Source organism: Janthinobacterium tructae (assembly GCF_006517255.1).
In the GTDB taxonomy this organism is placed as follows: Bacteria; Pseudomonadota; Gammaproteobacteria; order Burkholderiales; family Burkholderiaceae_D; genus Janthinobacterium; species Janthinobacterium tructae.
In genome coordinates, this window is the sequence record NZ_CP041185.1 from 5,032,650 (window position 1) to 5,089,287 (window position 56,638).

Consider the following 56,638-nt stretch of genomic DNA (forward strand, 5'->3'; position numbering starts at 1 on the left):
GGTGATGTGCTCGAAAGCGGGATTGACGTATTCGATCAGGTAGCCCGGCGCGTCGGCGCTGCACAGGATGATGGCATTGGCCGACACTTCGATGATGCGTTCGCGCAAGCGCAGCGACTGTTCATTGTGCATGCGCGCAGCGATGTCTTCGGACAGGCGCAAATTGGCAAACTGCAGCGCCGCCGTGCGTTCGCCCGTGATGCGCGCAATCACGGAGTTGCGCGTGACTAGCTGAAAGACATACGCCGTTGCCAGCAGGCTCGACAATAATCCGCCCAGCAGCACATACAGCGAGCCGCGATGGTTCGCATCCAGGCTCATGCCGTTGGCAGGCAGCATGGCGGCGCGCAAGGTGTGACCGCTGGCGTGGTACTGCAGCAGCAGCCGGGTGCTTTCCGACTCGATCTGGCGCGCCGAGGCGTAGCACAGGGCCGTCAGGCTCAGGCCGACCGCCAGTGTGATCAGGGCCGAGGTGGAAACGGAAATGGAGATACGTTTGAAGAATGATTGCATGATGGCGTCCGGTAAGCAGCGCCGGCGCCGATCCGTGATCCGGCAGCCCTGGCAGTGACTGACTGTAGGGCGCGGGGCAGGTGGCGGTCCGTTCGCTGCCGAACAGACCGCCATGCCAGCAAGAAATATAGTGGTGGCACTGTGCAGGTGCTGTGTTACGCTCCGGCATATGGCGCCCCTCGTTCGGACGTTTTTTATCTATCCCCTAGCTGACGACTGGAAACCAGGAAAACTGCCCATGTCGAGTCCGCATGCCCAGCTGCACAACCCGAATCAAAACCATTTGCTCGCCGCCATGCTCGACGCCGATTTCGCGCGCCTGGCCCCCCACCTGGAGCAAGTGTCCATGTTGCTCGGTGACGTGATCTACGATTCGGGCGACAAGCTGCAGCATGTGTACTTCCCCACCACGGCCATCGTTTCCATCCACTACCTGCTGGAAAACGGCGGCTCGTCCGAGATCGCCGGCGTTGGCAATGAAGGCATCGTGGGCGTGTCGCTGTTCATGGGCGGCAACTCGACCCCCAGCCGCGCCGTGGTGCAGACGGGCGGCGTCGGCTATCGGCTGAAGGCGCATTTGCTGATGGAAGAATTCGACCGCGCCGGCCCCGTCATGCGCTTGCTGCTGCGCTATACGCAAGCGCTGATCACGCAAATGTCGCAGACGGCCGTGTGCAACCGCCACCATACGGTGGAGCAGCAGCTGTGCCGCTGGCTGCTGCTGACCATGGACCGCCTGCCGAACCGCGAGCTGACCATGACGCAGGAGTTGATTGCCAACATGCTGGGCGTGCGCCGCGAAGGCGTGACGGAAGCGGCCGGGCGCTTGCAGCAGCGCGGCTTCATCAGTTACCGGCGCGGCCATATTTCCGTGCTGGACCGCGCCGGCCTCGAAGGCCATGTGTGCGAATGCTATGGCGTGGTCAAAAAAGAATTCACGCGCCTGCTGTCGGACGTGCGCCAGCGCCAAGGTTCCTGATCACAGCATTTCCCTCTTATCGTTGTCACAGCCCAGGCTACCTCATGCAATCTGTTGAAAACATTCCTCCACGCGCACCGTCGCGCTGGCCCATGGCGCTGGCGTTTTCGTTCAGCGCCATCGTGCTGCTGGCCATCGGCGTGCTGGCCTGGCGCGCGCCGTTCGAGACGGCCTGCGTCATCGATGCGCTGGTCTTCCTGCTGCTGATGCTGCTCGTGGCGCTGTACCGGCGCACGCTGTCGGCCAGCCTGCCGCGCCAGCTGCTCAAGGCGGGCGCCTTGCAGGATGCCATTTTCAACAGCGCCAATTTCTCGTGCATCGCCACCGATGCGCAGGGCGTGATCCAGATTTTCAACGTGGGCGCCGAACGCATGCTTGGCTATGAAGCGAGCGACGTGGTCGACAAGCTGACCCCGGCCGGTATTTCCGACGCACAAGAAATCATCGCGCGCGCCGCCGCCCTCAGTGCCGAACTCGACACGGTCATCACGCCCGGCGTGGAAGCGCTGGTGTTCAAGGCCACGCGCGGCATCGAAGACATCTACGAATTGACGTATATCCGCAAGGATGGCAGCCGCTTCCCCGCCATGGTCTCCGTGACGGCCTTGCGCGACGCGCAGAGCAAGGTCATCGGTTACTTGCTGATCGGCACCGACAACACGGCGCGCAAGCAGGTCGAGGCGGAACAGGCGCTGCTGGACCAGCGCTTGCGCGAGCAGCAGTTCTACACGCGCTCGCTGATCGAATCGAATATCGACGCGCTGATGACGACGGATCCGCGCGGCATCATCAGCGACGTCAACCAGCAGATGGAAGCGCTGACGGGCTGCACGCGCGACGAATTGATCGGCGCACCGTGCAAGAATTACTTTACGGAACCGGAACGGGCCGAGGAAGCCATCGCACGCGTGTTGCGTGAAGGCAAGTTGACCAACTACGAGCTGACGGCCCTGGCGCGCGACGGCAAGCAGACGGTGGTGTCGTACAACGCCTCGACCTTCCATGACCGCGACCGCAAGCTGCAGGGCGTGTTTGCCGCCGCCCGCGACGTGACGGAACGCAAGCAGTTCGAGCAAGCGCTGCAAGACACGAATATCGAAATGGAAAAGGCCCGCCAGGCGGCGGAAAAAGCGAATCTGGCCAAGTCCGAGTTTCTGTCGAGCATGAGCCATGAGTTGCGCACGCCCTTGAATGCCGTGCTGGGCTTTGCCCAGCTGATGGCGTCCGAGACGCCGGCACCGAGCTTGCCGCAGCAGCGCTCGATTGACCAGATCCTCAAGGGCGGCTGGTATCTCTTGCGTTTGATCAATGAAATCCTCGACCTGGCCATGATCGAATCGGGCAAGGTCACCATGTCGGAAGAGGCGATGTCCTTGCTCGACGTGTTGCAGGATTGCCAGGCGATGATCGCGCCGCAGGCGGAAAAACGCGGCATCAGCATGCATTTCCCCCGCTGCGGCAAGGCTTTCTATGTGCATGCCGACCGCACGCGCGTGAAACAGGTAATGATCAACCTGCTGTCGAACGCCATCAAATACAACCAGAGCGGCGGCAGCGTGAAGGTCGAATGTACGCGCCATGCCGACCGCGTGCGCGCCAGCGTCACCGACAGCGGCGCCGGTCTGAATGCCGAACAGATGAGTCAGTTGTTCCAGCCCTTCAACCGCCTGGGCCAGGAAAGCAGCACGGAAGAGGGCACGGGCATCGGCCTGGTCGTCACCAAGCAGCTGGTCGAACTGATGGGTGGCACCATCGGCGTCGACAGCACGGTGGGCGTGGGCACCACCTTCTGGGTGGAATTCAAGGCTTCGCGCGCGCCCGAACTGCACCTGGAAGAGGGGGAAGTGCTGCCCGTGGTGCAGGAAGACCAGGAAAGCCAGCGCACCTTGCTGTACGTGGAAGACAATCCCGCCAACCTGGCGCTGGTGGAGCAATTGATCGCCCGTCGCAGCGATTTGAAACTGCTGACGGCCATCGATGCGCACCTGGGCATTGACCTGGCGCGCACCTATCAGCCGGACGTGATCTTGATGGATATCAACCTGCCAGGCATCAGCGGCTATGGTGCCCTGAATATCCTGCATGATGATCCCCTCACCAGCCACATTCCCGTCATGGCCCTGTCCGCCAACGCCGTGCCGCGCGACATCGAGAAGGGCCTGGAAGCGGGCTTCTTCCGCTATCTGACCAAGCCCATCAAGGTCGTCGAATTCATGGATGCGCTCGACGTGGCCCTGCACCATGCAGCCGCGCACGGCCTGGCCGACGACACTCACACAGTACGCTAATTCAGCATTTAATTTTAGGAATACCGCCATGCTTCAAGCCACCGAGATCCTGAACGCCAGCATCCTCATCGTCGATGACCAGGAGGCCAACGTCATGCTGCTCGAACAGGTGCTGCGCAACGCCGGCTACACGCGCATCACCTCCACCATGGACCCGCAAGCCGTGCACGCGCTGCACCAGCAGCACCGCTACGATCTGATCCTGCTCGACTTGCAGATGCCGGAAATGGATGGCTTCGAAGTCATGGAAGGCTTGCGCGACATCGAGGCGGGCAGCTATCTGCCCGTGCTGGTGATCACGGCCCAGCCCGGCCACAAGCTGCGCGCGCTGCAAGCTGGCGCCAAGGACTTCGTCAGCAAGCCCTTCGACCTGGTGGAAGTCAAAACACGCATCCACAACATGCTGGAAGTGCGATTGCTGTACCAGAAACTGGCCGAATACAACAAGTCGCTGGAGCAGATGGTGGAAGAACGCACGGCGGAGCTGCGCGAAAGCGAAGCGCGCTTCCAGCGCTTCACGGAACTGTCGTCCGACTGGTACTGGGAGCAGGATGCGCAGGGCAACCTGACGCGCTTTTCCGGTCCCGTGGCTGAAATGCTGGGCATCGGCAGCGAGGAAGAGCCGCAGCGCTGGAACGCGGCCGAACGCGCCTTGCTCGACGCTAAAATTGCCGCGCGCGAACCGTTCCTCGACTTCATCTACAGCCGCGCCAACCTCGACGGCAGCACGCAGTATTTGCAGGTCAGCGGCGAACCGATGTTCGACAATGGCAGCCGCTTCATCGGCTACCGCGGCATCGGCCTCGATGTCACGGAGCGCCATCGCGCTGTTTGATTGCCGACCGTTGATTTATACTTGTTGCCATCCACATCGACAAGGAAAGCATCATGGCTGACAAATCTCCCTCCTACTGGTTTCCCGCCAAGACCTATGGCTGGGGCTGGGGCTTGCCCATCACCTGGCAAGGCTGGCTGGTGTTTCTGGCCGCACTGGCGCTGTTCGCCTGCGGCGCCTTCCTGTTCCCGCCGCAAACCATGCTCGTCGGCTACATCGTGTATGAAGTGGCCATCGTTGCCGCGCTCATTTTCATTTGCCAGCTGAAGGGCGAACCGACTGCCTGGCGCTGGGGCAAGAAGAAGTAACGCCGAAGCACAAAGACGACAAAGCAAGAAATCATCTGGCCACGCGGCGCGAACCGCGTATAATTGGCTCGCTGCCGCAAGGCGGCAAACGCTAGGGGTCCTGCCTTTCGCTGTGGAAACACAGTGCAAGCGCGGGTGAGAAATACCCTCCGAACCTGATCTGGATAATGCCAGCGAAGGGAAGCTTTAGGATGAACGCACCCCGCCTTTCCGCGTGCGCAATTCCGAACCTCCTTAGCTGGCTCCAGGCTTAAAAATAGTCTAGCCAAGGAGCCAAAATGAACGCCAACCCGAAATTCCTCTCCGCCACCGCCACGGTCGACGAAGCCGCCATCGCGCCGCTGCCCAATTCGCGCAAGATCTATGTCGAAGGCAGCCGCCCCGACATCCGCGTGCCCATGCGCAGAATCAGCCAGTCCGACACGGAAGCGTCCTTCGGCGGCGAAAAGAATCCACCGATCTATGTGTACGACACCTCCGGCCCCTACACGGACCCGGACGTGCAGATCGACATCCGCTCGGGCCTCGATACGCCGCGCCTGCCGTGGATCATGGAGCGGGCCGACACGGAAGAATTGCCCGGCCCCACCTCCGACTACGGCATCGCCCGCCTGGCGGACCCGAAACTGGCCGAGCTGCGTTTTAACTTGCACCGCAAGCCGCGTCGCGCCATTGCCGGCAAGAACGTCACGCAAATGCATTACGCGAAGCGCGGCATCATCACGCCGGAAATGGAATTCGTGGCCATCCGCGAAAACATGCGCCGCCAGGAGTATTTGCGCGAATTGCAAGCCTCCGGTCCCATGGGCGAACGCCTGGCCGACCTGATGGGCCGCCAGCATCCGGGCCAGTCGTTCGGCGCCAGCATCCCGGCCGAAATCACGCCCGAATTCGTGCGCGAGGAAATCGCCCGCGGCCGCGCCATCATTCCCGCCAACATCAACCACCCGGAAGTGGAACCGATGATTATCGGCCGCAATTTCCTGGTGAAAATCAACGCGAACATCGGCAATTCCGCCGTCACCTCGTCCATCGGCGAGGAAGTGGAAAAGATGACCTGGGCCATCCGCTGGGGCGGCGATAACGTGATGGACTTGTCCACCGGCAAGCATATCCACGAAACGCGCGAATGGATCGTGCGCAACAGCCCCGTGCCCATCGGCACCGTGCCCATCTACCAGGCGCTGGAAAAGGTCAATGGCAAGGCCGAAGATCTGACGTGGGAAATCTTCCGCGACACCCTCATTGAACAGGCCGAGCAGGGCGTCGATTACTTCACCATCCACGCCGGTGTGCTGCTGCGCTATGTGCCGATGACGGCCAAGCGCCTGACGGGCATCGTCTCGCGCGGCGGGTCCATCATGGCGAAGTGGTGTTTGGCGCATCACCAGGAATCGTTCCTGTACACGCATTTCGAAGACATCTGCGAAATCATGAAGGCGTATGACGTCTCGTTTTCGCTGGGCGACGGCTTGCGTCCCGGCTCCATCTACGATGCCAACGACGAAGCGCAGCTGGGCGAACTGAAAACCCTGGGCGAGCTGACGCAAGTGGCATGGAAGCACGACGTGCAAGTGATGATCGAAGGCCCCGGCCACGTGCCCATGCAACTGATCAAGGAAAACATGGACTTGCAGCTGGAACAGTGCGGCGAAGCGCCGTTCTACACGCTGGGGCCGTTGACCACCGATATCGCGCCCGGCTACGACCACATCACGTCCGGCATCGGCGCGGCCATGATCGGCTGGTATGGCACGGCCATGTTGTGCTACGTGACGCCGAAGGAACACCTGGGCCTGCCCAACAAGGCGGACGTCAAGGACGGCATCATCACCTACAAGATTGCGGCGCATGCGGCCGACCTGGCGAAAGGCCATCCGGGCGCGCAAATCCGCGACAACGCCCTGTCGAAAGCCCGCTTTGAATTCCGCTGGGACGACCAGTTCAACATCGGCCTGGATCCGGACAAGGCGCGCGAATTCCACGATGAAACCTTGCCCAAGGATTCGGCCAAGGTGGCGCATTTCTGCTCCATGTGCGGCCCGCATTTCTGCTCGATGAAGATCACGCAGGAAGTGCGCGAATACGCGGCCGGCATGGGCATCGCGGAAGACCAGGCACTCAAGCAGGGGATGGAGGTGAAAGCCATCGAATTCGTCAAGAACGGCGCCGAGCTGTACCGCAAGGTCTGAGGGAGAGCGTGATGCCTGCATTGATATCCATCACGCTCAACGGCGCACCGCACCAGGTGCCGCCGGGGCAAACCCTCGATCAATTGATCGCCGCGCTGTCGCTGGAAAACCAGGCGCTGGCGCTGGCCGTCAACCGCAACGTCGTGCCGCGCAAGGCGTGGCCGGGCCAGGTCTTGCAGGTGCAAGACCAAGTGGAAATCGTGCGCGCCATCGGCGGCGGCTAGACTAAGGAAAAGCAATGACAAGTAATAACAATGACGACCTGCTGACGATCGCAGGCAAGCAATATCAATCGCGCTTGCTGGTGGGCAGCGGCAAGTACAAGGACTTGCCGCAGACGCGCGAAGCGACGGACGCGGCCGAGGCGCAAATCATTACGGTGGCGATCCGCAGGGTCAACATTGGGCAAGACCCGAATGCGCCCAGCCTGCTCGACTTCGTGCCGCCGGATCAGTACACGATCTTGCCGAACACGGCCGGCTGCTACAACGCGAAAGATGCCGTCTACACGCTGCAACTGGCGCGCGAACTCTTGGGCGGACGCAATCTGGTCAAGCTCGAAGTATTGGGCGACGAGAAGACCCTGTTTCCGCACATGCCGGAAACGTTGATTGCGGCCGAAGCGCTGGTCAAGGATGGCTTTGACGTGATGGTCTACTGCAGCGATGACCCCATCCAGGCAAAAATTCTGGAAGACATCGGCTGCGTGGCCGTCATGCCGCTGGCCTCCCTGATCGGCTCGGGCATGGGCATCTTGAATCCGTGGAACTTGTCGCTGATCATAGCCCAGGCGAAAGTGCCGGTGCTCGTCGATGCTGGCGTTGGAACGGCGTCGGATGCGGCCATTGCCATGGAACTCGGTTGCGATGGCGTGCTGATGAATACGGCGATTGCCGGCGCGCGCGACCCCGTGCGCATGGCGCGTGCGATGAAGCTGGCCGTGCGGGCCGGACGCGAAGCGTTTCTGGCGGGGCGCATGCCACGCAAATTCGCCGCCTCGCCGTCGTCGCCGATGGCGGGCCGCCTGGCGTGATGGTGCCGATGCGTCTGCCGTGTCGTCCGGTTGTGCTGGTGTTTTCCGGCCTCGACCCTTCGGGCGGTGCCGGCCTGGCCGCCGATATTCTGGCCATTGCGGCGCAGGGTGCGCATGCCTTGCCCGTCATCACGGCGCTGACGGTGCAGGACAACGACAGGGTCTTTGGCGTGGAAGCGGTGGCGCCGGAACTGCTGCGCCGGCAGGCGCTGGCCCTGATCGACAAGATGGCGATTCATGCCGTGAAAATCGGCATCCCGGGCAGCGCCGCGAATGCGGCCGTCATTGCGCAACTGATCGCGCAACTGCGGCAGGCGCGGCCCGATTTGCCCGTGGTGCTCGACCCCGTACTGGCCAGCGGCCATGGCGACGTGCTCAGCCGGGACGACGCCGTGCTGGCGCTGGCGCCCTTGCTGCCGCTGACGACCGTGATCGTCCCGAACGGGCCGGAAGCGCTGGCCCTCGGTGGCGTAGAAAACCTGCGCGCGCAAGGCTGCCAGCACGTGCTGGTGACGGGCGGGCATGGCGACGGTGAGGCAGTGCTCAACCGTTGGTTTGATGCCGAGGGCGGCGAGCGCGAGTGGCGCTGGCCCCGTTTGCCGGGCGAATTCCACGGCAGCGGCTGCACTCTGGCCTCGGCCATCGCGGCGCGCCTGGCATTGGGCCAGGCACTGCCCGAAGCGCTGGATCAGGCGCAAAGCTATAGCCATGCGGCCCTGGCCGGCGCGTATGCGATTGCGCCAGGTCAACTCATGCCGCAACGATTCTTTACATAAGGAAAACATCATGCGTGGACTGTATCTGGTCACCCCGAACTGGGATGACACCGACCGCCTGCTCGACGTCAGCGAGCAAGCCCTGCAGGAAGGCGTGGCGCTGCTGCAATATCGCCACAAGAGCGCCGAGGCGGAGCAACGGCGCGAACAGGCCGGTGCCTTGCTGGCGCTGGCCCGCAAGTATGGCGTGCCTTTCATCATCAATGACTTTATCGAACTGTGCGAAGAACTCGACGCGGACGGCGTGCACGTTGGTGGCACGGATGCGTCCGTGGCGCAGGTGCGCGCGCGCCTGGGCAAGGAGAAGATCGTCGGCGCCTCGTGCTATGGCGACATGGCCCTGGCACGCACGGCCGAGGCCGGCGGCGCCAGCTACGTGGCCTTCGGCGGCTTTTATCCGTCGCTGGTGAAAAAGTACCCGGTGAGCACGCCCCTCGATATCGTGCTGCAAGCGAAACGCGAGATCGCCTTGCCGTGCGTGGTGATCGGCGGCATGACGCCGGACAACGCGGCACCGCTGGTGGCGCGCGGCGCCGACATGGTGGCGGCCATCACTAGCGTCTATCAGGCGGACGATATAGATATTGCGGTGCAGCAATTCGATCAATTGTTTGCGGCATGCGCACGGGAATGGAAGGCTGATTTGGGCGAATAATCGGCATATAATAAGAACATCATTCATTACCGAGGTCCCCCACCCATGAGTCAGCCAGCCGCCGCGAAACGCCTTATCCTGATCGTTGACGATGACCAGCTCCTGTTGGAATTCCTCGGCGAAATCTTGCGCCATGCCGGCTACGAGACGGCCCTGGCCCATTCGGCCGAAGTGGCGCTGCAAATGGTCGCCCAGCGCGAGCCGGACTTGGCCTTGCTCGACATCCACATGCCGGGCATGTCCGGCCTGGAACTGGCCAAGCGCTTGCATGGCGAAACGGGCGTGCCGTTCATGTTCCTGTCCGGCAGCGGCGACAGCGAATCGGGCAAGCAGGCGGCCGCCTACGGCGCTGTCGGCTACGTGGTGAAACCCGTCGATGAAGGCCGTTTGATGCCCGCCTTCGAAGCGGGCCTGGCGCGTGCCGATGAAATCCGCCAGCTGCGGCGCACCGAACTGAACCTGAATGCGGCGCTGGCCGCCGGGCGTGAAACCAGCCTGGCTGTCGGTTTGCTGATGGGCAAGTTCCAGACGGATCGCAACACGGCCTTCGAAGTGCTGCGCGACCACGCCCGCTCCAGCCGCCGCAAGATCAATGAAATCGCCAGCCAGCTGCTGCTGGCCGAGGAAACGCTGAACGGCTTGCACGGCGCCTTTTTGAACCGCGCGAAAAGCAAGTAGGTGTTGCACCGGCGCCGGCGTGGCACGTCGGCGCCTGCCTTGTTATGATGTGACGCTACGGCGCGCTGGCGCGCCCGGTTCAACCATACACAGCACACACCACAGGACACACATGAAAACCAAAGCAGCGATTGCATGGAAGGCGGGCGCGCCTTTGACCATCGAGGAAGTCGATCTGGCCGGCCCGCGCGAGGGCGAGGTATTGGTCGAAATCAAGGCCACGGGCATTTGCCACACCGATTACTACACCCTTTCGGGCGCCGACCCGGAAGGCATCTTCCCGTCCATCCTCGGCCATGAAGGCGCCGGCATCGTCGTCGATGTGGGCCCTGGCGTGAAAAGCCTGAAAAAGGATGACCACGTCATTCCCCTGTACACGCCGGAATGCCGCCAGTGCAAATTCTGCCTGTCGCAAAAAACCAATCTGTGCCAGTCGATCCGCTCGACGCAGGGCCGCGGCCTGATGCCGGACGCGACCTCGCGCTTTTCCATCGACGGTCAACCCATCTTCCACTACATGGGCACGTCCACCTTCTCGAACTATATCGTCGTGCCGGAAATCGCCCTGGCCAAGATCCGCGAAGACGCGCCATTCGACAAGGTTTGCTACATCGGCTGCGGTGTGACGACGGGCGTGGGCGCCGTATTGTTCACGGCGAAGGTCGAGGCGGGCGCGAATGTGGTCGTGTTCGGCCTGGGCGGCATCGGCCTGAACGTGATCCAGGCAGCGAAAATGGTCGGCGCGGACAAGATTATTGGCGTCGACATCAACCCGGCGCGCCAGGCCATCGCGCGCAAGTTCGGCATGACGCATTTTGTCAACGCCAACGAAGTGGACAACGTGGTCGATACCATCGTGCAACTGACGGACGGCGGCGCCGACTATTCGTTTGAATGCATCGGCAACACCACCACCATGCGCCAGTCGCTCGAGTGCTGCCACAAGGGCTGGGGCCAGTCCATCATCATCGGCGTGGCGGCGGCCGGCCAGGAAATTTCCACCCGTCCATTCCAGTTGGTGACGGGGCGCGTATGGAAGGGTTCCGCCTTCGGCGGCGCGCGCGGCCGCACGGACGTGCCGAAGATCGTCGATTGGTATATGGAAGGCAAGCTCAATATCGATGATTTGATCACGCACCGTTTGAAACTGGACGATATCAACCAGGGTTTCGACTTGATGAAGAGCGGCGAATCGATCCGCTCCGTCGTGCTGTATTAATTGAAATACGCCGTACCACGGCGTTTTTGCGGAGGCTGCGGCCTCCGTTTTTTTTCGTTCGTGATTTGCCATTCATCGCGCAAGCCTGCCGTCCAGGCCAGCCTTTGTGCCGCCTGTCGCAGCGCGCTGGAGGCCAGGTTCGCTTGCCGCTACAGTCAACGCTCCACAACTTTAGCGACGAGGCAGCCATGTCCACTTCCCACCGTTTGATCCTCAGCCTGGCCGGTATCCTGCTTGGCGGCAGCGCGCTGGCCGTGCAGCCGCCCGAACCGCCCGCGCCGCCGGTCGCACCGGCCGCACCGAGCAAGCAGATCAATATTTCCATGGGCAGCGGCGATGGCTATGCGCTCGTCGACAGCAGCGAGGATAGCGTCACGATGGCAGGCACCGATGTCGATGGCCAGCAGATCAAGCAGCTGCAGCGTTCGCTCAAGGGGCATTTCCTGTGGTTCCGTGACCAGGGCAAGGGCTATGTGACGCAGGATGCCGCGCTGCTGGCCCGCGTGCGCGACGCCTGGAAGCCGTCGCAAGATCTGGGTTTTCAGATGAGCGGCCTGGGCAAGCAGATGAGCGAACATGGCAAGGTCATGGGCGAAATGGGCCGCAAGATGGGCGCCCATGGCGCAGCGCAGGCGAACGGCGGCACGCGCGATGCGGAACAGTTGCAAACGCTGGGCCGCCAGCAGCAGGAACTGGGCCGCAAGATGGGCGAGGCGGCGCGCCGCCAGGCGCAGGCGACCACGGAGACAGCGCGCCGTGCGGCAGGGCGCGAGGTGGAGCGTTTGCAGCAGCAGATGGAAGATGCGCAGGATGCCATGGAAGAGGTCAACGACCGCATTGCCACCAAGCAAGAGGTCGAAGCGGCCAAGGCAGACGCGCTGTCGCGCCAGATGGATCAGCGTGGCAAGCCGATGGAAACCCTGGGCAAGCAAATGGAAGCGCTGGGCCGCCAGCAGGAAAAGGCATCGAAAGCGGCCGACAAGACCACGCGCCAGGTGATCGCCCAGGCGCTCAGCGAAGGCAAGGCAAAACTGGTGCGCTAGGATCGATGCCAGGCGGCGGCCACGGTGCGGTATTGCGCCGGCAACTGCTCCCTGGCCTCGTCCATGCTGGCTTACACGGCATCCTGCAGCGTTTTCCAGTGCGCATCGCAGCTGAAGCGATAAACACGCGCCTCGTCTGCGTAGCGGCACACGGCCAGGCCGTGGATGGCGACGGGGGCGGCGCCATGCTCATCGGTGATATGGCCGAACGGCAAGTCCGACCAGGCCCAGGCCAGTACGCGGGCGCCGTCGAGGTGAGTGGGTGGTGTCATGGGATGCAGGCCGCTGTGTCGGGACGCCGATTGTAGCGCGCACATGGAAAACTGGCGCGACCCCTGGACAAATGCACAGTATTTTTAACCATGCCGGTATAATCACGGCATGCAAAATCTTCTTCACAACCTCAATCCCGAACAATTGGCTGCCGTCACCTTGCCGGCCCAGCATGCGCTGATCCTGGCTGGCGCCGGTTCGGGCAAGACCCGCGTGCTGACCACCCGCATCGCGTGGCTGATCCAGACCCAGCAGGTATCGCCGCCCGGCATCCTGGCCGTGACGTTTACGAATAAAGCCGCCAAGGAAATGCTCACGCGCCTGTCGGCCATGTTGCCGATCAACACGCGCGGCATGTGGATCGGCACCTTCCACGGCCTGTGCAACCGCTTGCTGCGCACGCATTACCGCGATGCCGCCTTGCCGCAGACGTTCCAGATCCTCGACTCGCAGGATCAGTTGTCGGTGATCAAGCGCTTGTTGAAGGCAAACAATATCGATGATGAAAAATTCCCGCCGAAGACGGTGATGTATTTCATCAACAATGCCAAGGACCAGGGCTTGCGCGCCACGGACGTGGAAGCGTACGACGCGCACGAGCGCAAGATGGTCGAGCTGTACCAGTTGTATGACGACCAGTGCCAGCGCGAAGGCGTCGTCGATTTTGCGGAACTGCTGCTGCGCACGTACGAATTGCTGAGCCGCAACCAGCCCCTGCGTGAACATTACCAGGCGCGTTTCCGCCACATCCTGGTGGACGAGTTCCAGGATACGAATAATCTGCAATACAACTGGTTGAAATTGCTGGCTGGCCACGGCAGCCGCGATGGTGGCGCCCTGTTTGCCGTCGGCGACGATGACCAGAGCATCTACGCGTTTCGCGGCGCGAATGTCGGCAACATGAGCGCCTTCGAGCACGAGTTTCAGGTGAAGAACTTGATCAAGCTGGAGCAGAACTACCGCTCGCATGGCCACATCCTCGACAGCGCCAACGTGTTGATCGCGAACAATAGCAAGCGCCTGGGCAAGAATCTGCGCACGGACGCGGGCCATGGCGAGCAGGTGCGCGTGTATGAGGCCAGTTCCGACTTGCAGGAAGCGCAGTGGATCATCGAAGAGGCGAAAAGCCTGATCGCCGATGGCGCCTCGCGCAGCGAAATCGCCATCTTGTACCGCTCGAATGCGCAGTCGCGCGTGATCGAACATGCGCTGTTTTCAGCCAGCATTCCCTACCACGTGTACGGCGGCCAGCGCTACTTCCAGCGCGCCGAGGTCAAGCACGCGATTGCCTATTTGCAATTGATGGACAATCCGCACAATGACTCCGCTTTCTTGCGCGTGGTCAATTTCCCCACGCGCGGTATCGGCATGCGCTCGATCGAGCAATTGCAGGCAGCGTCCGAGCAATACGGCATTTCGCTGTACGCCTCCGTGCCTTACGTGGCGGGCAAGGCGGGCAGCGTGCTGGCCGGTTTCGTCAAGCTGATCGAAGGCGTGCGTTTCGAAACGCAGCAACTGTCGCTGCCGGAAATGGTCAGAGTGGTGCTGGAAGCGAGTACCTTGCTGCAGCATTATCAGAATGAAAAAGAAGGCGCCGACCGCATCGAAAACTTGGAGCAGATGGTCAGCGCGGCCAGCCAGTTCGTTTCCGAGGAAGGTTTCGGCCAGGCGGCACCGGCCCATCTGGGGCCAGCCGCCCAGGCGCAGTCGGGCGCACCCGTCGTCAACCAGGATGGCATCGAGATACTCGACGCGGACGCGCCGTTGCCGGCCGTCATGTCGCCCCTCTCCGCCTTCCTGTCGCATGCATCGCTGGAAGCCGGGGATAACCAGGCGCAGGCGGGCCAGGATGCGCTGCAGATGATGACGGTGCACTCTGCCAAGGGCCTGGAATTCGACAACGTGTTCATTACCGGCCTGGAAGAGGGCCTGTTTCCGCACGAAAGCAGCTCGAAGGAAGACAATGGAGTGGAAGAGGAACGCCGGCTGATGTACGTGGCCATCACGCGCGCGCGCAAACGCTTATATATGAGCTTTGCGCAGACGCGCATGCTGCACGGCCAGACGCGCTACAACATGAAGTCGCGCTTCTTTGACGAGTTGCCGGAAGAAGCGCTGAAATGGCTGTCGCCGAAGGTGCAGGCGAACTGGTTCGGCAACCGCAAGTCGGCCTGGGACGAAGCGCCCAAGGTGGCCAGCCTGGGGTCGGACAATGCGATTGCGCAAAAGATCGCGCAAAAAGCCACGGGGGGCGGCTGGCGCATCGGCGAATCGGTGGCACACGCCAAGTTCGGCGAAGGCGTGATCGTCAATATCGAAGGCGGCGGCGGCAATGCACGCGCGCAAATCAACTTCGGACAGCATGGCATGAAGGTGCTGGACCTGGGGATTGCGAAGCTGGAACGGCTGTGAAGGTAATCCGACACCAACGCGGGCGCTAACAATGTTGTCGGATTACGCGTGGCCTTCGGCCCCGCTAATCCGACCTACTGGAAGAAACATTGCCGGTCGTGTAGGTCGGATTAGCGGCGGAACGCTGCGTAATCCGACGCTGCGAGGCCAACAATGGTGTCGGATTACGCCTTCGGCTAATCCGACCTACGTGTGGCATTGCAAGGTATTCGGAAAATAAAAAAGGGGCAGCCTGCGTAGGCTGCCCCTTTTTACATCTGGCCGACGATCACTCGCCGGCCTTGTCCAGCGACACCGTCTTGCTCTCATCGACGGGCACGCCGAAGATCTGGCGGTAGGCGGCGTAGAACGAGCAATGCATGATGATGGTCAATATCATCGACAGGGGCATCATCAGCTGCATCATCAGCGGCGTGCGGCCAAAGATGACGGCCAGCAACTGGCTGGTGACAACGCTGATGGCGAACCAGGTGGAAGCGAAGACGATGAAGGCCGACAGCGAGCGCCAGACGGCGAAAAAGCTGAAGAACAGCGACTTGCCCAGGCTGGTTTGTTTCCAGTAAATCAGCGGTGCGGCAAAGCAGAAGGCCATGGCGGCGGGCACGTACAGCACGATGGCCAGCAGGATGCCCAGGCCCATGCGCGATTCGGGGATGGCGGCGCGCGCCGCTTCTTCCGTCAATTGCCCCGTGACCAGTTGCCACAGCAAGCCGTCGTCCACCAGGGTCGAGGCGCCGATGGCAACGATGGCCATCAGGATGTACAGCACGCCCAGGCCCAGCAGGGAAGGAAACGCGGGCTTGCGGAAGCCCGAGATCAACAGGCTGGGCAAGACGCGCTTGCCCTGGTCGATATTCAGGCAGCCTTGCACGAAGGCGATGGAAAACACGGGGACCAGGATGACGGGCAGCATTTGGCCGAGCAGGGGCACGATGCTGACGGCCAGCATGCAGAACATATAGCCGAGAAACAGCATCGACATGCCGCCAGGTTGCTGGCGAAACAGGGAGAATCCCTGTTTCACCCATTGCCAACCTGTACTTGCAGGTAATTTTTCCATGTTTAAAACAGTTCCGGGGCAGGTGTGGCGATACGTTCGCGCAGAATGCGTTCGAAATGCGTGGGATCGTGCGGGGTCAGCATTTCCGCTTCGCGCGGCTGGTAATAATCGTACAGGCGCGACAGCCAGAAGCGCAGCGCGGCAGCGCGCAGCATTGCTTGCCATGCCGTCTGTTCTTCATGCGTGAACGGGCGCACGGCCTGGTAGGCGTCCAGCAGGGCGCGCACGCGCACCTTGTCGAGCACGCCCGTTGCCAGGTCCACGCACCAGTCGTTGACGGTGACTGCCACGTCGAACAGCCAGGTGTCGCAGCCGGCAAAATAAAAGTCGAAAAAGCCCGTCAGTTGCTCGCCGTCAAACATGACGTTGTTGCGGAACAAGTCGGCATGCACGGGGCCGCGCGGGATGGCTTTATAGGTATCGCAAGCTGCAAAGGCGTCCTGGAAATGGATTTCCGCACGCAGCAAATGCGCCTTGGCATCGTCGAGGTGGTGCAAGACCAGCGGTGTGGTGGCGTTCCACCACTGCAGCCCCCGCAAATTCGGCTGCTGCAGTGGGAAGTCCTGCGCCGCCAGGTGCATCTTCGCCAGCATGGCGCCGACAGCCGCGCAATGCACGGCTTGCGGTGCCATCTGCGAGCTGCCGTCGAGTTTGCTGACGATGGCCGCCGGCTTGCCTTGCAAGGCCGTCACCAGTTCGCCATCGGCATTGGCGATCGGCGCGGGCACCAGCACGCCCCGGTCCGCCAAATGACGCATCAGTTGCAGATAAAACGGCAATTGCTCGAAGCTGAGGTTTTCAAAGATCGTCAGCACATACTCGCCGCGCTCCGTGCTCAGGAAGAAATTGCTGTTTTCGATGCCGGACGCGATGCCCTTGAGCGCCAGAGGTTTGCCGAGTGGAAACTGCGTGAGCCACTGGCCGATATCGTCCAGGTATAGCGCGGTAAAAACTGCCATGGGAAAGAGGGGTATGGTCTAAAAGGTCAAAAAAAGCCGGCTGCCCCGCAGGTGGCCGGGGCAGGGCAGAAGAGAGTGGCTGCTTACTTCGCTGCTGCGGGTGGTGCTGGCGCGTCTGCGGCCTCTTCGTCGCGTTGTTTCTGTTTCTTCTTGCCCAGGTCAAATTCCAGCACTTTCCATTGCGGGCCGCGCAGGGCATTGCCATTGGCCTGGTCGGCGCCGGCGGCCGGCTTCATGTAATAGGTGCTGCCGCCGCTGGTGACTTTCACTTCGCTGGTGACACCCGCTTCGCGTTTTTCGCTAATCTGCTGCTTGGCGGCGGCCGGCGCCACGGTGATGGGCGCTTCGCCCATTTCCTCGATACGTTCGAGCTGTGGCGGCGCTTCGCTCGGTTTGGCCGGCGTCTGGGCGCTGGCGATGGCCGAACATGCCAGCAGGGGCAGGGCGAGGAATGTCCAGAGTGTCGATGTACGCATCATGATGGGTTCGCTTCCATGTGTGGGACTGCAGTGCGTGCAGTGCTGTATTGCCGTCAATTTATCTATAAGGCATTGTAACAAACTGGTAGGCAATGCTGCTTAATACGGCTGATTAAATGCGCGGAAATAGGCCCTGTTCATCCGCCGGGCGGCCAGGCGAGGGTTCAGTCATGGCAAATTGCGCAAAAAACGCGGGCCCTGTCCCCGGTGGCGCGGCCCTAAACTCTGCGATAATTGGGCGATATTCCACCCGCCGCCGCTGTTTCTTTCCGGCTGGCGCGGCTCACCTTATTTTATTGGCATTATGCAAAACACCCTGCTGTTAGTCGACGGTTCCAGTTACCTTTATCGCGCCTTCCATGCGCTGCCCGACCTGCGCAGCCCGGACGGTTATCCCACGGGCGCCATGCACGGCATGGTCAACATGCTGCGCCGCCTGCGCGCCGATTACCCGGCCGCCTACATCGCCTGCGTGTTCGATGCCAAGGGCAAGACGTTCCGTGACGATATGTATCCCGAGTACAAGGCCACGCGCGCCTCGATGCCGGACGACCTGCGCCTGCAGATCGAACCGATCCACGAAGCCGTGCGCGCCATGGGCTGGCCCATCTTGATGGTCGACGGCGTGGAAGCCGATGACGTGATTGGGACTTTGGCCGTGCAGGCGGCCGCCGCCGGCATGAACGTGGTGGTCTCCACGGGCGACAAGGACCTGGCGCAGCTGGTCAACAGCCAGGTGACCCTGATCAATACCATGAGCAATGAAAAGCTCGACGAAGCAGCCGTGCTGGCCAAGTTCGGCGTGCCGCCGAACCGTATCATCGACTATCTGTCGCTGATCGGCGATACCGTCGACAACGTGCCGGGCGTATCGAAATGCGGCCCGAAAACGGCCGTCAAATGGCTGACCCTGTACGACAGTCTGGAAGGCGTGATGGAAAACGCGGCCAAGGTGGGCGGCGCCGTGGGTGAACACCTGCGCACGGCCCTGCCTTGGCTGCCGCAGGCGCGCGCCTTGATCACCGTCAAGACCGATTGCGATCTGTCCGGCCACATGACGACGATCGCCGACTCGCTGGTGGCGAAACACGAAGACAAGGACGCCTTGCTGGCCTTCTTCAACCGCTACGGCTTCAAGGCGCTGCTGCGCGAACTGGGCGCGGCGCCGCCTTTGACGTCGCCAGTCGGCGCACCGGTAGCCACGACGAACACGACCGGCGACATGTTCGCCGATGCCGCGCCAGCAGTGGAAGCCGTGTATGAAACCGTACTGACGGACGAGCAGCTGGACAAATGGATCGCCCTGATCGACGCGGCGTCCCTGACGGCCGTGGACACGGAAACCACCTCGCTGGAACCGATGACGGCGCAAATGGTCGGCATTTCCCTGTCGGTCGCCGAACACGCCGCCTGCTACATCCCGCTGGCGCACGATTACGCGGGCGCGCCGGATCAGTTGACGCGCGAACACGTACTGGCGAAACTGCGCCCGTGGCTGGAAGATGCCAACAAGCCCAAGCTGGGCCAGAACCTGAAATATGACAGCCATATCTTCGCCAACCATGGCGTGACGTTGCGCGGCATCGCCCACGATACCTTGCTCGAATCGTATGTGTTCGAATCGCACAAGAAGCACGACATGGACAGCCTGGCCCTGCGTCACCTGAACTACACGACGATTCCGTTCGAGGATGTGTGCGGCAAGGGCGCCAAGCAGATCACGTTCAATCAAGTCGAGGTAGAGCAGGCGGCGAAATACGCGGCCGAGGATGCCGACGTGACCTTGCGTTTGCACAATGCCATGTGGGGCAATGTGGCGAACGATGAAAAACTCACCTTCATCTATGAAAAGATCGAAATGCCGACGGCCGTGGTCTTGCAAAAGATCGAGCGCAACGGCGTGCTGATCGACGACGAATTGCTCAACATCCAGTCGGCCGAACTGGCTGTCAAAATTCTGGAGCTGGAAAAGAAGGCGTATGAACTGGCCGAGCAGCCGTTTAACCTGGGTTCGCCCAAGCAGATCGGCGAAATTTTCTTCGAGAAGCTGAAGCTGCCGGTGGTCAAGAAAACCCCGACGGGCGCGCCTTCGACGGATGAAGAAGTGCTGCAAAAGCTGGCCGAGGATTATCCGCTGCCCAAAGTGCTGCTCGAATACCGTGGCATGGCCAAGCTGAAGTCGACCTACACGGACAAATTGCCGAAGATGATCAACGTCACCACGGGCCGGGTGCACACGAACTATGCGCAAGCCGTGGCCGTGACGGGACGCTTGGCGTCGAACGATCCGAACTTGCAGAATATTCCCATCCGCAGCGCGGAAGGCCGGCGCATCCGCGAAGCGTTCATCGCGCCGCCGGGCAGCCATATCGTCTCGGCCGATTATTCGCAGATCGAATTGCGCATCATGGCGCATATCTCGGGCGATGAAGCCATGCTGCGCGCGTTTGCCGACGGCATCGACATTCACCGCGCCACGGCCGCTGAAATCTTTGGCGTGCCGGCCGCGGAAGTGCAAAGCGAACAGCGCCGCTACGCAAAAGTCATCAACTTCGGGCTGATCTACGGCATGAGCGCATTTGGCCTGGCCGGTAACCTGGGTGTGGACCGCACGGCTGCGCAAAGCTATATCGACCGCTATTTCGCGCGTTTCTCGGGCGTGAAACAGTATATGGAAGACACGCGCCAGCAAGCCAAGGCGCGCGGCTACGTGGAAACCGTGTTCGGCCGCCGTTTGTGGTTGCCGGAAATTAATTCGCCAAATGGCCCGCGCCGCCAGGGCGCGGAACGGGCGGCGATCAACGCACCGATGCAGGGCACGGCGGCCGACCTGATCAAGCTGGCCATGATCGCCGTGCAAGGCTGGCTGGAAACGGACGGCTTGCAAACGAAGATGATCATGCAGGTGCACGATGAACTGGTGCTGGAAGTGCCGGATGCGGAACTGGAACTGGTCAAGCGCAAGCTGCCGGAACTGATGGCGGGCGTGGCCGCGCTGAAAGTGCCGCTGACGGCGGAAGTGGGAGTAGGGAAGAACTGGGACGAAGCGCATTAACACTGTGCAGTGGCAGCAATGACCGTAGGTCGGCTTAGCGCAGCGTAAGCCGACATTTCCAAACGCAATATCTTCAGGGGAAACGCATGAGCGACATGATCACCGATTGTGAAAGTTTGCTGGGCCAGAGCAGCCTGTCCGGGCCGGACGGCCGGCGTGGTTTCCTGAAGGTAGCGCTGGGCGCGGGGTTTGCCGTGGCCGTGCTGCCCGTGGCGGCGCAAGACGTCATCAAGACGGATTCCGCCGGGCTCGTCACGGGCAGCATGTCGGTGATGGTCGATGGCCAGGCCGTGCCCGTGTATGCGGCCCAGCCGGAAGGCAAGACGGGTTTGCCCGTCGTGTTGGTCATTTCGGAAATCTTTGGCGTGCATGAACATATCGCCGACATGGCGCGCCGCTTCGCCAAACACGGGTATCTGGCGCTGGCGCCCGATCTGTTCGTGCGCCAGGGCGATCCGACCAAGGTGGCCAGCATCCCGGAGTTGATGAAAGGCATCATTGCCAAGACGTCGGACGCGCAAGTGATGGCGGACCTCGATGCAGTTGTTGCATGGGCGAAGCAGAATGGCGGCGACACGAGCCGCCTGGGCATCACGGGCTTTTGCTGGGGCGGGCGCATCACGTGGCTGTACGCGGCGCACAATCCGGCCGTCAAGGCGGGCGTGGCCTGGTATGGCCGCCTGGTGGGCGAAGCGACTCCTTTGCAGCCGAGCAACCCCATCGATATCGCCCCGACCTTGAAAGTCCCCGTGCTGGGCTTGTATGGCGGCAAGGATACGGGCATCAGCCAGGAATCGATCGCGAAGATGAAAGACGCGCTGGCCAAGGGCGGCAACAAGTCGCAATTCGTCGTCTATCCCGATGCAGGCCACGCCTTCAACGCCGATTACCGCCCCAGCTACGTGGCGGCCGATGCGAAAGACGGCTATGCGCGTTGTTTAGCCTGGTTCAAGAGCCACGGTGTGGCGTGATCTGCAGCAGAAAAACACCGCATTTCCCAGAAGTTAACGCGAAAGGCGCACCGGGCTGTAAAATGCCCGCTGCGCGCCAATGCAGTACAATTGCATCTTCATCGCGCCACGCTGCCGCCAGACGCGCAAAAAATTAAACAATAGATAACAACGCATTCATCAGGCCAGACGCCAGCATCGCGGCGCCAGTGACCCGGCGCCATTTTGAGGTAAGAAAATCATCGATCCCGTCCTTATATCCATTTTGCTCGCGACCACGCTCGCGGGCGTGTTGAGCATTACCGCGGCGGCGATCTTTTCGTTTGCATTCCTGTCCAAGGTGGTCGAGCGCATGGTCAGCTTGTCCGTCGGCATCATGTTGTCGACGTCATTGCTGCACGCCTTGCCCGAGGCGTTCGAATCGCAGGCGGACCCGCGCAGCCTGTTCGCCACCCTGCTGGCGGGCTTGCTGGCCTTCTTCATGCTGGAAAAATTTGCCATCCTGCGCCATTCGCACCACCACGAAGGCGATGGCCACCACCATGCGCACGGCCACGACAAGCACGAGGCGGGCAAGGCCGGCTGGATGATCCTGGTCGGCGACGGCATGCACAATTTTACCGATGGCATCCTGATCGCCGCCGCCTTCCTGGCCGACCCGAAGCTGGGCCTGGTGACGGGACTGGCCATCATCGCGCATGAAATCCCGCAGGAAATCGGCGACTTTATCGTGCTGCTCAATGCCGGCTTCTCGCGTCTGCGCGCGTATATCTTCAATCTGCTGTGCAGCCTGATGGCGGTGGCCGGCGGCTTGCTCGGCTATTTCACCCTGGACCGCGCCAGCAATCTGATTCCCTACGTGCTCGTGTTCGCCTCGTCCGGCTTCATCTATATCGCCTTGAGCGATCTGATGCCGCAGATGCAGCGCCGCGCCACCCTGCGCGAAACCATCCCGCAAGTGCTGCTGATCGCATTGGGCGTGTGCATCGTGCTGTTCCTGACGCATAAGCGCCACGGCGGTTGATGCACCGTTTTACCTGCGCAGTGCCAGCTATGCTATATTGCCTTTTTGACTAACTAGAACAGAAAGGAGGAAAATATAATGGAAGAAAATTTGTTGCTCGCCTTGTGGCGCGCACGCTCTTTAAGCGCATTTGCCCGCTCTTGCCCACGTTTTATCGCGCTGCGATAACCTGGCCAGAGCAAAGCCACCCTCCTAAACGAGTCCTTTCCTGGTACTCCGTTGTCGTTAGCGCTCCTGTTAACGCGGATGCTTGCATCCCGAACAAAGACAAGAGCCATGACTACCCTTATCTCTACCCAAGCTTTACAGCTGGACACCCACGACGGTTTCCTCTTCAATGAACTCGCCTTTACCTTGCGCCAGGGCGACCGCATCGGCCTGATCGGCCACAATGGCTGCGGCAAATCCACCTTGCTGGGCTTGCTCAGCGGCACGCGGGAAGCCACGTCCGGCACCATCCATGTCGCCCGTGCCTGCCGTTTGCAGCACGTGGAACAGCACTTGCCAGCCGAACTTGCCAGCCTGAGCCTGTACGACGCCTTGCTGGCGCCCGTGCTGGAGCAGCCGGAACTGCATTGGCGGATCGACAGCCTGCTGGCCGAGTTAGGCTTCGAGCACGAGACGGCGCAAGTGCCCGTGCATTCCTTGTCCGGCGGCCAGCACACGCGGCTGCTGCTGGGGCGTGCCCTGCTGCAGGAACCGAACGTGCTGCTGCTCGACGAGCCGAGCAATCACCTGGACTTGCCGTCGCTGCTGTGGCTGGAGCAATTCCTGTTGAGCTGGCGCGGCGCCTTCATCCTCGTCTCGCACGACCAGCGCCTGCTCGACAACGTGGCCACGCGCAGCTGGATCTTGCGCGATAGCCGGCTGTACGACTTCGACTTGCCGTGCGGCCCGGCGCTGGCGGCGCTGGCCGAAGCCGATCTTGCCGCTGCCGCCCGGCATGCGGCCGAACAGAAGGAAATCGACCGCCTGGCCGTCAGCAGCACCCGCCTGGCCTTGTGGGGCAAGATCTACGATAACGTCGGCATGGCGCGCAAGGCCAAGAGCATGCAGCGGCGCATCGACAAGCTGCAGGATGAACAGTCGTTCGTCAGCGATGGCGCGCCCTGGCGCCTGACTCTGCGCGGCAAGGCGCTGGCGGCCGACCAGCTGCTGGCGCTCGATGCGCTGGACGTGCGCGCCGTGCCGACGTCTCCCGTGCTGTTTCAGGTGGGCCAGCTGTGGCTGAAACCGGGCGACAGGGTCGCCTTGCTGGGCGCCAACGGCAGTGGCAAGTCGTCGCTGCTGCGCCAGTGCTGGCAAGCGATCCAGGCGCAGGAGGAATGGGCTGACCTGCGTTACCACCACGCGGCCAACATCGGTTACTACGACCAGTCGCTCAGGCAACTGGCCGATACGGCCGACCTGTCCGACGCCCTGTACCCGTTTGCCGTGCAAAACGAGGCGGCGCGCAGCCAGGTGGCGCGCAAGCAAGCCTTGATTTCAGCCGGTTTCCCGTATGCACGCCATGGCCAGACGGTGGCCACCCTGAGCGGCGGCGAGAGGGCGCGGCTGCTGTTCCTGGGCCTGTCGCTGGCCAGCTATCATTTGCTGCTGCTGGACGAACCCAGCAACCACCTGGACATGCAGGGCAAGGCGGAACTGGGGCAAGCCTTGCGCGGCTTCGAGGGAGGCTGCCTGCTGGTGTCGCACGACCGCGACCTGATCGAGACGGCCTGCAACCGTTTTTGGGTGGTGGCCGATGGCCAGCTGGAAGAGTGGCCAGACGCGGCCAGCGCCTATGCAAGGCTGAGCGCCGAGGATGGGCCGGCGTTGATACCCGCGCCGCGCGTGGAGCAGGCGTCTGCGGTACTGACGGACATCGACGTGCAACTGGAGCGTTTGTGCGAACTGGAGCAATTGCTGGCGGAAGACCTGGCGAGAAAACCGCGCCATCAGAAGGCGGCCAGCCAGCAGGCGTGGCAGGCGGAACTGGAACAGTTGAATCAAGCGCTGGGGATAACGTCGTAGTTATCCACTGGTAAGAAAATGGCGGACCATCTGGTCCGCCATTTTTTTTAAGTCGCCGTCGCCACGGGCCGCGCCGGATCGGCGCACCACTCGCTCCACGATCCGGGATACAAGGCGGCGCCCGGCAAGCCCGCCACTTCCAGGGCCAGCAGGTTGTGGCACGCCGTCACACCGGAGCCGCATTGCAGGATAGTAGATTCAGCCGTGCTGATCAGGCCCGCGAATTCCTGCTCCAGTTCTTTGGCGGATTTGAAGCGGCCATCCGCCTGCAAGTTATCCTTGAAGAAACGGTTTTTCGCGCCGGGGATATGGCCGCCCACGGGGTCGATGGTTTCGTTTTCACCGCGATAGCGGTCGGGGGCGCGCGCGTCGATCACCGTCAAGGCCTGGGTTTCCAGGTTGGCAACGACGTCCTGCACGCTGACCGTGCGCGTCAGGCTGGCTTTCTCCCTCAGATTGCCAACAGGGCGCGGCGCCACGGGGGTGACCAGCGGCAAGCCTTGCGCCTGCCAGGCGGCCAGGCCGCCGTCGAGTACGGCCACGGCTGGATGGCCGAGCCAGCGCAGCAGCCACCACAGACGGGCGGCGAACATGCCGCCCTGGCCGTCATAGGCGACCACTTGCGTGTCGTCGTCGATGCCCCAGCCGCGCAAGGTGGCCAGCAGGGCGTTGCGGTCGGGCAAGGGATGCCGTCCGGTAAATTGGGGGCCGCGCATCGTCTTGGGGCCGGACAGGGCCGTGTCGATGTCGGCAAACTGCGCGTTCTGGATGTGGCCGGCGGCAAACGCGTCGCTGCCGGCCGTGGGGTTGAGCAAGTCGTGGCGGCAATCGAGAATGACCCAGTCGCTGTCATTCAGGTGGCTGACCAGTTCGCTGGTCTGGATCAAGGTGGTGTACATCAGGAACGCTCCTTTACACTTCGCTGGCGATGGGATCCGTGCGCGCGATCGCCGCGCCACGGGCCGTGTTGCGGGTATTGTAATAGGTGGCGGCGATGCCGGAGGCGAGAATGATGCCGATACCGGCCCAGCCGTGCCAGTCGAACAGGTCGCCAAAGATCACCACGCCCCAGAAGCTGGAAAAGACGATGCCCGTGTATTGCAAATTTGCAACTACGAGGGTCTTGCCCAGGCGATAGGCGCGCGTCATGGCCATTTGCGCCATGGTGGCGCACAGGCCGATGGCGGCCAGCAAGCCGATGCCGTAGGCGCTTGTGTGCGCATGCCAGACGACGGGGCCGCCGCCGGCGCTGGCCACATGGCCGATCACGCCGGCGAGGAAATTGACGACCGAGAAATAAAACACGACGCGGTATTCGGGTTCGCCCAGCAAGCCCAGCTTGCGCACCTGCAAGTAGGCGAGGGCCGACAGCATGCCGGAAATCAAGGCCGTGATGGCGCCGGCCAGCTGGTCGGTCTCGAATACGGGTTGCAGCAGCAGGGTCACGCCGACAAAGCTCATGGCAATGGCCGCCACCAGCGGCCACTCGACCTGTTGCATGCCTTTCCACCAGCCGCCCGCCAGCAGGATCACGGCGATCCAGATGGGCGCCATGTAATTGAGCGTCATGGCCGTGGCCAGTGGCAGGATGGCGATGGCATAAAACCACAGCCACAGCGCGATCACGCCCACCACGCCGCGCCACAGATGCTGGCCCGGCATCGTGGTTTTAAAGCTGCCACCCTGGTACAAAATCGTGCAGCCCATGACGCTCATGCCGATGATGCCGCGGTACATGACGATTTCGGACGTCGAATACATATCCGACGCCAGTTTGACGCACACGCCCATGATGGCGAACATGAAGCTGGCAAATAGCATCCACAAAGATTGCATGGGTAATCCTGACGATGAAAATGAAAAAGGCCGCGCAATGCGGCCCTTGAGGCACTACAGTTCGATATTATTGCGGTACCACTCGTGGAAGTGCTGCATGCCGTCTTCCATCGGTGACTGGTAAGGACCCACTTCGTTCTCGCCGCGCGCCATCAGGGCCTTGCGGCCCGCATCCATGCGCAGGGCGATTTCATCGTCCTCGACGCAGGTTTCCATGTAGGCAGCCCGTTCCGCTTCGACGAAGTCGCGCTCGAACAGCACGATTTCCTCTGGGTAATAGAACTCCACCACGTTGCGCGTCTTTTGCGGACCGTCGGGCCACAGGGTCGAGACGATCAGCACGTGCGGATACCATTCGACCATGATGTTCGGATATAGCGTCAGCCAGATGGCGCCATATGGTGGCACTTCGCCGCCACGGAATTGCAGCACCTGCTCCTGCCATTTCTTGTAGGCGGGCGAACCGGCCTGCTGCAGGCCGCGGTGCACGCCTACCGTTTGCACGCTGTAATCCTTGCCGAATTCCCAGCGCAGGTCGTCGCAGCTGACAAAGCTGCCCAGGCCCGGGTGGAACGGTTCCACGTGATAATCCTCGAGGTAGACTTCGATGAAGGTCTTCCAGTTGTAGTCGCACTCGTGGATTTCCACGTGGTCGAACATATAGCCGGAAAAATCGAGGTCTTTCGAGACGGACAAATCTTTCAATTTTTCCATCACGTTGTAGCCATTTTGCTCGAACAGCAAGCCATTCCAGCTTTGCAGCGGCGTTTTCGACAGGTTCAGGCACGGCGTCTCGGGGAAGTGCGGCGCGCCGATCAATTCCCCCTTGAGGTCGTAGGTCCAGCGGTGCAGCGGGCAGACGATATGATTCGCATTGCCGCGGCCATTGAACATCAGCGCCTGCCGGTGGCGGCACACGTTGGACAGCACTTCGATACCATTGGCGTTGCGCACGAGCATACGCCCTTCGTTCTCAGACGCCAGGGTCGCAAAATCGCCGGTTTCCGGCACCATCAGCTCGTGCCCGACATAGCGCGGGCCGGCTTGGAACAATTGCTGCATTTCACGCTGCAACAGCGTTTCGTCAAAATAGACGTGGACCGGAAGTTGCGCGTTTGAACGCGCCAGCTTGGCGTGAGTAGCCAGATCGGACATCCCAACCCCCCATAAATGTACAACGGTCAGCAGTGCCCCAGGCCTATCCCTGGGCAACCGCTACAGAGAGAAAGAATCCGCAAAGACCTGAATTCAAATTTGTTGAAACGGTATTTCGGACAGAACCGGCGATTATAGCGCGTATCGGCCTCGGCATTGCCAAACCCCTCCGGCAAATAGGCTCTTAATGATAAACATTGTCATTTAGCGTGCAATTTCCGGCCGATGAGGGCGATTGCGCTAGAATTGACTGCCAAGCTGGCAACGTCTACCTCTTTGAACACGCCGATTGCGCTTTAGTTTTCACTTAATAGTGTGGTTTGTTCTAAAATAACGCTTCTATGCTGGCCGGGAGTCCCCGGCGTCTCCCTACATACCCCTCGTGCCACGAAGAGATCTGAGTCTATGTCGAAGAAATTAACTGCCGCTGCCGCAGCGCCGGCCTCGTTTGAAGAGGCAATGGCGGAACTGGCGCAGCTGGTAACGCAAATGGAAGCGGGCCAGTTGCCGCTGGAAGCATCGGTCGCGGCGTATCAGCGCGGCTCGGAACTGGTCAAGTATTGCGCCACCCAGCTCGATAGCGTCGAGGCGCAGGTGAAAGTACTGGAAGGCGACATGTTGAAACCGTTCGTGGATGCCGGCGAGGCCGCGCTATGACGGCCAGCATGCAGCAAGACGGCGTGACCTTCGGCGACTGGATGCAAGCGACCCAGTCCGGCGTGGAAGACCGGCTCGACCAATTCCTGCCATCGGCGGACACGGTGCCGCACAAGCTGCACGCGGCCATGCGCTATGCGCTGTTGGGCGGCGGCAAGCGCGTGCGCCCGCTGCTGGTGATGGCGGCTGGCGAACTGTTTGATGTCGATCAAGATACCCTCGCGCGCGCCGCTTGCGCCTTGGAAATGATTCACGTGTATTCGCTGGTGCACGACGACATGCCGTGCATGGATGACGATGCCTTGCGCCGTGGCAAGCCCACCGTGCACATCGCCTACGATGAAGCGACGGCCCTGCTGGTCGGCGACGCGCTGCAATCGCAGGCGTTCATGCTGCTGGCCGACGGCGCGGCGATTCCGCCGGGTCGGCAAATGGCGATGATCCGCCTGCTGGCGCACGCTTCCGGGTCAAGCGGCATGTGCGGCGGCCAGGCGATCGATCTCGACAGCGTCGGCCTGGCCTTGAGCCTGCCGCAGCTGGAACAGATGCATCAACTCAAAACGGGTGCCTTGCTGCGCGCGGCCGTGATTCTCGGCGCGCTGGCGGGCAAGGACCTGGCGCCGGACGAGATGACGGCGCTGAACGCCTATGCGCGCGCCGTCGGCCTGGCGTTCCAGGTGGTGGACGACGTGCTCGACGCCACGGCCGATTCGGCCACCCTGGGCAAGACGGCGGGCAAGGATGCGGCCGCCAACAAGCCCACTTACGTATCGATACTGGGGCTGGAACCATCGAGAGCCCTGGCAGAACAATTGCGGTGCGACGCCCATGCGGCGCTGGCGCCATTCGGGGACAAGGCACGCCGTCTGCGCGAGCTGGCAGACCTGGTCGTGCAGCGGAAGGCATAAATGAAACTGTTAGAAACTATCAATGAACCAGCGCAAGTGCGCAAGCTGGCCCGCTCGCAACTGGTGCCGCTGGCGCAGGAATTGCGCAGCTTCCTGCTCGACTCCGTCTCCAAGACGGGCGGCCACCTGTCGTCCAACCTGGGCACGGTCGAGCTGACCGTCGCGCTGCACTATGTGTTCAACACGCCGCACGACCGCATCGTCTGGGACGTGGGCCACCAGACCTATTCGCACAAGATTTTGACGGGCCGGCGCGAGCGCATGCACACCCTGCGCCAGAAGGATGGCATTTCCGGCTTCCCGAAGCGCGACGAGAGCGAGTACGACACCTTCGGCACGGCGCACTCGTCGACATCCATTTCCGCAGCGCTGGGCATGGCGCAGGCGGCCAAGATCAAGGGTGACCCGCTGCACGCGATCGCCGTGATCGGCGATGGCTCGATGACGGCCGGCATGGCTTTCGAGGCGATGAACAATGCAGGCGTGCAAGAAGACATCAACCTGCTGGTGATCCTGAACGACAACGACATGTCGATCTCGCCGCCTGTGGGCGCGCTGAACCGCCACCTGGCGCGGCTGATGTCGGGCCAGTTCTATGCGGCAGCGAAAAATGTCGGCAAGTCCGTCTTGCCCGGCCCCGTACTGGAATTGGCGAAGCGCTTCGAAGAGCACGCCAAGGGCATGGTCGTGCCCGCCACCATGTTCGAGGAATTCGGTTTTAACTATATCGGCCCCATCGATGGCCACGACCTCGATTCGCTGATCCCGACCTTGCAAAATATCAAGCAATTGAAGGGTCCGCAATTCCTGCACGTGGTCACCAAGAAGGGGCAAGGCTACAAGCTGGCCGAGGCCGAACCGATCCTGTACCACGGCACGCCGAAGTTCAATCCACTGGAAGGCATCAAGCCGGCCACGGCGCCGGGCAAGATGACGTACACGGAAGTGTTCGGTAACTGGCTGTGCGATATGGCCGCGCACGACAAGCGCCTGGTGGGCATCACGCCGGCCATGCGCGAAGGCTCGGGCATGGTCAAGTTCGAACAGCAATTCCCTAACCGTTACTTTGACGTGGGCATTGCCGAGCAGCATTCCGTGACCTTCGCTGCGGGCCTGGCTTGCGAGGGATTGAAACCCGTCGTGGCCATCTATTCGACTTTCCTGCAGCGCGCCTACGATCAGCTGATCCACGACGTGGCGCTGCAAAACCTGGACGTGACGTTCGCGCTGGACCGCGCCGGCCTGGTGGGCGCCGACGGCGCCACGCACGCGGGCAACTACGACATGGCGTTTTTGCGCTGCATCCCGAACATGGTCATCATGGCCGCGTCCGACGAAAACGAATGCCGTCAAATGTTGACCACTGGCTACCACTATCCGGGCCCGGCGGCCATCCGCTATCCGCGCGGCGCCGGTGCCGGCGTCGCCATCGTGCCGGAACTGACCAGCATCGAGATCGGCAAGGGCGAGCTCAAGCGCCACGGCAAGCGCATCGCCATCCTGGCCTTTGGCTCGATGGTGGCACCTAGCGTGGCAGCGGGTGAGAAGCTCGACGCGACGGTGGCCAACATGCGCTTCGTCAAGCCGCTCGATGTGGCGCTGGTGAAACAGCTTGCCGCTGAGCACGATTACCTGGTGACGGTGGAAGAGGGCTGCATCATGGGCGGCGCCGGTTCGGCCGTGGCCGAGGCCCTGGCAGCGGAAGGTATCGTCAAGCCGATTTTGATGCTGGGCTTGCCAGACGTCTTCATCGACCATGGCGACCCCGTGCAACTGCTGAAAAGCGTGGGCCTCGACGCCACCGGCATCGCCGCCTCGATCGAGCAGCGCTTCCCGTCCGCAGGGCCGCGCCTGGCGATGGTCAGCTAAGAAGCTCAAGCAAGATAACAGCGGCACTGCGGTGCCGCTTTTTTTTGTCTGGCGAGATTTTACGCTGCACTGCAACATTTATCCTCCGGGAATGCTACGATGACGCTTTGATACCTTCTCAAAGTCCACCTTGCATTTCAGGAAACTTCACCGCCGTTCGCGTGCACTGGCCGGCCGCTGGCTGACGGGCATGCACGCCTATACCGACACCCTGTCGCAGCGCCGTCCCCTGTGGATGGTCACCCTGGCCATCGACGAAACGAATCTGTCCGAGGGCTTGCGGGCCGCCTGTGCTTCCAGCGCCATGCTGCTGCTGGGCCTGCTGTTCGATCAGCCCGATTTTTCCTGGGCCGCCATCGGCGCCTTCTGGACTTGCCTGGCCGACGCGGCCGGCACGCGGCGCATGCGCTTCGTCTCGATGCTGGGCTTCGGCCTGCTGTCGACCGTGGCCGGCGGCCTGACGGCGCTGGCGGCCGGCCATGGCGTGGCGACGGCTGCCATTGCCGTACTGCTGTTTTCCTGGGCCGGCGCGCTGGCACGCATCTGGGGCGCGGCCACGGCGCAAGTGGCCATCCTGGCGGCCACGGCCTGCGTGGTGATGGTCACGCACCCATTGGAATCGATGACGCAGACGGCGCCATTCCTGGGCCTCTACATGTTCGGCTGCCTGTTTGCCACGGTGCTCAGTTTTACCGTCTGGCGCATCCACCCGTTCGGCCCTAGCCGGCGCGCCATCCGCGCCGCGTATTCGCGCCTGGCCGGCATCGCGCGCGACAATGCGCGCTTCCTCGAACATGACGCGCCGCAGGCGGACGCCGCTGCGCATGGCGCCAGCTACCGTTCGCAGGCGCGCGCCGCGCTGGAAGCGGCGCGCGTGGCGCTGGCCGCCGTGCCGCCCGCACGCGCGGGCCGCAGCGCTCTGTACGACAACCTGCTGCTGGCGCTCAGCGACGCCGAGCGCATCTTCGCCTATCTGATCGCCGTCACGCATACCTGCGAGCGCGAGCAGCAGCGGCTGCACCAGGACCCGCGCGCGCGGCGCAGCCTGGAAGTGATGGCCGTGCTGCTGCGCCGCCTGGGGCAGGCCGTGCAGCGCCAGCCGGAAACGCCGCCCCTGGAATTGCAGCGCCGCCTGGCGGGCTGCGGACGGCGCCTGGAAGCGGCGCTGGGCGCCTTGCTGCCGCTGCGCCTGAACGTGGACTTCATGGAACTGGGCTTGCCGCGCGCGGCGCAGCTGCCATGGCGCGAGGCGGCCTTCCTGGCGCTGGGGCAGGCGTGGCAGACGGCGAAAGTCAACGCCACGCCGCAGTCGCTGAGCTGGCGCCATGCGGCGCGCGTGTCGCTGGCCACGACGGCCGGCTTCCTGCTGGTCGAGGCCTTGCATATTCCGTTCGGTTACTGGGCCACCATGGCGACCTTGCTGATACTGCAGCCGTCCGTGTCGACCACCTGGCCGCGCGGCATCGAGCGCGTCGCTGGCAGCGTGCTGGGCGCCGTGCTGGCCGTGCTGATCGGCCTGGCCGTGCACACCCCGCTGGCGATCTCGCTGGTGGTGTTTCCCCTGATCGTCGCCACCATGGCTTTGCGCAGGGTCAGCTACAGCCTGCACGTACTGTTCATGACGCCCGCCTTCGTGCTGGTGGCCGACTATGCGGCGCCCGCCAGCGAGATGGTGTATGCGATGAGCCGCCTGAGCAACAATGTGCTCGGTTGCGTGCTGGCCCTGCTGGCCACGTTTTTCCTGTGGCCGGACCGCGAAGCGGACGACCTGGACCAGCGTCTGGCGAAAGCCGTGTCGGCCAACCTGAAATACCTGCTGGCCGTGCTGGCGGCCGGTGGAAAATGGGATAGCGCCATCGCGCGCCTGCGCCGCGAGGCGGGGCTGGCCAGCAATAACGCGGAACAGGTGCTGCAGCGTCTGCGCATCGAGCGCCGCCTCGACCGCAGCGCCGGCGTGGGACTGGCGGCGCTGCGCACCTTGCCGCTGCTGCGCCGCGTGGCGGGCAGCACGGCGCGCATCAGCCTGAGTCCCCAGGCCGAGCCGGCGCCGCCCGAGCTGCAGCAATGGATTGCCGAGGTCAGTGCTGAAATGGATGCCTTGCTGCGCGGGGATTCCGGCGCCCCGGCGCCCGGCCCCTGCATCAGCGAGGTGCTGACGCCTTTGCAGGCCGATGCCGTGACGCAGGTACAGTTGCTGCGCGGCTTGCTGCGCGAACATGTGCATGTGCAGCCGTCCAGGGTGGCGGTGCCCGCATAAGCGAGCGGCGTGGCGCAGATGCCACAGGCTGCCCGTAATTTTTACGCATGTCAAAAAAACAGCCGAGTTTTGATCTTTCTGCCTTGTAAATGCGAATAGCAATAGTTATCATTTGCAACTGGCGGCATGAGAAGACGACACTGGAGGATCAAGTGAAGGGCGGCATCATGAGACTGCCCCTTTCCCATCCGCAGTTGAAGGTTCTTCATGTCTTCCATTCTTACCCTGCGCCAGTCCGTGCTGGCCATCGGCCTGGCCTTTGGCGCCAGCGCCGCCTCTCCCCTTGGTCTTGCCGCCGAAGCGGACGCCGATGAACCGGCACCGCAGGTGCTGCCCGAAGTGCGCACGCAGGCCGAACGTGTCTCCGTGGGCGAGCAGCGCCTGGACAGGCGCCAGATCGAAGCGATGAAGGGTATCGATGGCAATGTCACGAGCTTGTTGCGCATCAATCCCAGCGTGCAATTCGATAACAAGCAGCAAGCCTCCGCTACCCAGGGCGAGCTGGCCCCGGCCGACATCAGCATCAATGGGGCCAAGTTCTACGATAATCTGTACCAGATGGATGGCATGTCGCTCAACAACGATATCGGTCCCGTCAGTAGTAATCCCGCCAGCAATACCACGCCACCGTCGGCCAGCCAGGGCTTTGCCGTCGATACCAGCCTGCTGTGCGACGTGACGGTGCTCGACTCGAACATCGGCGCCGAGTATGGCCGCTTCAAGGGCGGCGTGGTGAAGGCCAACACTTGCGCGCCCACGCGCAAGCTGTCCGGCCAGGTTTCCGTGGAAAGCACGCGCTCGTCGTGGATGCAATACAAGCTCAACGATAGCCAGAAGGAAAGCGCCACCACGTCGACGACGGCGGCCTTGCAGCCCGAATTCGAGAAATGGACGTACCGTGCCGCGCTGCAGGGCAAGGTGACGGAGAATTTCAGCCTGATCGGCAGTTTTATCCGCAAGACGTCGGACATTCCCCTGAATGGCTACGGCAACCGTTTGCAAAGTGAAAGCGATGCCAACCGCAAGGTACAAAAGCGCGGCAGCGACAATGCCTTCGTGCGCGGTTTCTGGACCATCGGCCCCGGCGTGCTGGCCGATTTCTCGCTCATGCATGCACCGGCCAGTGGCGACTATTTCATTGCCAATGCAAAAAACAGCACGTATCACCTGAAAAGCGGCGGCACGGGTGTCAACCTGGGCCTGACGCATCCCGTGGGATTGCTGGGCAATGCCAAGGCGGAGCACCGATTGAGCTGGAACAAGATGGACAGCTCGCGCGATGCCGATGCCAGCGTCTGGAAAGCCTGGCGCTACTCGAGTGGCAAGAACTGGGGCGTCAAAACGGGCACGGGTGCGACGGGCTGGGCCAGTAACGAGGGCGGCTGGGGCGACGTCGACCAGGAACAGGAAAATATCGCGTACCAGGGCAAGCTGAAGTGGGAGCCGCTCGATTTGCTGGGCATGTCGCATACTTTCGAGGCCGGTGTGGAACTGGACTATCAACGCAGCAGCTATGTGCGCCACACGCAGTATGAGCAATACCAGGCATCGCTCAATACCAACACTTGCAATATGCCGGGTGGCGCGGTGGACACGCAATACTGCTCGCTGGCCACGCCCTGGAATGTGGCGTCGAACGTGCGCGGCCAGTACCTGGCGCAGCGCATTATTTACTACGCGGGCGCCTATGAGCTGAACAACAAGATGCGTGGCGCCTTCCTGCAGGACGATGTCAGGCTGGGCGACGTGCGCCTGCGCCTGGGCGTGCGCTACGACAGCGACGAGCTGTCGCCGAAGTCCAGTATCGCGCCGCGCCTGTCGGCCTTCTGGGATGTGGCAGGCAAGGGCACGACACTGATCGAGGCAGGCGCCAACCGCTACTATGGCCGCAATTTCTTTGATTTCTACGCCCATTCGAAACGCCTGGCGCTGCAGACGTCGCCGCAGACGCGCACCCTGTCGGGCGGCTTGCTGAAGGATTGGGCAGCGCCCGTGATGGCCGCCAACTGGGCCTGGTACAAGACGGGCGACATGAAGGTGCCGTACACGGATGAAAAAATGCTGGGCATCAGCCAGCAATGGGCCGGCGTGAAGTGGAGCGCCAAGCGCGTGCTGCGCGAAGGCCGCGACGAGATGGTGCAGCATTTGTTGTCGCCGGCTAATTTCTATTGGGATAACGTGGGCCGCACGGACAGCAAGGTCTGGACGTTTGCCGCCGAAACGGCGCGTCCCCTGCGTTGGGGCGATACGGCTACGCACGTGCAGTTCGGCTACGACCGCACGCGCATCCACTCGTCGCACGCCGATTACGCGGATAGCCTGAGCGATCTCGCGGGCGACTTGAAAGACTATATCTATTACCAGGGCAAGTTCATGCGCTGGGTGGACCGCCCTGCGAATAATTACAACCGTCCCTGGACGGCGCGCCTGTTGCTGTCGACGGATATCCCTGCATACCGCCTGAAAGTGGACAACTTCTTGCGCATGCGGGGGCCGGAAACGGGCATGGCGGCGACGGGCGAGTCCAGGCTGTTCGACGGCGAGGTGGCCACCGTCTTCAAAGATATTACGGTGGGCAAGTCGATCACCTGGGACCTGCGCGTGCAGTATGCGCTGCCGAAGACGGGCGCGGGCGAGGGCTTTGTGAACCTTGGGATCGAGAACGTGAGCAACCGCAGCAATCCCCTGTTCCAGTCGACGACCGAGGTCGTGTATGAAAAAGGCCGCCAGTTTACGCTGGAACTCGGTTACCGTTTCTAGTCAACTCTTCGGCAGGCGCATGAACATGGCATCCCACCTGAAAAAAACCACCGTCGCCCTGGCCGCCTTGCTGGCGGGCGGCGCCCTGTTACTCAGCCTCGATGGCCAGGCGCGCGAGGGCGCTCCATCCGCCGTTGAGCCTTGCGCTGGCGCAAGCGGCTGGGACCTGGCCTGTCTGCGCCAGACGTATGCGCGGCCGATCGCCGGCTGGCCCCGGCCGCAGGTGGCCGACGGCGTCACGCCGGCCGAGCTGGCCCCGGTCTCGGCCATGCCCGTGCCGTCCCTGGCGCCGGCCGTCGTGGCGCTGGGGCAGCGCCTGTTCAACGACCCCCGTTTGTCGCGCTCGAATGCGGTGGCTTGCCTCAGCTGCCACAGTCCCGCGCACAGCTTTGCCGACAGCAAGCGCGTTTCCGTCGGACACGAAGGGCGGCTGGGCCAGCGCAATACGCCGGGCTTGCTGGGCGTGGCGCAGATCAAGCCGCTGTTCTGGGATGGCCGCGCCAGCTCCCTGGAAGAGCAGGCGCTGGGGCCCTTGCAGCATGCCGACGAGATGGCCATGGACGTGCCGGCCCTGCCGGCCAAGCTGGCCGCGCTCGATGATTACACGGCGCAGTTCGATGCGGCTTTCGGCCAGGGCGCCGGCGTGACCCTGCCGCGTATCCTGACGGCGCTGGCCGACTACCAGCGCACCTTGCTGCCGCCCGTCACGCGTTTCGATACTTTCCTGGAAGGCGAGCGCACGGCCCTGAACGACCGCGAGCTGCTGGGCCTGCATCTGTTTCGCACCAAGGCGCGCTGCATGACGTGCCACAGCGGTGCCTTGCTGACGGACCAGCAATTCCATAACCTGGGGCTGACGTATTACGGACGCAAGAAATATGAAGACCTGGGCCGCTATCTGGTGACGGGCAAGGATGGGGATGTGGGCAAGTTCCGCACGCCGGGCTTGCGCGGCGTGGCGCAATCAGGGCCGTGGATGCACAACGGCCTGTTTCCGCAGATGGTGGGTTTGCTGAACATGTATAACGCGGGCATGTCGCGTCCCGTGCCGCACAACGCACAGCAGGCGGTCGATCCGAAGTTTCCCGTCACCTCGCCCCTGCTGCAACCGCTGCAGCTGACATCGGACGAAATCATCGCCTTGAAGTCCTTCCTGGAAGTGCTGTAGGCGCGGCGCGTCATGCACGTCCGCGATCCTCTGTCACTTCCCGCTTTACCCTCTGGTGCGGTCATGCCGCCACAGCACGTCGCTGCCGCCGGCAAAGCGGTTCAGCACGCGCGACAGCACGAACAGCAGGTCCGACAGGCGGTTCACGTACTGGCGCGGATGCTCGTGGATGGTTTCCGCATTGGCCAGGGCGACGATGCTGCGCTCGGCGCGGCGGCACACAGTGCGGCATACATGCGCCAGCGAGGCGGCGCGCGAACCGGCCGGCAGGATGAATTCACTCAAGGCGGGCAGGTCCGCATTGTATTTCGCCAGTAAATCATCGAGGCGCAGCACATGCTCTTCCTTGATCAGCTGGTAGCCGGGGATGCAGATTTCCCCGCCCAGGTCGAACAGGTCGTGCTGGATGGCCACCAGCTCGTCGCGCAAGGCGTCTGGCATGGCTTCGCACAGCAGCAAGCCGATATTGGAATTGAGTTCGTCCACGTCGCCCATGGCGTGGATGCGGGCGCTGTCCTTGCTGGTGCGGCTGCCGTCGCCCAGGCCGGTGCTGCCATTGTCGCCCGTGCGCGTGGCGATTTTCGAGAGTCGGTTGCCCATGATGCTGATCCTGTCAATGAAGAATGGGGGCAGCATACGACACTGCGCGCCGCCTGGCTGCGGATTTGGCTTCTAAATGGACAAAAAAAGCGCTGCGCGCCACTTTTGTGCTTACAATCGTTGCACGCCCATGCCCATTCCCCCCATCTTATGCTCAATGCTGCCCCTGAACCTGGATTGACCGCCGCGCGCCAGCAAGCCGTCGTCGCGGCCCTGCTGGCCGTGCTGCCGGCCCGCTGCGTGCTGTCCGACGCCGAAGATACGCGCCCGTACGAATGCGACGGCCTGGCCGCCTACCGCCAACTGCCGATGGTGGTCACCCTGCCCGATACGGAGGAACAGGTCATCGTCATCCTCGGCGTCTGCCGGGAACTGAAGGTGCCGATCGTGCCGCGCGGCGCCGGCACGGGCTTGTCGGGTGGCGCCTTGCCGATCGCCGACGGCGTGGTGCTGTCGACGGCGCGCCTGAACCGCATCGTGCGCCTGGACGCCTACGCGCGCATCGCCGTGGTGCAGCCGGGGGTGCGCAACCTGGCCATTTCCGAAGCGGCGGCGCCCCATGCGCTGTACTACGCGCCCGATCCATCCTCGCAGATCGCCTGCAGCATCGGCGGCAACGTGGCGGAAAACTCGGGCGGCGTGCATTGCCTGAAATACGGCTTGACCGTGCACAATGTGCTGCGCGTGCGCATCGTCACCATCGATGGCGACGTGCTGGAGCTGGGTGGCGAATGCCTCGACTCTCCGGGCCTCGACCTGCTGGCCGTTTTCATCGGCTCCGAAGGCATGCTGGGCATCGTCACGGAAGTGACCGTGAAACTGATCCCGAAACCGGCCACGGCCAGGGTCATCATGGCGTCCTTTGACGACGTCGTCACGGGCGGTAACGCCGTGGCCAACGTGATTGCCGCCGGCATCATTCCGGCCGGGCTGGAAATGATGGACCAGACGTCTTCGCGCATGGTCGAACCGTTCGTCAAGGCGGGCTACGACATCGATGCAGCCGCCATTTTGCTATGCGAAGCGGACGGCACGCACGAGGAAGTGGAAGAGGAAATCGCCCGCATGACGGCGGTGCTGGAAGGGGCGGGCGCCAGCGCCATCGCCGTCTCGCAGTCGGAAGCGGAGCGCATGAAGTTCTGGTCCGGCCGCAAGAACGCGTTTCCCGCCGCCGGGCGCATCTCGCCTGATTACTACTGCATGGACGGCACCATCCCGCGAAAAAAACTGGCGGAAGTCCTGACGGGCATCGCCGGCATGGAAACGACGCATGGCTTGCGCTGCGCGAATGTGTTCCACGCGGGCGACGGCAATCTGCATCCGCTGATCCTGTTCGACGCCAACAAGCCCGGTGAATTCGAGCGCGCCGAAGCGTTTGGCGCGGACATCCTGGCCCTGTGCGTGGCCGTCGGCGGTACCATCACGGGCGAGCATGGCGTGGGCATGGAAAAGATCAATTCCATGTGCGTGCAGTTTACGCGCGCCGAACTCGATGCCTTCTTTTCCGTCAAGCGCGCCTTCGACCCGCATACCCTGCTGAACCCGGACAAGGCGATACCCACCTTGAACCGCTGCGCCGAATTCGGCAAGATGCATGTGACGGCAGGGCGCCTGCCATTCGCCAACCTGCCCCGTTTTTAATTTGCCGGAGACTCCTTTGCAAGCGATAGTGGAACAATTCAGGCAGGCCATCCTGGCGGCCAGCGCGGCGGGCACGCCCTTGCGCCTGCGCGGCGGCGGCACGAAAGACTGGTATGGACAGCAATGCGACGGCGCAGTGCTCGACACGCGCGCGTATGCGGGCATCATCGACTATGAACCGACGGAGCTGGTGATCACGGCCCGCTGCGGCACGCCGCTGGCGGACATTGAGGCGGCACTGGCCGCGCGCAACCAGATGCTGGCCTTCGAGCCGCCGCATTTCGGTCCTGGCGCCACCGTGGGCGGCGTCGTCGCCAGCGCGCTGTCCGGCCCGCGCCGCGCCAGCGCGGGCGCGCTGCGTGATTTCGTGCTGGGCGCCGTGCTGATGGACGGTCATGGCGAGCGCCTGGCCTTCGGCGGGCAGGTGATGAAAAACGTGGCCGGCTACGATGTCTCGCGCCTGCTGGCGGGGTCCATGGGCACGCTGGGCCTGATCCTGGAAGTGTCACTGAAGGTGCTGCCCTTGCCGCTGCGCGAAGCGACGTTGCGCGTGGCGTGCGCGGAAATCGCCGCCTTGCGCTTGCTCAATGAATGGGCGGGCAAGCCGCTGCCGATATCGGCCAGCTGCTGGCACGACGGCGTGCTGACGGTGCGTCTGTCCGGCGCTGAAGCTGCCGTGTCGGCAGCGCTGCACACGCTGGGCGGCGAGCTGCTGGCAGCCGATGAGGCGGCCGCCTTCTGGCTGGCCGTGCGCGAACAGACGCACGCATTCTTTGCGGGCGCGGGCAGCTTGTGGCGCCTGTCGTTGCCGCCGCACGCCAGCGCCGTGATTTTAAAAGGGCGCCAGCTGATCGAGTGGGGCGGCGCGCAGCGCTGGCTGAAGCTCGACGGCGATGCTGACGCCGATAGCGCCCGGCATATCCGCCAGGCCGTGGCCGCTCTTGGGGGGCACGCCACCCTGTTCCGCGGCGGCGACAAGGCGGTGGGCGTGTTCCACCCGCTGGCGCCCGCCATCGCCACCATCCACCAGCGCCTGCGGCAGGCTTTCGACCCTGCCGGCATCTTCAACCCGCACAGAATGTATTGAGCGCGCATGCAAACCAATCTCGCCGATTTCATCAAGAATACGCCGGCAGGCGACGAAGCCGAAGCCATCCTGCGCGCCTGCGTGCATTGCGGCTTTTGCACGGCCACCTGTCCCACCTACCAGCTGCTGGGCGACGAGCTCGATGGCCCGCGCGGACGCATCTACCTGATCAAGCAAGTGCTCGAAGGCGCGCCCGTCACGGCCAAGACGCAGACGCACCTGGACCGCTGTCTGACCTGCCGCAACTGCGAGTCGACCTGTCCCTCGGGGGTGCAGTACGGGCGCCTGGTCGACATCGGCCGCAACGTCGTCGAACAGCGCGTGCAGCGCCCCTTGCGCGAACGCGCCTTGCGCTTCGCCCTGAAGGAAGCCTTGCCGCGCCGCTGGCTGTTTACACCCGTGTACAAGGCGGGACAGGCGCTGCGGCCCTTGCTGTCAAAAGGCTTGCAGGATAAATTGCGCCCGGGCGCCGCCGCCGGCGCATGGCCCGCGCGCCAGCACGCGCGCAGCATGCTGCTGCTCGATGGCTGCGTGCAGCCGGCCATGTCGCCCAACATCAACGCGGCCACGGCGCGCGTGCTCGATGCGCTGGGCGTGCAATTGATCGTCGCGCCGAAGGCCGGTTGCTGCGGCGCGCTGCGCCATCACCTGAACGACCAGGAAGCGGCGCTGGACGACATGCGCCGCAATATCGACGCCTGGTGGCCGTATGTCGACAGTGCCGAAGCCATCGTCATGACGGCGTCCGGCTGCGGCGCCACGGTGAAGGAATACGGTCATTTGCTGGCGCACGACGCGCAGTATGCGGAGAAGGCGCGGCGCATCGCCGCGCTGACGCGCGATTTGTCCGAGATCATGCCGGCGTTTGAAAACGAGCTGGTGGCGCAGCTGAAAGGGCGCATCGGCAAAAAAGTGGCGTATCACCCGCCGTGCACCCTGCAGCACGGCCAGCAAATCCGCGGCAAGGTGGAGCAGGTGCTGCGCGCCGTCGGCGTCGACGTGCGCCTGTGCGCCGACAGCCATTTGTGCTGCGGTTCGGCGGGCACGTATTCGATCCTGCAGCCGGCCCTGTCGCAGCAGCTGCGCGACAACAAGGTGGCCAACCTGGAAGCGTGCGAGCCCGATGAAATTGTGTCGGCCAATATCGGCTGCCTGAGCCACCTGCAGTCGGGCACCGAGACGCCCGTGCGGCACTGGATTGAGCTGATCGACTCCGCTTTGTCCCAGGTTAAATAGATACTTCGCTATATTGCGCAGTTTTCCATTGTGGCGCCGGGATAAAATTGTTCGCCCACTCCAGCACGGCGTCGGCCGGCATGGGGCGGGCGATGCCGTAGCCTTGCGCCAGGTCGCAGCCCAGCTGGATCAGGCGCGCGCCATGTTCGACGCTTTCCACGCCTTCGGCGATCACCGTCAAGCTGAATGAACGGGCCAGGCCGATGACGGCGCGCACCAGGTGCAGGTCGTCGCGGTCGTTGAGCATGTTGCGCACGAAGCTCTGGTCGATCTTGACGATGTTCGCCGGCAGACGCTTCAAATACGACATCGACGAGTAGCCGGTGCCGAAATCGTCGAGCGCGAACGTGATGCCCAGCGCCTGGCAGGCGCGGATGATGCGGCGCACGTCCTCGATGTCGTGCAGGGCCGACGATTCGAGGATTTCCAGTTCCAGCATGCTGGCGCACACGCCGGGAAATTCGCCGAGGATGGTTTCCAGGCGCGAGATGAAATTGGGTTGCTGGAAGTGGCGCGCCGCGATATTCACACTGACCACCCAGTGCTTGCCGGCCGCACCCCAGCGCTGCAGCTGCCACAGGGCCTGGCGCAGCACCCATTCGCCGATGTCGATGATCAGGTCCGTCTGCTCCACCAGCGGCAGGAATTGCGCCGGTGCCAGCACGCCGCGGCGCGCATGCTGCCAGCGCAGCAGCGCTTCCATGCCCACCACCGTGCCGGCGCGCATGTTTACTTTTGGCTGGTAGTACAGCCGCAGTTCGCCGTTGATCAGGGCCTGGCGCACTTCCGTGCGCTGGTTGTGGTGGGTGCGCACTTCTTCATCGAGATTGGTGTCGAAGAAATGGTACTGGTTGCGCCCCGTCAATTTCGCCTGGTAGACGGCGTGGTCGGCGTGGCGCAGCAGGCTTTCCGTATTCAAGTCCTTGCCCGCATAGACGGCGATGCCAGCGCTGGCCGTCATGTGCAGCGCCTGCTGGTCGCACTGGTAGGGGCGGCTCAGTTCCTGCATCAATTGCGTGACGTTCTGTTCGATGCTGGCGATATTCACCTGGCCGCACAGCAGCATGACGAATTCATCGCCGCCCAGGCGCGCCGCATAGTGGACCTGGCCCGTAAAACTGTGCAGGCGGCCCGCCACCTGCTTGAGGATTTCATCGCCCGCTTCGGCGCCGTAGCGGTCGTTGATGACCTGGAAGTGGTCGAGGTCGAACAGGCAGACGGCCAGCAGGCGCTGGCGTTCGCGTGCCAGGAACAGTTCCTGTTCGAAGCGGGCGGCCAGCGCGGCACGGTTGGGCAAACCGGTCAGTACATCATTGTAGTTTTGCCATGATAGTTTTTGCAGCGCCTGCTGCATGTGCACGGTTTCGTTCAGCTGCTCGCCCAGCTGGCGCTGGCTGGTCTTCAGCGAGGAAAATAGTTCTTCGACATCGCCGGCCATGCTGTTGAACGAGTGCGACACGGCTTGTGCTTCGGGCGTGGCGCCAGCGGCCAGGCGCACGGCGAAGTTGCCTTCGCGGAAGCGGTCGGTCGCTTGCACCAGCCGCGCCAGCAAGCGCCGGTGCGTGGCCAGGATCAAGCTCAGCAAGAGGAAGACCAGCACGATATTGATGGTGCTGAGGACGGCCTGTTCGCGTACCCGCTGCCATACCTGCGCCAGGGGCAGGCCGGGCGTGTAGTGCAGGGCGAGGATGCCGTCGCCGCCGTCCGGCAGCGCCACCGTCAGGCGGCTGCGGATGGCCGTGATGCCGGCCAGGCGAGCGAACCACGCGGGCACCGTGACCGCCACGCTGTCGGCCAGCGGTTTGTCGGCCAGCACTTCGACATGCGCGTCAGCCGTGTCCCAGCGCGCGGAAACGAGGCTGCGGTTCAGCGGCAGGGCGCCGCGCAGCACCTGGCGCACGCTGTCGTGCATCGCGTGACTGTGCGTGTGTACCGTCAGTGGCAGCACGCTATTGGCCAGGAACAGGTCGAGTTGCCGGGCATCGCTCTGGTAGCGCGCCTTGGCCAGCGCCGTTTCCGTACCGAGCAGGGCGTGATAGCGAACGGCGGAAACGGCGAGTATCAGGAAGAAAATAGGAATGAAGAGACGGGAATAAATGCCCATCCGCATCCATGAAGATATGAATTTCCCAAAGACTGGCATCGTTTTTTGATCGATATCTGCGAATAATTATGTCAACATTATCACCGAAATTTGCTATTGGAAACACAATATTAATATCAAGCATGAAATAAATACGGATAGCTTGATTTCATCGTTTGTTGTTTTAAATCAAACCATCGAGTGCTATTCCTGTAGCAATTGCCGAATGTCGGCCGCCAGGCTGGCCGGTTTGCTGGCCGTCGCGTAGCGGCGAAATACGCTGCCATCCTTGCGCACCAAAAACTTGGTGAAATTCCATTTGATCGCTTGCGTGCCCAATATGCCGGGCGCCGCCTGTTTTAATTGCGCAAACAGGGGATGGGTCTGCGGACCATTTACGTCGATCTTGGCAAACAGGGGAAAGGTGACGCCGAAGTTTTTCTCGCAAAAAGTGCCGATGTCCGCATTCGAGCCCGGTTCCTGCTGGCGGAATTGGTTGCAGGGAAAGCCCAGCACGACCAGACCCTGGTCGTGAAATTCGCGGTACAGCGCTTCCAGGCCCTCGTATTGCGGCGTGAAGCCGCAGGCGCTGGCCGTATTGACGATCAGCAGCACCTTGCCCTTGTATCTCGCCAGGTCGACCGGCGTGCCGTCCAGCGCCTCGGCCTGGAAAGCGTGGATGCTGGCCATGTCAGAGCAGTCCCAGTTTGGCGGTGCCCGTTTGCGGGGGCGGTTCCGGCGCCGTTGCGCCCTTGAGCTTGATCGTCAGGCGCAGGTCGTTGACGGAGTCCGCATTGCGCAGCGCGTCTTCGTAGCTGATGGCGCCTGCTTCGTGCAGGTCGAACAGGGCTTGGTCGAACGTCTGCATGCCATGCTCGCGCGATTTTTTCATCAGCTCCTTGATCTCGTGCACCTGGCCCTTGAAGATCAGATCGCTCATCAGCGGCGAATTGAGCAGGATTTCCAGCGCCGCCTTGCGTCCGCCGCCGTCCTTGTTGGGGATCAGCCGCTGCGAAATCATGCCCTTCAAATTGAGTGACAGATCCATCAGCAGCTGCTGGCGCCGCTCTTCGGGGAAGAAATTGATGATGCGGTCCAGCGCCTGGTTGGCGTTGTTCGCGTGCAGGGTCGCTAGGCACAGATGGCCCGTCTCGGCGAATGCGATGGCGTGGTCCATGGTGTCGCGGTCGCGGATTTCGCCGATCTGGATCACGTCGGGCGCCTGGCGCAGGGTGTTTTTCAGGGCCGTGGCCCAGTCGTCCGTATCGACGCCCACCTCGCGCTGGGTGACGATGCAGTTGCCGTGCGGATGGATGAATTCCACGGGATCTTCGATGGTGATGATGTGGCCGTGGCTGTGCGCGTTGCGGTGGCCCACCATGGCCGCCAGCGTGGTCGACTTGCCGCAGCCCGTGGCGCCCACCATGATGACGAGGCCCCGCTTGCTCATCACGATGTCTTGCAGAATGGCCGGTAAGCCCAGTCCGTCCAGCGTGGGGATGGCGGTATTGATCAATCGCAAGACCATGCCTGCCTGACCCATCTGCACGAAGGCGGACACGCGGAAACGCCCGAGGCCGTCCGGGCTGATGGCGAAATTGGCTTCGCGGCTGGACGCGAATTCGGCCGCCTGGCGTTCGTTCATGACGGCGCGCACGTAGCCGGCCGCCTGCTGCGCATCGAGCGCGGCGCCCGCCAGCGGCGTCAGCTTGCCGTCGAGCTTGATGGCGGGCGGAAAGCCGGCCGTGATGAACAGGTCGGAGCCGCCCCGTGCGCGCATCTGCGCCAGCAGCGCGTGCATGGCGCCATAGTATTCGTGCGTCGTCTGCATGGGCTTATCCGGGGAAGTTTTCAGGCGATTTGGCGGCCGAGCGGGCCGCTTCGGCCGAGATCGTGCCGCGCCGCACCAGGTCGGAGAGGCACTGGTCCAGGGTCTGCATGCCCACGTTGCTGCCCGTCTGGATGGCCGAATACATCTGCGCCACTTTCGCTTCGCGGATCAGGTTGCGCACGGCGGGCGTGGCCAGCATGATTTCATGCGCGGCCACGCGGCCCGCGCCGTCCTTGGTTTTCAGCAAATTCTGCGAAATGACGGCTTGCAAGGATTCGGACAGCATGGCGCGCACCATTTCCTTTTCCTCTGCAGGAAAGACGTCGATGATGCGGTCGATCGACTTGGCCGCCGACGAGGTATGCAGGGTGCCGAACACCAGGTGGCCCGTTTCGGCTGCCGTCAGCGCCAGGCGGATGGTTTCCAGGTCGCGCAATTCGCCCACTAAAATCACGTCCGGGTCTTCGCGCAGGGCCGAGCGCAGCGCGTTGCTGAACGAATGCGTGTGCGAGCCCACCTCGCGCTGGTTGATCAGGCATTTTTTTGGCTCATGCACGAATTCGATCGGATCTTCGATGGTCAGAATATGGTGGTTCAGGCGTTCGTTGACGTGGTTCACCATGGCCGCCAGGGTGGTCGACTTGCCGGAGCCCGTCGGACCCGTGACGAGCACCAGGCCGCGCGGACGCATGGCCAGCTCGCCGAAGATGCGCGGGGCGTTGAGTTCTTCCAGTGTCAGCACTTTTGAGGGAATCGTGCGCAGCACGGCCGAAGCGCCCCGTTCCTGGTTGTAGGCGTTGACGCGGAAGCGCGCCAGGCCGGGAATCTCGAACGAGAAATCGCATTCCAGCGCTTCTTCATAGGCCTTGCGCTGGCTGTCGTTCATGATGTCGTAGATCATACTGTGCACTTCCTTGTGCTCGAGCGGCGCCACGTTCAGGCGGCGCACGTCGCCATGGACGCGTATCATCGGCGGCAGGCCGGAAGACAGGTGCAGGTCGGAAGCCTTGTTGCTGACGGAGAAAGCGAGTAATTCGGAGATGTCCATTTATAATCCCTGTGCCTGCATTGATGGGCTGGCGCACTGTGCCGCCGCCCCTATACACTAGAAAATGATTATGTCCACAATCGAACAGAACTTGCAAGCCGTGCGCGACAGTATTGCGCAGGCCGCCGCTGACGCGCAGCGTGCGCCGGCCGACGTGACCCTGCTGGCCGTGTCAAAAACCTTTGGCGCGGACGCCGTGCTGGCCGCCATGCGTGCGGGCCAGGCGGCGTTTGGCGAAAATTATCTGCAGGAAGCGCTCGACAAGATCGCCTTTGTGAAGGAGGCCGCACCGCAGCACGTCCCGGCATGGCACTTCATCGGCCCCATCCAGAGCAACAAGACGCGCCCCATCGCCGAACACTTCGATTGGGTGCACACGGTGGAGCGGGAAAAGATCGCCGTGCGCCTGTCCGAGCAGCGCCCGGCCGGCTTGCCGGACCTGAATATCTGCCTGCAAGTCAATATCAGCGGCGAAGCGAGCAAGAGCGGCGTGACGCCGGCTGACTTGCCGGCGCTGGCGCGCGCCGTGGCGCAATTGCCCCGCTTGCGCTTGCGCGGCCTGATGGCGATTCCCGAGCCGGAAACGGATGTCAACCTTCAGCGCGCTGCCTTTGCGCAATTGCGCGTGCTGTACCAACAATTGAAGGCCGACGGGTTGGCGCTCGACACCCTGTCGATGGGCATGTCGGCCGACTTGCGTGCCGCCGTGCTGGAAGGCGCCACCATCGTGCGCGTGGGCAGTGCCATCTTCGGTTCCCGTAATTACTCTCACTGATTGAATGAAAGAATCACCATGACGACAGAATTGAACATCGCCTTCGTGGGCGGCGGCAATATGGCCGCGGCCCTGATCGCAGGCCTGGCAGGCAAACTGACCCTGGGCGGCAACATCCACGTGATCGACCCGCATGCGCCCGCGCTGGAAAAATTGCAGGCGCAATTCGGCGTCACCACGGCCATTGCCGCCGGTGACGCGCTGCGCACCGTGGACGTGATCGTGCTGGCCGTGAAACCGCAAAGCATGCGCGAAGTGGCGGCGCAATTGCTGCCTTTCCTCGACGGGGAACGGGCGCCATTGATCCTGTCGATCGCGGCCGGCATCCGCGCCGCAGACCTGTCGCGCTGGCTCGGTGATTACCGCGCCATCGTGCGCTGCATGCCGAACACGCCGGCCCTGATCGGCATGGGCATCACGGGCATGGTGGCCAGCAGCGGCGTCAGCGAGGAACAGAAAAAGACGGCGGACGCCATCCTGCGCGCCGTCGGTCAGACCGTCTGGCTCGACGACGAGGCGAAGATCGACCCCGTCACGGCCGTGTCGGGCAGCGGCCCCGCCTACGTGTTCTACTTTATCGAAGCGATGCAGCAGGCGGCTGCCGAACTGGGCTTGACGCCCGAGCAGGGCACGCAGCTGGCGATTGCCACCTTTACGGGGGCGGCGCAGCTGGCGGCGAATTCCAGCGAACCCGTGTCGCTGCTGCGCGAGCGCGTGACGTCGAAGGGCGGCACGACGTATGCGGCCCTCACCAGCATGGAAGAGAGCGGTGTGAAGGCGGCCATCGTCAAGGGCATCAAGGCGGCTGCGCAGCGCGGGCGCGAGATGGGTGAGGAGTTAGGTAAATGAGTAGGTAAATAAGTGGGCAAGTAATCAGATCACCTTGACGGCGCGGCCGATGTATAAAATCGGCCCCGTCGGCCGGCCCGTGGGCGAACCCGTAGCCGGTTCCAGCGTGATTTCAAACAGCTGCTCCGGCTGCAGCGGCGGCAGCTTGTCCAGGGTCAGCTTGAGGCTTTGCCCCGGCTTGACCAGGCCCAGCGAGACAGGCGCGCCCCAATCCTTGCCCTTGGTCCAGAATTGCAGGGCTTTTTGCTGCGGCACATTTGTTGGTCCCAGCGGGATCAGGCGCAGGTCGCGGTTCTTGCCGCCACGTCCGCCCGCCTGCACGATCCAGCCCGGTGATTTATCCTGTGGCGCCACCAGGACGACCAGGTAGCCGGGTCCGGCTGGCGCCTGCAGTTGGATGGTGACCAGCACGGCCAGCGCGGCCGTGGCCGCCAGGCCGCCGCCGGCCAGCAGCCTCCAGAACGCCAGGCTGTTCCACCATGCCTGCCAGCCGCCCGCTTGCCGCACGGTGTTCGGCGTGAACAGGCTGGCGCTGATGCGCGGCCACAGTTGCGCCGAGGGCGTTTCGGGAGGCGCCAGGCTTGTCAAGGGCAGCAGACGCTGTTCCCAGGCATCGACGGCATCGCGCAAGGCGGCGTCGCGCGGCAAGCGCTGTTCCACTTCCGCGCGCTCGGCCAGCGCCAATGTGCCCAGCACATACTCGCCGGCCAGCCGTTGCAATTGCTCGTCGCTATCGATCATCCCATGCACTCCCGCAAGGCGGCCAGGCCCCGCTTGACCCAGGCCTTGACGGTTCCCAGCGGCGCTTGCAGGCGCTGCGCGATTTCGCTGTGGGTACAGCCATCGACGTAGGCGTACAGAATGCTGTTGCGCTTGGGTTCGTCCAGGTGGCCGAGGCAATCGTGCAGTTTGCCCATGTTCGCCTGAAGCGCGTAGGCATCACCGGCGTCATCGCCTTGGCGTTGGTGCAGCAGGGTTTCCACGGTATCCTCGTCGGCCGATACTTCATGGGCGCGGGCGCGCGCCACGTTCAGTGCCTGGTGCCGCACCACCACATAGATCCAGCCCTTGCCGCTGCCGCGCGTGGCGTCGAAGCTGTCGGCACGGCGCCAGATATTCAGGAAGGCGTCGTGCAGCACGTCTTCGGCCAGGGCCCGCTGGCGTACGATGCGCAGGGCCACACCCAGCAGGTAGCGGCTTTCCTGCTGGTACAGGCCGTGCAATGCCTGCTGCTCGCCCCTGGCGCAGGCGCGCAGGGCGGCATCGTAATCGTAAGGGGCGGCTGGGGCTGGCAAGGTTGGCGCAATCGTTTGGACGCAATTATCAGGAGTAAACGGTTAGCAAGTTTTCAATGCCGAGTATAGGCCAGAAACCGGCTTGCCAACCGTCACGTCCATGGTTTTATAGTGATTTCCAGAAGATGTAGTCGGCCTGGTAGGGCACCCATTGTTTGGCGCCGACGGACTCCATGCCGCAGGGGCTGCTTGGCGCCACGCCGCCGCTGGTGGCCACGCGCTGGATGTAGCTGACGCCCTGCATGGCGCCGCTGCCCGTGGCCGGGTTGGCTTTGACCAGCTGATACGGGATATTGCCCGCGCCGGCCGGCGCCACGGCCACTTGCGTCGCCGTCACTTTCGAGCCGTCCAGGTTGGCCCAGGTGGCAGGCGGACCGACATACGTGCCCACTTGCATGCCGCTGCGGTCGTTCAGGGCTGCATCCGGGCCCACGAAGACCCATTCATGCCCCGTCATGTCTTTCTTGGCCTTGCATTCATAGGCGATCTTGCCCACGCCCACCGTCTGCATGGCGACCTGGTGGCCATCGGGCACCTTGACGGCGTTCGGCAATTGTTCCTGCGAATAGCGCGCACTCATCGGTGCGCAGGCGGCCACGAGCAGGGCGGCGCCCAGGACGGTGAGTGCAGGGGCGGTAAGGCGTGGGGCGGTGATGGCAAGCATGGCAAACTCCTGGTAGTTGGCTCAACCGGTTGGTTGATACGATTACTACGCATGGGTCTGCCATTTGGATGCAGCCAGGTAAAAATATTTTAAGGCGGCGTGTCTTTCTTGCTGAAACGCCGCGCCAGCGCCAGCACGACGGGCAGGGCGGTGGTGGCGTGCTTGAGCAGCGCGCTGCTGGCCCGCAGCAGCGGCAGGAAACGGCGCGGGCGTACCAGCAGCAGGCCCAGCGCGGCGCCCCCCAGCATCAGGGGGATTTTAAAACGCGTGGCCAGGGTGTGGCGCAGATTGCCGCCCGTCAATGGTTCCAGCAGCTGGCGCGTCTGCACGCCCAGGGCCAGGCGCTGCAGCGCGCATTCGGCCAGCAGCGCGTCGCGCCGCTGCGCCAGGCTGGCGGCCGTGTGCACATGCGATAACTTGGTGGGATGCGTGGTCATGGCCGCTCCGATTCCCGGCGCGCCAGCAATTGCAGTTCGTCCAGGTCTTTGTTCAGTTCGGAAAGTGTGAAGGACAGCAGTTTCGGCTTGCTGCGGAAACTGGCGCGCACACCGAGCAGGGTGGCGAGGGCGGCAGCGATGAAGACGGCGGCCGTGATGGCGATGGCGGCGATGCGGTGCGTGTCCCAGAACAGCACGATGACGAGGAACACGATCAATACCAGGCCGACGAACAGGCACAGCAGTGCCAGCATGGACAGCGCCAGATAGGACAGGAAGCGCAGCGACTCTTCTTCCATTTCCACGGCCGCCAGGGCCAGACGGGTCTGGACGATGGCGGCGAGGGTCGCTGCGACTTGGGCGACATTGTGCACGATAGCCATATGCTGCCTTTCGCGTCAGGGGAGACGGCTTGCGCCGTCGGTGCTACCTAGCGGCGTGACGAGGAAAGCAGCAGGCCGAACAGCACGCCAACGACGGCGCCCGCACCGACGGCTTTCCAGGGATTGTCCTGCACGTATTCATCGGTGGCCTTGGCCGCCTTCTTGGTGCGTTCGAGCAAGTCTTCTTCCAGCTTGATCAAGTCTTTCTTGGCCGTTTCCAGGGTGGCGATGAACTTGTCCTTGACGGCTTTGACATTCTCGCCCGTCTGATCCTTGGCGCCATCGAGCCAGCCTTCCGCTTCATTGATGACGGTTTTCAGGTCGCCGACCAGTTTGTCGCGCGCCTTGTCGGCGTCGGCGAGGATGCTGTCGCTGCTGGATTTTCCGGTATGTATCGAGCTCATGTATTACCTCATGGAAGTGAAACTGCACAGTGAAATACCAGTGTAGGCAGCAGCGGACAGGCTAGTCTTGCGCCGCCTCAAGAGTTGCTGCGACGCAAGGATCATTGATTAACGGAAAGCAAAGTCCAGCACCACGCCCGCAAATACCGCTGCTCCTAGCCAGTTATTATGCCGGAACGCGGCAAAACACGGCATGCGCTCGCGTGCGCGTATCAGGGTGTAGTGGTAAACGGCGCAAGCGGCCGCCACCAGCAAGCCCGCCACATACCAGTAACGCAAGCCCAGGTGCCAGCCGCAGACCAGCCACAACAGCAGGAAAGCGGCATAGCACAGCATGATGATGGCCACGTCGTAGCGGCCAAAGGTGATGGCCGAGGTCTTGATGCCGATCTTTAAGTCGTCGTCGCGGTCGACCATCGCGTATTCCGTATCGTAGGCCACGGCCCAGAAAACATTACCCAGCAGCAGCAGCCAGGCGACGACGGGCACGGAATCCGTGATGGCGGCAAAGCCCATGGGGATGCCGAAGCCGAAGGCGATGCCCAGGTACGCTTGCGGAATCGCAAAGAAACGCTTGAAGTAGGGATAGGTGCCGGCGATGATGACGGCGGCCACCGACAGTTGCTTGGTGAGCGCATTCAAGGGCAGGATCAGGCAGAAGGCCAGCACGGTCAGCACGCCGGCCACGGCCAGCGCTTCCTTGCCGCTGATGCGCCCGCTGGTGATGGGACGATCCACCGTGCGCTTGACGAATTTGTCGATATCCTGGTCGGCGTAGTCGTTGATGGCGCAGCCAGCCGAGCGCATCAGGAAAGTGCCAAGTGTGAAGATGAGCAGCAGCCGCCAGTCCGGCACGCCTTGCTGCGCCAGCCACAGCGCACACAGGGTAGGCCACAGCAGCAATACGGTACCGATAGGCTTGTCCAGCCGTATCAGGCGGAAATACAGCGCCAGCTTGTTCATGGAAGACTCGATCTTGTTGAAGAGAAAGGTCGATTATCGCAAATAGTATGCAAATGTACTATTTTGACGCCTGGCCGCTAGGTTGCGTCTTCGCACAAGGGGGTAATGCCGGGCAAGTCGCAGCTGGCGATGGCTGCGCACAGGGCATCGATGGCGGCCTTGCGCGTAAAACTCTTGCGCCACAGCATCACCACCCTGCGCGATGGCACGGGGGCGGCGAAGGGCCGGTATTCGAGCATGCCCTCGGTGGCGTGCATATTGGCGACGGAGGCGCGCGGCAGCACCGTCAAGCCGATGCCGCTGGCCACCATGTGGCGGATGGTTTCCAGCGAGGAACCTTCAAACGTGCGCTGCATGCCGTTGCCGGGCGAGGAAAAACGCGCCATTTCGGGGCACACTTCCAGCACCTGGTCGCGGAAGCAGTGGCCATTGCCCAACAGCAGCATGGTTTCCGATTTCAAGTCTTGCGCGGCGATTTTTTCACGCGCGGTCCACGGATGCTGGCGCGGCATGGCAACGACGAACGGTTCGTCATACAGTTCCTGCATGGCCATGCCGTGGTCGGGCAGGGGCAGGGCCATGATGGCCACGTCCAGTTCGCCCTGGCGCAGCAATTCGAGCAGGCGAACCGTGAAGTTTTCCTGCAAAATCAAAGGCATTTGCGGCACCTGGTCTATCATGGCCTTGACCAGGGGGGGCAGCAGGTAAGGGCCGATCGTGTAGATTACGCCCAGACGCAGGGGGCCGGCCAGCGGGTCCTTGTTTTGTTTGGCGAGTTCCTTGATGGCGGCCGTCTGTTCCAGCACGCGTTCGGCTTGCGCGATGATCTGCGCGCCCAGGGGCGTGACGGAGATTTCCGCGCCGCCCCGTTCGAACAGGACCACGCCCAATTCGTCTTCGAGTTTCTTGATGGCCACTGACAGGGTGGGCTGGGCAACGAAGCAAGCTTCGGCGGCGTGGCCGAAGTGCTTCGCGCGCGCGACTGCAACGATATATTTCAGTTCAGTCAGTGTCATAGTTTGATTGAAACACAGGAAGTACTTACTTGCAATGAATGAAAGGTGACGCGCACCTGAAACTGTGGCGCCGATGGCGTATTGTAGCGGATCGCCCCCTATAATGCGGGGCCGGGCAGCGAAGGCAGAGGGCTGCCGGCGCTGGCGGCGGCAGGCAAGTCGATAGCCACGCCTGAGCGTGACCAACTTTAACCCAACGAGAGATATCCATGCCTGATTTTGAAAACAAACTGTGCGGCCGTGAGGAATTGCGCGCCCGCGCCGCAGCCTTGCCGAAACCGGTGGTGGTGACGAATGGCGTGTTCGACATTTTGCACCGCGGCCACGTGACGTACCTGGCGCAGGCGCGCGCGCTGGGCGCCTCGCTGGTGGTGGCCGTGAATACCGATGCATCGGTGAAACGTCTGGGCAAGGGCGACGACCGTCCCCTGAACAGCTGCGAAGACCGCATGGCCGTGCTGGCCGCGCTGGAAGCGGTGAGCCTGGTGGTGCCGTTCTCGGAAGACAGCGCCCTGGAAGTGGTGCAGGAAATCGAACCGGAAATCTATGCCAAGGGCGGCGACTACGACATGGCGGCCATCCCTGAAGGCAAGGCCGTGCTGGCGTATGGCGGCCAGGCCGTGGCCATCGATTTCGCGCACGACCGCTCGACCACCAAGCTGCTGACGAAAGTGCGGACGCAGCAGGGCTGAGGAACGCCGTCAATGTTTTCATACTGATAAAAAGACGTTACTATGAGAACTGCCAGGGTTGCGACCTCGTTGCGTCAGCCCCAGCACCCGTTACACCGTCTGATATGCATTGCTAGTCATAGAAAATACATGGATCTTAAAACTTCTGGGGATTGGGCAGTGCCCTCCGGCGTCTGGTACGTCGATGACGATGGCGCGTGGAGCATGCAGCGTAGCGCGGACGGCCAGAACGTCTCGCCCTTGCTGAGCCCTGCCGATATCGGCAAGCTGATGCACGCGCGGCGCCTGCCGGCTGCCGCCGGCGCGCCCGTGCGGCTGTTTCCGCCTGAATTCTCGTTCGATCCCGCCTCGGGCGCGGCCTTGCAGGTGCCGCCTGGTACGGCGCTTACACCGCCCTGGGTTCCGCCTTTCGGCGCGCAGCCCGTCAGCGACGTGCCACCGGCCGGCGCGGCCGGCTTGCGCCAGGCCAGCGTGCCCCTGAAGCTGGCGGACCAGCGCGTGCGCGAAGAGCATGCGCAGGCCGACGCCTCGTTGCCCATGCCGCCGCCCGGTGAATACGAATTCTTTTCCGCCCAGTTCGGCACCAGCGCGCCCGCGCTGCTGGCGCTGGACCCACGCAAGGCCGTCTTGCACGCCTGGCTGCCCGCCTCGAAACGCTGGCTGGCGCTGGACCCCGACCATGGCAGCCTGCTGGCCGAATCGGACCTGGCCCACGGCGCCTGGCGCGCCGAGCTGGTGCCGGAGTTCAACAGCGTGCTGGTCTTGCCGACCAGCCATGGCCTCGCCTGCATCCGTCCCGACGTGCCTTCGCTCACTTACGTGGTCGAGCATGTGGGCGGCGCGCCGTGTGTGGCCGCGCCTGTCTGGTTCCAGAATCGTTTGTGGGCGCCCTTGCGCGACGACGATGGCCGCATCCGCTTCGTCAATCTTGACGCGCAACAAAAGTCGGGCAGCGACGTGCTGCTCGACGGCATGATGGATCTGGGCGCCGTCGGCGCGCCCGTCGCTTACAACCGCATGGCCGTGTGGCCTTGCGCCAACGGCCAGTTGCGCTTGCAGCTGCAGCCCGATGGCAACGTGGCCGCGTCGTTTACGCCCTGGCCGGAAGGGCTGGTGCCGCACTTCGAATTCGGCAGCCCTTACCTGTCGCGCGACGGTGGCCTGTGGCAACTGTGCTTTGAAAGCCGCCGCGGCACCTATGTCTATGTGAAATTGGGCGGCCAGGTCGAGAAGGCCGACGCGCTGGCGCCGCGCCTGTGTTCGGGCAGCTTCAATTACCGCTTCGCCACCAAGCTGAAAACGGCGCCTTGGGAAGAGCCGGAACACGGCGACGATGGCGGCAAGAACCAGGCTGTCATGCCGCTGCTCGAATCGAGTGCTGGCAACAGCGTCTTTGGCGTGAAGTTTGCCACCAGCGCCGGCCTGTCGAGCGTGCTGCGCTCGAACGAGCGCCTGGCGGCCCAGCTGGTGCAGGACGATGAATTGCGCGAAACCGTGTTTCATACGTTTGCCGTCAGCGAGCCGTGGCGCGTGCGCCTGTTTGTGCATGAAGGCACCTTGTGGGCCTACCACCCGCTGCTGTCGCGCATCGATGGCTGGGCCTTGCAGGCATGAAGGCGCGCTTACTGACGGTGGCCTGCGCCGCGTTGTTCAGCGCTGCCGCCGCGCATGCGGCCGGCATCCAGCAAGCGTTTCTGGTGCAAAACTCGGGCTGGATGGAGCCGTTTTATACGGATGAACATTCGCAACTGAAAGCCCTGGTGGGCGCCGTGGCGCAGGCCGCCACGAGCCCGTCCGATAAAGTCTACACGCTGGCCTTCAGCCAGAGCAGCGGCAGCAATGTGTCGCCCGCACTGATCGGGCAGGGACAGGGCGGCGCCGGCGTGGTGGGCCAGCTGGCCAGTCTGGGCCTGGCGCGCAAGAGCGCCGGCGGCGCGCTGGCCGACACGGATTTCCAGGAAGCCGTGACCAAAACCATCACGGGGCCGTTCCAGTCCGCGTCGGGCATCGTGTGGATCTTTACGAATAACAAGAACAGCCCGAACAACGACAGCCAGACGGCCGAGCGCAACCGCGACTTCTATCGCTTGCTGCATCTGGAACCGTCGATCACCAAGACCTTGGTGTTTCCGCTGCGCATGCCCGTGCAGGGCAAGCTGTACAGCGCCAAGGGTTTGATGGTGTACGCGCTCGCGTATGGCCAGCCCGCGTCCGAGGCGTTGACCCGCATCCTGGCCGAAGGGCGGCTGTCGCAAGTGCTGACGCGTCCGCCCGCGCGCT

Annotated in this window: 52 protein-coding genes and 1 riboswitch (2 of these 53 only partly in view); of the genes, 31 read left to right on the forward strand and 21 right to left on the reverse strand. The window is 62.9% G+C overall.

Annotation, left to right across the window (positions count from 1 at the left end; all coding sequences use genetic code 11):
* Positions 1–513, reverse strand: partial view of a putative bifunctional diguanylate cyclase/phosphodiesterase gene (locus FJQ89_RS22115; RefSeq protein ID WP_243136202.1) — the 5' portion only. It extends 1,572 nt beyond the left edge of the window; only the first 513 of its 2,085 coding nucleotides appear in the window; the start codon lies at positions 511–513; its stop codon lies off the left edge, out of view.
* A 238-nt stretch (positions 514–751) separates the two neighbouring features.
* Between FJQ89_RS22115 and FJQ89_RS22120 the strand changes: the two genes are divergently transcribed.
* The 12 genes from FJQ89_RS22120 to FJQ89_RS22175 all read left to right on the forward strand — a co-directional run bounded on the left by FJQ89_RS22120 (position 752) and on the right by FJQ89_RS22175 (position 12,519).
* Positions 752–1,492, forward strand: a complete 741-nt coding sequence (locus FJQ89_RS22120; protein ID WP_141171717.1) for a Crp/Fnr family transcriptional regulator — start codon at positions 752–754, stop codon at positions 1,490–1,492.
* Positions 1,493–1,536: 44 nt separating this feature from the next.
* Positions 1,537–3,780, forward strand: coding sequence for a PAS domain-containing hybrid sensor histidine kinase/response regulator (locus tag FJQ89_RS22125; protein WP_141171718.1), 2,244 nt, complete (start codon positions 1,537–1,539; stop codon positions 3,778–3,780).
* Positions 3,781–3,808: 28 nt separating this feature from the next.
* The gene (locus tag FJQ89_RS22130; protein WP_141171719.1) at positions 3,809–4,615 is read left to right on the forward strand and encodes a response regulator; all 807 of its coding nucleotides are present in this window, start codon (positions 3,809–3,811) and stop codon (positions 4,613–4,615) included.
* Positions 4,616–4,668: 53 nt separating this feature from the next.
* Positions 4,669–4,923: a hypothetical protein gene (locus tag FJQ89_RS22135; RefSeq protein ID WP_096233818.1), complete on the forward strand. Its 255-nt coding sequence runs from the start codon at positions 4,669–4,671 to the stop codon at positions 4,921–4,923.
* An 83-nt stretch (positions 4,924–5,006) separates the two neighbouring features.
* Positions 5,007–5,122, forward strand: a riboswitch (TPP riboswitch).
* A 79-nt stretch (positions 5,123–5,201) separates the two neighbouring features.
* On the forward strand, positions 5,202–7,115 hold the full coding sequence (gene thiC, locus FJQ89_RS22140; protein WP_141171720.1) for a phosphomethylpyrimidine synthase ThiC: 1,914 nt from the start codon (positions 5,202–5,204) through the stop codon (positions 7,113–7,115).
* A gap of 20 nt (positions 7,116–7,135) precedes the next feature.
* Positions 7,136–7,339, forward strand: a complete 204-nt coding sequence (thiS, locus tag FJQ89_RS22145; protein ID WP_071079564.1) for a sulfur carrier protein ThiS — start codon at positions 7,136–7,138, stop codon at positions 7,337–7,339.
* 14 nt (positions 7,340–7,353) lie between these two features.
* Entirely contained in the window at positions 7,354–8,148 is a 795-nt protein-coding gene (locus FJQ89_RS22150; RefSeq protein WP_141171721.1) for a thiazole synthase, read from the forward strand.
* Positions 8,148–8,924: a hydroxymethylpyrimidine/phosphomethylpyrimidine kinase gene (locus tag FJQ89_RS22155; protein ID WP_168208590.1), complete on the forward strand. Its 777-nt coding sequence runs from the start codon at positions 8,148–8,150 to the stop codon at positions 8,922–8,924. The genes FJQ89_RS22150 and FJQ89_RS22155 overlap by 1 nt, the downstream gene beginning before the upstream one ends.
* A gap of 10 nt (positions 8,925–8,934) precedes the next feature.
* Complete coding sequence (gene thiE / locus FJQ89_RS22160; RefSeq protein WP_141171722.1) at positions 8,935–9,579, forward strand: thiamine phosphate synthase; 645 nt, start codon at positions 8,935–8,937, stop codon at positions 9,577–9,579.
* Between the two features lie 45 nt (positions 9,580–9,624).
* Positions 9,625–10,257: an ANTAR domain-containing response regulator gene (locus FJQ89_RS22165; protein ID WP_099760683.1), complete on the forward strand. Its 633-nt coding sequence runs from the start codon at positions 9,625–9,627 to the stop codon at positions 10,255–10,257.
* Positions 10,258–10,369: 112 nt separating this feature from the next.
* The gene (locus tag FJQ89_RS22170) at positions 10,370–11,476 is read left to right on the forward strand and encodes an S-(hydroxymethyl)glutathione dehydrogenase/class III alcohol dehydrogenase (RefSeq protein ID WP_141171723.1); all 1,107 of its coding nucleotides are present in this window, start codon (positions 10,370–10,372) and stop codon (positions 11,474–11,476) included.
* 188 nt (positions 11,477–11,664) lie between these two features.
* Complete coding sequence (locus FJQ89_RS22175; RefSeq protein WP_141171724.1) at positions 11,665–12,519, forward strand: hypothetical protein; 855 nt, start codon at positions 11,665–11,667, stop codon at positions 12,517–12,519.
* Positions 12,520–12,590: 71 nt separating this feature from the next.
* Here FJQ89_RS22175 and FJQ89_RS22180 read toward each other — a convergent pair whose 3' ends face one another.
* Positions 12,591–12,791, reverse strand: coding sequence for a hypothetical protein (locus FJQ89_RS22180; protein ID WP_141171725.1), 201 nt, complete (start codon positions 12,789–12,791; stop codon positions 12,591–12,593).
* 109 nt (positions 12,792–12,900) lie between these two features.
* On the opposite strand from FJQ89_RS22180, the gene FJQ89_RS22185 reads away from it, so the two are divergent.
* A complete protein-coding gene (locus FJQ89_RS22185) occupies positions 12,901–15,204 on the forward strand; it encodes a UvrD-helicase domain-containing protein (RefSeq protein ID WP_071079467.1) in 2,304 nt (767 codons plus the stop codon).
* A gap of 268 nt (positions 15,205–15,472) precedes the next feature.
* Here FJQ89_RS22185 and FJQ89_RS22190 read toward each other — a convergent pair whose 3' ends face one another.
* The 3 genes from FJQ89_RS22190 to FJQ89_RS22200 form a co-directional block, all read right to left on the reverse strand.
* Positions 15,473–16,264 carry a BPSS1780 family membrane protein gene (locus FJQ89_RS22190; RefSeq protein ID WP_141171726.1) on the reverse strand — a complete coding sequence of 264 codons (792 nt, stop codon included), beginning with the start codon at positions 16,262–16,264 and terminating at the stop codon, positions 15,473–15,475.
* A gap of 2 nt (positions 16,265–16,266) precedes the next feature.
* Positions 16,267–17,223, reverse strand: coding sequence for a homoserine kinase (locus FJQ89_RS22195; RefSeq protein ID WP_141171727.1), 957 nt, complete (start codon positions 17,221–17,223; stop codon positions 16,267–16,269).
* An 83-nt stretch (positions 17,224–17,306) separates the two neighbouring features.
* Complete coding sequence (locus tag FJQ89_RS22200) at positions 17,307–17,702, reverse strand: hypothetical protein (RefSeq protein ID WP_141171728.1); 396 nt, start codon at positions 17,700–17,702, stop codon at positions 17,307–17,309.
* A gap of 304 nt (positions 17,703–18,006) precedes the next feature.
* Here FJQ89_RS22200 and polA point away from each other — a divergent pair, with 304 nt between their 5' ends.
* The 4 genes from polA (at position 18,007) to FJQ89_RS22220 (ending at position 24,744) form a co-directional block, all read left to right on the forward strand.
* Positions 18,007–20,757, forward strand: coding sequence for a DNA polymerase I (gene polA / locus FJQ89_RS22205; RefSeq protein WP_141171729.1), 2,751 nt, complete (start codon positions 18,007–18,009; stop codon positions 20,755–20,757).
* A gap of 86 nt (positions 20,758–20,843) precedes the next feature.
* On the forward strand, positions 20,844–21,728 hold the full coding sequence (locus tag FJQ89_RS22210; RefSeq protein WP_141171730.1) for a dienelactone hydrolase family protein: 885 nt from the start codon (positions 20,844–20,846) through the stop codon (positions 21,726–21,728).
* A gap of 244 nt (positions 21,729–21,972) precedes the next feature.
* Positions 21,973–22,731: a ZIP family metal transporter gene (locus FJQ89_RS22215; RefSeq protein ID WP_071079461.1), complete on the forward strand. Its 759-nt coding sequence runs from the start codon at positions 21,973–21,975 to the stop codon at positions 22,729–22,731.
* Positions 22,732–23,007: 276 nt separating this feature from the next.
* Positions 23,008–24,744: an ABC-F family ATP-binding cassette domain-containing protein gene (locus FJQ89_RS22220; protein ID WP_141171731.1), complete on the forward strand. Its 1,737-nt coding sequence runs from the start codon at positions 23,008–23,010 to the stop codon at positions 24,742–24,744.
* Between the two features lie 47 nt (positions 24,745–24,791).
* On the opposite strand, the gene FJQ89_RS22225 is transcribed toward FJQ89_RS22220, so the two are convergent.
* From FJQ89_RS22225 to FJQ89_RS22235, 3 genes are read right to left on the reverse strand one after another with little or no spacing between them, the layout of a single operon-like run.
* The gene (locus FJQ89_RS22225) at positions 24,792–25,643 is read right to left on the reverse strand and encodes a sulfurtransferase (protein ID WP_141171732.1); all 852 of its coding nucleotides are present in this window, start codon (positions 25,641–25,643) and stop codon (positions 24,792–24,794) included.
* A gap of 13 nt (positions 25,644–25,656) precedes the next feature.
* Entirely contained in the window at positions 25,657–26,580 is a 924-nt protein-coding gene (locus FJQ89_RS22230; RefSeq protein WP_141171733.1) for a DMT family transporter, read from the reverse strand.
* Positions 26,581–26,634: 54 nt separating this feature from the next.
* Positions 26,635–27,735: an aromatic ring-hydroxylating oxygenase subunit alpha gene (locus tag FJQ89_RS22235; protein WP_141171734.1), complete on the reverse strand. Its 1,101-nt coding sequence runs from the start codon at positions 27,733–27,735 to the stop codon at positions 26,635–26,637.
* A gap of 405 nt (positions 27,736–28,140) precedes the next feature.
* Between FJQ89_RS22235 and FJQ89_RS22240 the strand changes: the two genes are divergently transcribed.
* The 6 genes from FJQ89_RS22240 to FJQ89_RS22265 all read left to right on the forward strand — a co-directional run bounded on the left by FJQ89_RS22240 (position 28,141) and on the right by FJQ89_RS22265 (position 37,354).
* Complete coding sequence (locus FJQ89_RS22240; RefSeq protein WP_010394784.1) at positions 28,141–28,392, forward strand: exodeoxyribonuclease VII small subunit; 252 nt, start codon at positions 28,141–28,143, stop codon at positions 28,390–28,392.
* Entirely contained in the window at positions 28,389–29,300 is a 912-nt protein-coding gene (locus FJQ89_RS22245; protein WP_141171735.1) for a polyprenyl synthetase family protein, read from the forward strand. The genes FJQ89_RS22240 and FJQ89_RS22245 overlap by 4 nt, the downstream gene beginning before the upstream one ends.
* Positions 29,301–31,169 carry a 1-deoxy-D-xylulose-5-phosphate synthase gene (gene dxs, locus FJQ89_RS22250; protein ID WP_141171736.1) on the forward strand — a complete coding sequence of 623 codons (1,869 nt, stop codon included), beginning with the start codon at positions 29,301–29,303 and terminating at the stop codon, positions 31,167–31,169.
* A 190-nt stretch (positions 31,170–31,359) separates the two neighbouring features.
* Positions 31,360–33,426, forward strand: a complete 2,067-nt coding sequence (locus FJQ89_RS22255) for an FUSC family protein (RefSeq protein WP_141171737.1) — start codon at positions 31,360–31,362, stop codon at positions 33,424–33,426.
* A 207-nt stretch (positions 33,427–33,633) separates the two neighbouring features.
* Entirely contained in the window at positions 33,634–36,186 is a 2,553-nt protein-coding gene (locus FJQ89_RS22260; RefSeq protein ID WP_141171738.1) for a TonB-dependent receptor, read from the forward strand.
* A 19-nt stretch (positions 36,187–36,205) separates the two neighbouring features.
* Positions 36,206–37,354 carry a cytochrome-c peroxidase gene (locus FJQ89_RS22265; RefSeq protein ID WP_243136204.1) on the forward strand — a complete coding sequence of 383 codons (1,149 nt, stop codon included), beginning with the start codon at positions 36,206–36,208 and terminating at the stop codon, positions 37,352–37,354.
* A gap of 45 nt (positions 37,355–37,399) precedes the next feature.
* Here the strand turns inward: FJQ89_RS22265 and FJQ89_RS22270 are convergent, their stop codons facing one another.
* Positions 37,400–37,954, reverse strand: coding sequence for a cob(I)yrinic acid a,c-diamide adenosyltransferase (locus tag FJQ89_RS22270; RefSeq protein ID WP_100428943.1), 555 nt, complete (start codon positions 37,952–37,954; stop codon positions 37,400–37,402).
* 150 nt (positions 37,955–38,104) lie between these two features.
* Between FJQ89_RS22270 and FJQ89_RS22275 the strand changes: the two genes are divergently transcribed.
* From FJQ89_RS22275 to glcF, 3 genes are read left to right on the forward strand one after another with little or no spacing between them, the layout of a single operon-like run.
* Positions 38,105–39,595: an FAD-linked oxidase C-terminal domain-containing protein gene (locus tag FJQ89_RS22275; protein WP_141171739.1), complete on the forward strand. Its 1,491-nt coding sequence runs from the start codon at positions 38,105–38,107 to the stop codon at positions 39,593–39,595.
* A 16-nt stretch (positions 39,596–39,611) separates the two neighbouring features.
* Positions 39,612–40,682, forward strand: a complete 1,071-nt coding sequence (gene glcE / locus FJQ89_RS22280) for a glycolate oxidase subunit GlcE (RefSeq protein ID WP_141171740.1) — start codon at positions 39,612–39,614, stop codon at positions 40,680–40,682.
* A 6-nt stretch (positions 40,683–40,688) separates the two neighbouring features.
* Complete coding sequence (gene glcF, locus FJQ89_RS22285; RefSeq protein ID WP_141171741.1) at positions 40,689–41,918, forward strand: glycolate oxidase subunit GlcF; 1,230 nt, start codon at positions 40,689–40,691, stop codon at positions 41,916–41,918.
* Here glcF and FJQ89_RS22290 read toward each other — a convergent pair.
* The 4 genes from FJQ89_RS22290 to FJQ89_RS22305 form a co-directional block, all read right to left on the reverse strand.
* The gene (locus FJQ89_RS22290; RefSeq protein WP_141171742.1) at positions 41,911–44,022 is read right to left on the reverse strand and encodes a putative bifunctional diguanylate cyclase/phosphodiesterase; all 2,112 of its coding nucleotides are present in this window, start codon (positions 44,020–44,022) and stop codon (positions 41,911–41,913) included. The genes glcF and FJQ89_RS22290 overlap by 8 nt on opposite strands.
* Positions 44,023–44,205: 183 nt before the next feature.
* Positions 44,206–44,691, reverse strand: coding sequence for a glutathione peroxidase (locus tag FJQ89_RS22295; RefSeq protein ID WP_141171743.1), 486 nt, complete (start codon positions 44,689–44,691; stop codon positions 44,206–44,208).
* A gap of 1 nt (position 44,692) precedes the next feature.
* Positions 44,693–45,832: a PilT/PilU family type 4a pilus ATPase gene (locus FJQ89_RS22300; RefSeq protein WP_205704519.1), complete on the reverse strand. Its 1,140-nt coding sequence runs from the start codon at positions 45,830–45,832 to the stop codon at positions 44,693–44,695.
* A 4-nt stretch (positions 45,833–45,836) separates the two neighbouring features.
* A complete protein-coding gene (locus FJQ89_RS22305) occupies positions 45,837–46,880 on the reverse strand; it encodes a type IV pilus twitching motility protein PilT (RefSeq protein ID WP_141171744.1) in 1,044 nt (347 codons plus the stop codon).
* A gap of 70 nt (positions 46,881–46,950) precedes the next feature.
* On the opposite strand from FJQ89_RS22305, the gene FJQ89_RS22310 reads away from it, so the two are divergent.
* Positions 46,951–47,655 carry a YggS family pyridoxal phosphate-dependent enzyme gene (locus tag FJQ89_RS22310; RefSeq protein WP_141171745.1) on the forward strand — a complete coding sequence of 235 codons (705 nt, stop codon included), beginning with the start codon at positions 46,951–46,953 and terminating at the stop codon, positions 47,653–47,655.
* A gap of 18 nt (positions 47,656–47,673) precedes the next feature.
* The gene (proC, locus tag FJQ89_RS22315) at positions 47,674–48,504 is read left to right on the forward strand and encodes a pyrroline-5-carboxylate reductase (RefSeq protein WP_141171746.1); all 831 of its coding nucleotides are present in this window, start codon (positions 47,674–47,676) and stop codon (positions 48,502–48,504) included.
* Positions 48,505–48,528: 24 nt separating this feature from the next.
* On the opposite strand, the gene FJQ89_RS22320 is transcribed toward proC, so the two are convergent.
* The 8 genes from FJQ89_RS22320 to FJQ89_RS22355 all read right to left on the reverse strand — a co-directional run bounded on the left by FJQ89_RS22320 (position 48,529) and on the right by FJQ89_RS22355 (position 53,666).
* Positions 48,529–49,245 carry an anti-sigma factor gene (locus FJQ89_RS22320; RefSeq protein WP_141171747.1) on the reverse strand — a complete coding sequence of 239 codons (717 nt, stop codon included), beginning with the start codon at positions 49,243–49,245 and terminating at the stop codon, positions 48,529–48,531.
* Positions 49,242–49,799, reverse strand: a complete 558-nt coding sequence (locus FJQ89_RS22325; RefSeq protein WP_141171748.1) for a sigma-70 family RNA polymerase sigma factor — start codon at positions 49,797–49,799, stop codon at positions 49,242–49,244. The genes FJQ89_RS22320 and FJQ89_RS22325 overlap by 4 nt, the downstream gene beginning before the upstream one ends.
* A 106-nt stretch (positions 49,800–49,905) precedes the next feature.
* The gene (locus FJQ89_RS22330; RefSeq protein WP_141171749.1) at positions 49,906–50,463 is read right to left on the reverse strand and encodes a DUF3455 domain-containing protein; all 558 of its coding nucleotides are present in this window, start codon (positions 50,461–50,463) and stop codon (positions 49,906–49,908) included.
* Positions 50,464–50,552: 89 nt separating this feature from the next.
* The gene (locus FJQ89_RS22335; RefSeq protein ID WP_141171750.1) at positions 50,553–50,900 is read right to left on the reverse strand and encodes a hypothetical protein; all 348 of its coding nucleotides are present in this window, start codon (positions 50,898–50,900) and stop codon (positions 50,553–50,555) included.
* Positions 50,897–51,283 (reverse strand): phage holin family protein, encoded by a 387-nt coding sequence (locus FJQ89_RS22340; protein ID WP_141171751.1) that lies wholly within the window; start codon positions 51,281–51,283, stop codon positions 50,897–50,899. The genes FJQ89_RS22335 and FJQ89_RS22340 overlap by 4 nt, the downstream gene beginning before the upstream one ends.
* 47 nt (positions 51,284–51,330) lie before the next feature.
* A complete protein-coding gene (locus tag FJQ89_RS22345; protein WP_046683402.1) occupies positions 51,331–51,687 on the reverse strand; it encodes an ElaB/YgaM/YqjD family protein in 357 nt (118 codons plus the stop codon).
* A gap of 108 nt (positions 51,688–51,795) precedes the next feature.
* The gene (gene ubiA / locus FJQ89_RS22350) at positions 51,796–52,650 is read right to left on the reverse strand and encodes a 4-hydroxybenzoate octaprenyltransferase (protein ID WP_141171752.1); all 855 of its coding nucleotides are present in this window, start codon (positions 52,648–52,650) and stop codon (positions 51,796–51,798) included.
* Between the two features lie 77 nt (positions 52,651–52,727).
* On the reverse strand, positions 52,728–53,666 hold the full coding sequence (locus tag FJQ89_RS22355; protein ID WP_141171753.1) for a hydrogen peroxide-inducible genes activator: 939 nt from the start codon (positions 53,664–53,666) through the stop codon (positions 52,728–52,730).
* 209 nt (positions 53,667–53,875) lie between these two features.
* On the opposite strand from FJQ89_RS22355, the gene rfaE2 reads away from it, so the two are divergent.
* From rfaE2 to FJQ89_RS22370, 3 genes are all read left to right on the forward strand, one after another.
* Entirely contained in the window at positions 53,876–54,358 is a 483-nt protein-coding gene (gene rfaE2, locus FJQ89_RS22360) for a D-glycero-beta-D-manno-heptose 1-phosphate adenylyltransferase (protein ID WP_099760649.1), read from the forward strand.
* 159 nt (positions 54,359–54,517) lie between these two features.
* Positions 54,518–55,972: a hypothetical protein gene (locus tag FJQ89_RS22365; protein WP_141171754.1), complete on the forward strand. Its 1,455-nt coding sequence runs from the start codon at positions 54,518–54,520 to the stop codon at positions 55,970–55,972.
* Positions 55,969–56,638, forward strand: partial view of a hypothetical protein gene (locus FJQ89_RS22370; RefSeq protein ID WP_141171755.1) — the beginning only. It continues 800 nt past the right edge of the window; 670 of the gene's 1,470 nt are visible here — the first part of the coding sequence; it begins with the start codon at positions 55,969–55,971; its stop codon lies beyond the right edge, outside the window. The genes FJQ89_RS22365 and FJQ89_RS22370 overlap by 4 nt, the downstream gene beginning before the upstream one ends.

Excerpts from the sequence above, each read along its gene's own strand:
- FJQ89_RS22260 (WP_141171738.1), top strand. The coding sequence starts at position 33,634 with ATGTCTTCCATTCTTACCCTGCGCCAGTCCGTGCTGGCCATCGGCCTG.
- FJQ89_RS22120 (WP_141171717.1), top strand. The coding sequence starts at position 752 with ATGTCGAGTCCGCATGCCCAGCTGCACAACCCGAATCAAAACCATTTG.
- thiC (WP_141171720.1), top strand. The coding sequence starts at position 5,202 with ATGAACGCCAACCCGAAATTCCTCTCCGCCACCGCCACGGTCGACGAA.
- proC (WP_141171746.1), top strand. The coding sequence starts at position 47,674 with ATGACGACAGAATTGAACATCGCCTTCGTGGGCGGCGGCAATATGGCC.
- FJQ89_RS22220 (WP_141171731.1), top strand. The coding sequence starts at position 23,008 with ATGACTACCCTTATCTCTACCCAAGCTTTACAGCTGGACACCCACGAC.
- FJQ89_RS22135 (WP_096233818.1), top strand. The coding sequence starts at position 4,669 with ATGGCTGACAAATCTCCCTCCTACTGGTTTCCCGCCAAGACCTATGGC.
- FJQ89_RS22300 (WP_205704519.1), bottom strand. The coding sequence starts at position 45,832 with ATGCAGACGACGCACGAATACTATGGCGCCATGCACGCGCTGCTGGCG.
- rfaE2 (WP_099760649.1), top strand. The coding sequence starts at position 53,876 with ATGCCTGATTTTGAAAACAAACTGTGCGGCCGTGAGGAATTGCGCGCC.
- FJQ89_RS22175 (WP_141171724.1), top strand. The coding sequence starts at position 11,665 with ATGTCCACTTCCCACCGTTTGATCCTCAGCCTGGCCGGTATCCTGCTT.
- FJQ89_RS22210 (WP_141171730.1), top strand. The coding sequence starts at position 20,844 with ATGAGCGACATGATCACCGATTGTGAAAGTTTGCTGGGCCAGAGCAGC.
- FJQ89_RS22320 (WP_141171747.1), bottom strand. The coding sequence starts at position 49,245 with ATGATCGATAGCGACGAGCAATTGCAACGGCTGGCCGGCGAGTATGTG.
- ubiA (WP_141171752.1), bottom strand. The coding sequence starts at position 52,650 with ATGAACAAGCTGGCGCTGTATTTCCGCCTGATACGGCTGGACAAGCCT.
- FJQ89_RS22305 (WP_141171744.1), bottom strand. The coding sequence starts at position 46,880 with ATGGACATCTCCGAATTACTCGCTTTCTCCGTCAGCAACAAGGCTTCC.
- FJQ89_RS22170 (WP_141171723.1), top strand. The coding sequence starts at position 10,370 with ATGAAAACCAAAGCAGCGATTGCATGGAAGGCGGGCGCGCCTTTGACC.
- FJQ89_RS22345 (WP_046683402.1), bottom strand. The coding sequence starts at position 51,687 with ATGAGCTCGATACATACCGGAAAATCCAGCAGCGACAGCATCCTCGCC.
- FJQ89_RS22335 (WP_141171750.1), bottom strand. The coding sequence starts at position 50,900 with ATGACCACGCATCCCACCAAGTTATCGCATGTGCACACGGCCGCCAGC.
- FJQ89_RS22195 (WP_141171727.1), bottom strand. The coding sequence starts at position 17,223 with ATGGCAGTTTTTACCGCGCTATACCTGGACGATATCGGCCAGTGGCTC.
- dxs (WP_141171736.1), top strand. The coding sequence starts at position 29,301 with ATGAAACTGTTAGAAACTATCAATGAACCAGCGCAAGTGCGCAAGCTG.
- FJQ89_RS22355 (WP_141171753.1), bottom strand. The coding sequence starts at position 53,666 with ATGACACTGACTGAACTGAAATATATCGTTGCAGTCGCGCGCGCGAAG.
- FJQ89_RS22130 (WP_141171719.1), top strand. The coding sequence starts at position 3,809 with ATGCTTCAAGCCACCGAGATCCTGAACGCCAGCATCCTCATCGTCGAT.
- FJQ89_RS22165 (WP_099760683.1), top strand. The coding sequence starts at position 9,625 with ATGAGTCAGCCAGCCGCCGCGAAACGCCTTATCCTGATCGTTGACGAT.
- FJQ89_RS22290 (WP_141171742.1), bottom strand. The coding sequence starts at position 44,022 with ATGGGCATTTATTCCCGTCTCTTCATTCCTATTTTCTTCCTGATACTC.
- FJQ89_RS22240 (WP_010394784.1), top strand. The coding sequence starts at position 28,141 with ATGTCGAAGAAATTAACTGCCGCTGCCGCAGCGCCGGCCTCGTTTGAA.
- thiE (WP_141171722.1), top strand. The coding sequence starts at position 8,935 with ATGCGTGGACTGTATCTGGTCACCCCGAACTGGGATGACACCGACCGC.
- FJQ89_RS22265 (WP_243136204.1), top strand. The coding sequence starts at position 36,206 with ATGAACATGGCATCCCACCTGAAAAAAACCACCGTCGCCCTGGCCGCC.
- FJQ89_RS22330 (WP_141171749.1), bottom strand. The coding sequence starts at position 50,463 with ATGCTTGCCATCACCGCCCCACGCCTTACCGCCCCTGCACTCACCGTC.
- FJQ89_RS22310 (WP_141171745.1), top strand. The coding sequence starts at position 46,951 with ATGTCCACAATCGAACAGAACTTGCAAGCCGTGCGCGACAGTATTGCG.
- FJQ89_RS22255 (WP_141171737.1), top strand. The coding sequence starts at position 31,360 with ATGCACGCCTATACCGACACCCTGTCGCAGCGCCGTCCCCTGTGGATG.
- FJQ89_RS22150 (WP_141171721.1), top strand. The coding sequence starts at position 7,354 with ATGACAAGTAATAACAATGACGACCTGCTGACGATCGCAGGCAAGCAA.
- FJQ89_RS22190 (WP_141171726.1), bottom strand. The coding sequence starts at position 16,264 with ATGGAAAAATTACCTGCAAGTACAGGTTGGCAATGGGTGAAACAGGGA.
- FJQ89_RS22275 (WP_141171739.1), top strand. The coding sequence starts at position 38,105 with ATGCTCAATGCTGCCCCTGAACCTGGATTGACCGCCGCGCGCCAGCAA.
- FJQ89_RS22270 (WP_100428943.1), bottom strand. The coding sequence starts at position 37,954 with ATGGGCAACCGACTCTCGAAAATCGCCACGCGCACGGGCGACAATGGC.
- FJQ89_RS22180 (WP_141171725.1), bottom strand. The coding sequence starts at position 12,791 with ATGACACCACCCACTCACCTCGACGGCGCCCGCGTACTGGCCTGGGCC.
- polA (WP_141171729.1), top strand. The coding sequence starts at position 18,007 with ATGCAAAACACCCTGCTGTTAGTCGACGGTTCCAGTTACCTTTATCGC.
- FJQ89_RS22125 (WP_141171718.1), top strand. The coding sequence starts at position 1,537 with ATGCAATCTGTTGAAAACATTCCTCCACGCGCACCGTCGCGCTGGCCC.
- FJQ89_RS22245 (WP_141171735.1), top strand. The coding sequence starts at position 28,389 with ATGACGGCCAGCATGCAGCAAGACGGCGTGACCTTCGGCGACTGGATG.
- FJQ89_RS22225 (WP_141171732.1), bottom strand. The coding sequence starts at position 25,643 with ATGTACACCACCTTGATCCAGACCAGCGAACTGGTCAGCCACCTGAAT.
- FJQ89_RS22155 (WP_168208590.1), top strand. The coding sequence starts at position 8,148 with ATGGTGCCGATGCGTCTGCCGTGTCGTCCGGTTGTGCTGGTGTTTTCC.
- FJQ89_RS22295 (WP_141171743.1), bottom strand. The coding sequence starts at position 44,691 with ATGGCCAGCATCCACGCTTTCCAGGCCGAGGCGCTGGACGGCACGCCG.
- FJQ89_RS22185 (WP_071079467.1), top strand. The coding sequence starts at position 12,901 with ATGCAAAATCTTCTTCACAACCTCAATCCCGAACAATTGGCTGCCGTC.
- FJQ89_RS22235 (WP_141171734.1), bottom strand. The coding sequence starts at position 27,735 with ATGTCCGATCTGGCTACTCACGCCAAGCTGGCGCGTTCAAACGCGCAA.
- FJQ89_RS22230 (WP_141171733.1), bottom strand. The coding sequence starts at position 26,580 with ATGCAATCTTTGTGGATGCTATTTGCCAGCTTCATGTTCGCCATCATG.
- FJQ89_RS22200 (WP_141171728.1), bottom strand. The coding sequence starts at position 17,702 with ATGATGCGTACATCGACACTCTGGACATTCCTCGCCCTGCCCCTGCTG.
- glcF (WP_141171741.1), top strand. The coding sequence starts at position 40,689 with ATGCAAACCAATCTCGCCGATTTCATCAAGAATACGCCGGCAGGCGAC.
- FJQ89_RS22340 (WP_141171751.1), bottom strand. The coding sequence starts at position 51,283 with ATGGCTATCGTGCACAATGTCGCCCAAGTCGCAGCGACCCTCGCCGCC.